Here is a 56489-nt window from a genome sequence, read left to right on the forward strand (position 1 = left end):
CAGGCAGCTCAGCATGATTCCACGCAAAATGGCGTAAGCCCGGCATTCCTGAACTCGATGGGATTATCCAAAGACTCGGTTGCTACGGCCGATGACCAGGCCCAAAAAATACAAGCTAAACTTGCGCTGCTTAACAAACAGCTTAACCAGCCCCAAGAACCACGGTCAGTTAATAATTACGATGAACCCGACCCGCAACAGGTTAAACAGCTAAAGAAAATGATGCGGAATATGAACGCCGGCAGTAATCAGCCAGACCCGGAGATGCAACAGTTAAATAAGATGCTGGACAAAATACAGGCGATACAAAACCCATCATCGCTATCAGCGCCCGCTGCGAAACCGGAAGCCAGCACACCCTTCCGTGCCATCCCGGCTGTGATTGACGGTAAACAAAAAGTAGCCGACGGCGCAGCCGTTAAACTCAAACTGACCGATACGGTCACCATCAAAAACCAAGTTTTGCCTAAGGGACAGGAACTTTTCGGCGTTTGCCAGGTAACCAACCAGCGCTTGCTCTTAACTATTCAAAATATCCGGCTCGACAAGCAAATTATCCCGGTCAACCTAACGGTATTTAGCCTGGACGGGATGCCCGGCATCCCGGCACCTGAAGCCGAATTAGGCGGCGCAGCCGGTAATGGCGCGGATAACGCTATTCAAAGTATGCAGTTCCTGACCATGGATCAAAGCCTCGGTGCACAAGCCGCTGCCGGCGGTGTAAACGCCGCTAAAAGCCTGTTCAGCAAGAAAGTTAAAAAGATCAAAGTGAAGCTGGCCGACGAATACCCGGTTTTATTAAAGATCAACAAATAGAGGTTATGGACGACGAACTGAATATTGACCCAAGGGAAACGGATTATTTAGACCATATCGACATGTACCAGGCGATCAACTTTTATGAACTCAGGACTCAGCTGGCAGACCTCGGCTTTAATGAGGATCTTCTGTTAAACGAGTTGCGCAGCATGGTCACCGCCAACACAGAAAAACTGCTGCACGATATCTATATCCAACAGGGCGGTGCCGATTTCGCCCTATCCTTTAAAAAGGAAAAAAATTCCGGTTACCAGTTGTACTGTATTGATGCCTCGATGGATATTCCCGGCAAAGTCAACAACCAAGTTATGCAATATTTTCAGCCTGATGTGCCGGTGAGTACGGCTACCGAATTACTCCGGCTGAGCCTGTTCGTCCGGAATGATCACGACCCTTTTATGCCATTAAACCTCCAAGAATCACAAGCTTATATTCATTTATTAAAAACAAATCATGTTATGAACGATCAAAATTTAAGTTACCTGCAAAAACAATTGCTAAACCTGGGGTTTGGCGAGAAAGTCAACGACGAACTGGAAAAAAATATCAAGTCGGGCAAAAAGGAGTTTACCTTAGCCACCGAACAGGAATATAATAAACAGAGCGTAGATTATACCCTGCACTACAAAGCCGGCGATCAAAACGATATGTACTTCTTCAACAAGTATGATGCGTCATTGCGGGATAAGGATATGCAGCAAACCTTTTACCTCAACAAAGGCAGCGGCATTACTGCAAAGGAGGCTTACAACCTGATGGAAGGCCGTGCGGTGCATAAGCAACTCGAAAACCTGGAGGGTGAAAAATACAATGCGTGGATCATTATTGATAAAGAGAATAAGACAGAAAACGGCAATTTTAAACTGCGTCCGTTCACCGATGGGTGGAATTATAAACCTGAGCGGGCGATCGACAAATTGGATATTGTGGGCATCAACGAAGAAGGCGCCCGCGACAAATTAATGAAGTCACTGGAGAAGGGCAACCGCCACCAGGTTACCGCTATGAAGGACGGCAAAGAAGTAAAACTGTACCTGGAGGCCAATCCCGCCGAACACCGTGTCAACCTCACCAATTGGAAAGGCGAAGCCCAGCAGTTAGAGCATTACAAAAAGCCTGAACTAAAGGCGGAAAACAAAAAGGACCAAAAGCAAGCGCAGGCCCAGGAGGATGCGCAGGCAAAAAAGCAGTCACGCAAACGCGGCGCTAAAATGAGCGTATAATTTATAAATTTGCAATACTAATGACCGGCAATCCTGCCGGTCAATTGTGATAAGGTTTAGGTTGAAAGTCCCCGGCGGCGAGCGCTTTGGGGACTTTTATTTTAGAATATATAGTCTAAATAGTTAAAATGCTTATATTTAAAGCATTAACCAACCTATCATATGTTTCGTTACCTGCTTACCACTTTAACCCTGTCAGCCGTTTTCTGCGTGGCTACCGGCCAGCCGCTACCTGAATTTAAAACCCGCGGGAATAAAATCCAAGGCCTTACCACTGCGCGGGAAGCCAAAATGCGGGAAGCATTGGCAACATTTGAAAAGATCATGAATGATACCTTGTTTCAAAAGGAGCTGCTCAGGAAAACTTTTGCTTACGATGTACCTACTGACCCTTACCGCACGCTCACGACACGGCAGGTCGTTGAAAAGCTTTACAAGGCAGCTGAATGGTACCAACCCGCAGAAGATCAAACCGCCAATGTTTACTGGGTAATCAAAAAAAGGGCGAAGATCGTTACTGTGCTCACGCCTCATCCCGCCATCGGGTACGGATTGCCAACCGACACGACGATTTATACCTATACGTGGTACTTTGATGATGCAGCTAACAAAGCCGATATCGTGGGCCATCTTGCGCACGAGTGGTCGCATAAACTCAAATTCGCTCACTTAAAGAACAGCCATCCAGGCCGGGAAAATACCGTTCCCTATGCCTTTGGCAACCTGATCAAAGCATTCGCAAAAAAATATTATCAAACCTCTTCACGATGAGAACCGCTATTATCCTGACCGTCCTTTGCTGCCTTTGCATACTGAGCGCATCCGCTCAGCAAAATACTGTCAAAATTGATGCTGATGTGGCCAAACACCTGAAAGAAGTCAAAGCTCTGATCGCTGACCCAAAGTCCCAGCCGGAAAATTCCAAATCCGGTAAATTAGTTGCCGGCTATGCTTTTAACGACACATTACAGCGTTTTTTTAATAGTGTGAGCGGGACTGTAATTAAAAGCGGCGTAGTACAGAGCGCATCGGCGGTGCTGGATGATAAAAGTTTAACGGTCAACTATACAATACCTTTTAAGAAAGCCCCCTGGCTCACCATCCAGCCAACGATAACCGGAAGCTCATCTAAAGGGGTCATTGACCTTTTTACCGGTGACAAATTTGCTAAAACGCTGACCGGCGGGATAAACTTCAATAAATTCATCAAGGGCACCGGGTATTACCCAAAAAGCAAAAAGATCAATTTTCTTTATCACCTAAAAAAAGGGGAAAAAGACTACGGACCTGTCTTATATAAGTATAGGAAAGAGAAATCGCTTGCAGTGGACGCCCTGATTAAGTTTTGTGACGATAGTGATAATGCATTGGTATTCAGCGAACCAAAATTAACCGACAGTACCTACGCAGACTACTTTAATAAAAGAGCGCAGTTACACTTATTGCTGGTTGAACTCAAGGATTTTTTTCCGGAAAAGATGGATACGACCGATATGGCGCAGGTAAAACTATTTGCCAATGACTTCAAGGTCAGCGGCCATAAGAATGCCTTATTGGACTACAAACAAGATGTAAAAGCGGTCAAATTCCTTGATTCTTTGCAAACAAGCGCGCCTTTTTCCCATTTCAGGTATATCTGGTTCACACTGAGCCCGAAATTGAATCAGAAGGATTACCCCATCTATGACCCCGGCAACGTGGCGAAAGACTATACCAAAACAGAAAGTGATTTTTATTTCAGCGTTACCGGGTCGCTCAATTGGCTTTGGTCCTGGAAAAAATTTAAAGTACTGGTATATCCGGGCCTGACGCTGTCCAATGCCAGAGTGTATGACCCGGCTGACTCCATCGGTCTTTCCATCCAAAAAAACTATATACCGGGCGACGACAACGTAAAATCGGTAAAATCAACCGGCTTTTATCCCGTCGTGGCGGACAGACAATGGGTGAAATCAATTACCCTGCCGGTCATGCTTTACTGGACCAAAGGCATGGGGATCGATGCCGCGGCAGGTCTTAAATTACAATCGGGAGCCAATGATTTTAACGCGCGCTTAGGTTTCTTTTTTAACATCCCGACGACTAAAGGAGAAAGTATCACGCTGGAACCGCTGATCAAATACGATAATGATAAGAGCAAAGTCTACGACAGGAACTTTGATAAATTTACCATGGGCTTTAGTGTAAGTTTCGCGGTGCCGGCTTATCTTACGGGGAAATAAAATGGGCAAATACCGTTTAGTGATCTTTTTATTTCTGAGCATTTGGGGAATCGGTCTTCAGGCACAAACTATCAACGCCGCCTACGTTAAGGCCTTGTATCAAAAATATCCCACGCAGAAATCTGATTTTTGCACTGCGTGTAAACTTTGGGTGAATCCTTATTACCGTTCGGTCGCCGATACGAGCCGGCATATGCCGCTGGTTACCTATTATGTCTATACGAAAGCCCATCGCCTCCAGCAGGAAAGCGCTGACGTGCCCCGCACAGGAGTTTACGCGGCATGGCATGCCGCTTATGGACAGCCTGACGAAACCAAAGTTTATAAACAAGCCAATATAGAGTCGCCTGATATGATCGCTAAGGGGCATTGCCAGGCCTGGATCTTATTGGCTTATGATGCAGACGGCGCCATCTTGTCCGACACCTATACATTTAACGCCGGCATGGAATACCAGGGACAGAACATCGGTACGGAGATCGCTACGGAAGAATTATGCCGTAAACTTACGGAGCAAACGGACAGTGTCCGCATTTGGTGTGGCACTTACGGCAGCCAACGGACCTATACAAAAAACAATATTACGGTCACGTTACCCAGCTACTATTATAAGATCATTCAATATGATAACGAATTGCTTTGTTATTGGATGCCCAACCTGCCAACAGAGAAACGTGCGCTTTTACCACAAAGAAAAGTCAGCCATGAGCAACTTGTCGTTAACCTTGGATTTGACCCAATGACAATTTTTAAGGAGTAATCTAATTCAACTGGATGTAAGCAGCTAATGGCACGGCTGAAATAAAGGCCCGACTACGGACAATCCGGTTAGTCTCCCCATCGTAAAACACCTCCGCATAAAATTCCTGATGACTATAAAGCGCGACCCTCAAATTATCCTCAAAACGTACATCAACAAAGTTACCTTGCATGGCCACCGTGGCTTGTAGTTCCTCATTAAGGGCGTTAAATTCGTATAGGGTCATAAGGCTAATATAAATCCTTAAAACGGTAATACCAATCTTCTTCTTTTTTGGTAAGCGGACGCAAATGTTTGCTGTCAAAAACTTCATCGATAAAAAATGTTTTCCAATGACTTTGCTCTGAAATCATATGCCTGACGGTGATCGTTAACGTCAGGTCAGTCCGACCGGACCGCTTGAGGCTGTAAGCGATGACAATACAAACTTTCCGGACAAACTCATCGATATTAGACTTTTTAACTTCCGGCGGGTAAAACACTTCCAGGTAATATTCCGGCTCAAATCGCTTCAAATCGATAGACAGGCCACGGTTGGGGTGGAATTCAAACAGGTATTTCAAATTATGCGGGATGATCTTGCGCAGGAGTTTTGGATTATTCCAGACCCAATCACACAGCTCTTTTTGCAGCACTTCGTAAAATTCACCCGCGTAATACATCCTGCAAAATTGTCAAATAGATTTTATAATACTAATATTTTTAGCATAAATTTGTAAACACAATGGAGGAAAGATGGCTTATCAGGTTTTAACAGCAGACAGCGGGACGGTAATTGCAGATACAGATTCCGATTTATGGGTTCAAGTAAATGAATTAAATGAGGTTACCATAACGAAGAATACGGCTTATTGCCTGGCAACGCTTTATAAGGTTAATGGCGGGTTTATTCCGGAAAAGGTTTATATATTCCAATCACGCAAAGTTGATTTGGTAACTTTAAAAAATGTGGCTGATTTCTTTTTTATGACTTTGCTGGAAACAGATTTATATGTTAAGGAAGTACCACAGGATTCGGCTTTATTTCCTCAGGAGGCAGCCAGAATTTACGGAACTGTTATTTTAGCGGCATGAATGAACCTTTTAACATACCCGTTATTTACGATGGGACAGAGCACGAATTTAAAGCGCGCTTTGAGCGTTGGGGCTATACACACCGTATTTCTGTTTTAATTGATGAAACAACTGTAACTTTTGAACCTGATGAAGAGGGTGGCTACCGGGCGCTGGCAGAACATCCCGTGGCTATCGGATTATTACAGGCCATCGTAGCTAGATTAATCACTTTGAGCCGATAACGGCTTTTGTTATATTTGGACACAACCACCCTTTAGCAAAAGTCCATGATGAAAATGTTTTTTCGTTCGCCACTTCTTTACCTTATTGTTTTTTCTATTATCCTGGTCTGGATATTTTCCAATCATAAAAAATTTACGCCTCTAAATTTTAAAGATGAATTGCCATCAAAAAAAACAGCGCAGCCAATTTTGCGAATTAATTGGTTGCCAACCCCGGTAAATATACCGGACGGGAAACTTACAGGAAACCAGGAGATATTTATTAAAGAACTTAAAAACGACGAAATTTACGTCGATACCATAAAATACAATCACACCGCAGATCTTTTCATTTCAGGCACAAAACCACCACTTTCAACTAATTATAGCTACGCCAATTTCGATGGCGTAACCTCGTATGTCCAATCAGAATTAGTACCGCCCTCTTACGAAAACAGAGCTCCTTTAGTAATTGTAGATACCACCGGCTGGAAGCCAGATTACTACACCTTTTCAAGGCACATTGACTTTAATACAATAGTTATACACTCTATTTCCGGTGACATGATGCGTTTTCGTGGTGATCATGCGCTCCGTTTAAACTTGGAAAACATTAAGCTTCGGTTACTCCAAATTGTAGGTAGTTCCTTTATAAAAGGGCCGGCAGATCTAGAATTATATTACGATGAGCCATTTAATGATGCTCACGATGATTTAAAAACAGCCCCAAAAGATGAAGGTATAAAGCAGGTATCCATTGATAATGAAACAGTTCATACCATACTTTCGCCTTATATAAAAGTGCTTCGTTTAGATTCCTGTGTGTGGGCAGATACAACTGAAATAATTTGTGACCGGGCGGAAACCATCATATTTAATCAAGTCAAATTCAAATCGCCAAACGGCTCGGTGAAACTTACTAATGCGAGTCCAGGAGCAACTTTACTTTTACGTAAGGTAGACTTTTCTAAAGTCGATTTTGATTATTCGCATTTTCATTATGTGCCTTATGCTGCTAATGCTTATAAAGATCAAAATGAATGGTATTCGGATGTGGTCAATATATATCAAAGTATTATCGCTTCACAAACGCGCCTTAACAACATTGAAGGTATCAAAGCCAGTAGTATTGCGCTCGCTATGTTTGAAGATAACAATAATTGGAACGCGCGCGCACTTATTGGGGTTAAGATATGGTGGAATAATTACGGCTTTGAGAAAGGAAAGGTAATTGCTTCATCACTTATTGTATTTTGTTTGTTTATAGTGGTTAACTTGTTGTTTATGGCTACATTCTTGGAACATTATGATGTTGCTGACATTAAAAAAGCCTGGGCTGACACGGCTGCAATAAATAACAAAACTGTAAAATATGGCAGGCGATTTATATTAAGTGCGTTATATACAGGCATTATTTTCTACGGGATTAAGTTGGACTTTGATAAAATGAAAACGAAACGACTTGACGTTGTTATCTGTTTATTTGTAGAATTTATTTCTGGCCTGATCGCTATCGCTTACATAGCAAGTTTAATTATCGTGAAGTAACATTTCATCAGGGTAGATAATCAAGTACAATTCTTTGTGTAGTTTCTCGCTTTTTTTCATCCAGTAATCGGGTATATCGCTGGGTAGTCTTAACGTGCCGATGTCCTAACATCTTAGATACGGTGTAAATATCTGTGCCATTGTTTAATTGCAGGGTGGCATAGGTATGCCGCAGGCAACAAAAGGTGATATGTTTATGAACGCCGGCTAACGATGGCCACTCTTGTAAAAAGTAACGGATTCGGCAATAGTAAAGTCCCTGGAATGGTCGCTCATGCGGTTTGCCGCGTTCACCCAATAACCCAACTGCTTGGTCACTGACCGGCATGTGCTGGTGTTTGGCTGTTTTGCGCTGCATAAATTGCAAATAGGATTCACCCGTTTCTCCACGAACTTCAGCCCAGGTTAACTGCTGCACATCACAAAATCGCAGACCTGTCAAAATCCCAAAGAGTGTTGCCCGTTTGGAAAGTTCATCTTTAACGGGCGTTTTGAGTAATTGTTTAATATCCGACATCGTTAAAAATTCTACCGGCGCTTCTTTTTCCTTCAGACCGGGGCTTAGTTCATGGAGGTCGTCCGGGATCAGTTTTTCCCGCCAGGCCATTTTTAATGCATTGCGAAATTTATTATAATAGCTGAGTGCACTATTGTGCCCGATGCCGCGCCGGCTTTCCCTCAACTGCGGGCTATCTAGTAGAAACGCTTTGAAGTCCTCACATAACGAAAGGTCGATATCAATGAAGCGCACCTCTTCCAGCCTGAACATTTCAAAATAGCGGACACTGCTATCCCAATTGTGCCGGCTCATGCCTTTGGAACGATTGGCGATGTTCCGAAAATATGCTTTGAAACTCCCTAAGCGCTTCATCGCTGGCGAAATGCCATGTGCCTGACTTTGTAATTCAAGTTGACGTTGCGCGCGTATTGTCTCGGCGAGTTCTTTAGTTTCCTTGTTATGCCTTCTTTCATGTTCATTTTGAGGCTGCGTAAAAAGGTACAACTTAAGGTTTTCATAACCTGTAGTCTTCCCGTTTGCGTGTTTTAGTGGCGGGTAAATATCCAGGTAAAGCCGTACCCGGTTTTTAACGAGTGGATGTTTTCTTAAACTAACTTTCATAACTGATAACTTCCGTTAACGCTTTAATATCTTCTTTAATTCGTTGGTAGTTCATAATGATCTCGTTTTGATTGATCGTCCTGGCTTTGGGTATATCCTGATAACTTAGCTCTTCCTGACTGATAGCCTCATGATCGTTTTGAATTTGGCAATGAAACGTTTTGAGATCAATTTTATTCGTAGGGTCGTCCGCAACCATACCGACAAAATCGCCGGATGAAAGCCCCGCGATTTTAGAGGCGGGTATGGCATAGTCTAATTGCGTAGAACGGCTTACCGATGTATCGGATGAATTGATTGATACGCTTTCTTTTTGCTGGTTGATCTTACCAAAGCGCTCGGAAAGCTGTTTAGCCGTGTCACCGGTGACCTGGCCACAAACGATATTGCCGACGATATTCATGATCACTTCTGCTTGTTCACGGCCGTAATCCTTTTTTAACTGGCTGTAATCCTGCACCGCTAAAGTGACAGCTACTTTATTTGACCGGGCCGTAGCGATCAGGTTATCGATACCATTGAAATAGATGGTTGGGAACTCATCGAAGATCAGGCTGCATTTCTGCTGATGCTTGCGATTGACCAGTTTGTTAATGCGGTTAATGTATAGTGATAGCACGGCTCCGTAAACCTGCGACTTCTGCGGGTTATTTGCCAGGCAAACTATTTTTGGTTCATCGGGGTTATTGATATCCAGCGAAAAATCATTACCACTTAAAACATAATAAAGCTGCGGTGAACTTAGCCGGGCGAGGCTGATCTTGGCGCTGGCGATCTGTCCTTCCAATTGTTCAAAGGCTTCATTTTTCCAGGCTGATATAAAGGGATTGATCAGTACTTCGATCTCGGGTTCGCTGCTCAGCACTGCAAACAGATCTTTGTAATCAACCAGTGAAAGTTCAATGACGTGCGGCAACGTACAGTATCTGCCGCCCTCATACTTTTTTAAAAACCATATCAGTGCGGTTAAAAAATTGATCGGCGATTCCACAAAGAAGTCACCCTGCTTCTTGATCCATTCCCGGTTTAAGCCCATCATAATGGTGCGCGCCGATTCCATCGCGTCCGTAATATCCAGCATGGTATCGGGCTCCAATGGATTACTGCGGTGCATGATCTTCTCAAAGTTGATGACATAGAATGATCGGCCTCCATGTTCCCGCAATGCGTTATAGGCGATCTTGGACAGGTCGTCATATTTAAAATCATAAATCAGCATACTGAACCCTTTGGCGATATGCTGAGTTATGATGTGCCGGATCACGAAATAGGATTTACCGGCACCCGGGCTGCCGCCAACCAAAGTACCCCTGAACGGGTTAATGATATTGATCCAGCTATCTCGCTCTTTGCCTTTTAATTGGTACCTAGGCAGGCAGGTTGATCGAATACTCATTTTCCAACAGGCGTTCTTCCTGGGGGAAGGTTTCATTTTCCTTGTTAAAGATATCAGCACCCAGTTTCAATTTGAGCATTCTAAACAACAGCCCGCCGCCGGTCATAAATAAAAGGTAGCCAAAGGCGGTGATGAGTATGTAAAGTGCAGCAACTATTTTAGCAGTCAATGGCAACGCTAAAAACAAGCCGCTGATAAAATAAAGCAACAAGCCGGTAAAGCAATAAGTAATGATCGTTTTTGGCCTGATCTTTTCATCCCGCTTGCCTTTGCTGCCGATCAGGGATACTACTAATAAGAGCAATGCACTCAGCTTGGCGATAAGCACCGTTTTAAAGACCACCATTTTGGAAAGCGGCAATAAGATATGGTCAACGATCTTGTGCGTTAATTTGAGCTCCTGGAAAGTCGGGTAACAGCATAAATAAGAATGAATCATCAATATGGCAATACTCAATAACCTGGTAAAATCAATGATCTTACGCAGGGCTTGTTCGTTTTCTCCGGTTTGCATAATCTATAGATTTAGTCCTTTACGTTTTTTCTTTTTGTATTTATTAAGTGCGGCGAGGTCTTCGCGCTCAGCGGCAAATAATACATCTATGGGTTCATCGCCTGTTGCTGTTTGGATGAATTCATGACCACCCTGTACTTCATTTTGATATTGGAATTTGGCTTTAACAGGGTCAGGTAATAATTGTGCGTTGAGCTGATTGGCGCTGTAAGCTTTGCCCAAATCACTGCCGTTAAATACCGCTTTGTTTTTCTGATCGATAAAGGTCACGCCATAAATGCGCCCTTCCTCGTTTTGTCGCAGGATGCATTGAACGCCTTTTTCGCGTAAGGCTTTTTGAAAGTCAAGCCTGGTATGCGGTTTTATTAATATACTGTCTAATATTTTGATAAACTCATCTTTGAAAGGCTTGCGTAGCTGCGCATTCAGCCTGAACGTTTCCTCCAGTGTTTTGAGGGTTGGTTTACCATAAATAGTGCTGGCTTTTATTGGCACGCCGATCTTGTTGTGCTGCTTATCCAATATCCAGTAAACCAAACCTTCGCGGGCATACATGCGGGAATCTTTGGAACCCCGGTCGGCTTGAATATTATATTGACCCAGTATGGCATTGAGTTCCGGGACGCTGGTAAATTTGTAGGCTCTTAATACATAACCCAGGATATTGGTGATGGCCCGTTTGGTTTCAGCCTTGCCATATTCGGCGGCCGTAGCATCAACTTTGAGATTTGGTTTTTGCTTTTGTTGTTCTTCCGCTTTGGTTAAATTGTATTTGATCTCTATAGCTTTGCGTGTTTTTTCCGATTCGTTTTGACCCAGATAGTGCAGGCTGATCCGTTCGCCATCCCGTTTGATGTTAGTGGTGACGATATGGATATGTGGGTGCCCGGCATCCTCATGGCGGTAAACCAGACAAGGCTGCGTTGCAAAGCCAACACCTGCTAAGTAATCCTTTACGATCTCGCTTAACTTTTCGTCTGCGAGGTACTCACCGTTGGGGAAATTCAGTGAGATATGAACCGTGTTGGTTTTGGCCCGTTGATTCATCGCGGCCAGGTCGGTCAAGCGAAATAACTTATCATTAAAGGATAAGTCTTTGGGGTCCTTCGGATAGCCTTTGGCACCAATCAGCATGGCTTTTCCTTGTTTCACTTTATTCTCATTGTAGTTGAGCGCGCCGATCAGGCTTTTACCGCTCTTAATTTTTGCGACCATATATCCGCGTATTGGTTCATCCGTTCTTTGATTTGGCCGATGGACGGCTCCAGTTTGGTATTGATCACACTCAACAAATTCATCCAAAGCCTGGTATCGGCATTTCCATGAGCACTGTTGATGCTACGCATCGCCTGGTTCAGGTTATTGCCGATGGCGTTAAGTTCCTGCCTTAGCAGGATCATTTCTTCCAGCAGGTCATCCATAGCTTTGTCCCGGTAATTAACCGTGACCGGTTTCTCCAAAAGCACGCTGCGCATGTATTCGCTAAGCTTTCGGAAGCTGGTCTTTTTGAACCGCTTTTCGAGCAATTGATATTCCTCTGGTTTAAAGCGGAGGTTCTTCCATTGTATCCGTTTGTCTTCCTGTGTAGCCATTGTTCTCTTCTTTAAAAATCCGACTTCGGAGGATTTTTTCCTGGACCCGCAGCCGCCCCGGCGCGGAGGGCAAGATTCAATTGTGACACAATTGTACATCTTGCTGACTGCCGCGAAGCGGGCTGTCTCATCCTGCTATCAGTGTTTTAATTGGCATTTTTTGTTGTTTCGTCCGGCTTCGCCTTATGGCTGAGATAAAGTTCAAGCGCTTGTATATTGATGTCTTTAAGGGATTCATCATACTCCAGTCCGAATGTTTTAAGCCGCTTTAAAAGGACCTTGGGTATCCGGTTGTTGAACTGTACTTCGGGCTCGTTTGGAACGGGTACAGCCTTCACCGGGATCACCTCCTGGATAGGGGTAGCGGGCCTTTCCTGTTTGAGTTTGTCAGCCAGATTGCCGAGTTTATTTTTATAATTTTCCATTTTGCTATCATGATAGTTTGTTAGCAATTGCTGTTGGTTGCTAGCTTGATAGTTTCCTATCAACCGCAACTAGTTTGATATATTGCTATGAACTTAGCTTGCTAAATTGCTACGATCTTAGTTTGCGATCTTGCTAGCTTATTAGGTAAATAAAAAGCTAGCTTGCTATATTGATATATCAGTGCTGACCTGCTCAACAACTTCTTCCGTCAGCGCCATGATCTCTTCTTTTGCCCGCCTGTCCGTACCATTTAAAATACCACCGGTTATCGACGAGCGGGCGATGCTGACCCGGTCGTGAACCTTCGTTTGCAGTAGCGGTGTCCCCATGCTTTGCAGCAGTTCGGCCACATCCTGGGTGATGCCTGATCGCGGCTTGACCATATTGAGTACGATGCCGGCTTTCAGATGGGGGGCTTTACGCTGTGCCTCTTTGATCAGCGCCAGGGTAGAACGGATGGCCATCACATCGAAGAAACCGGCCTTGGTCGGCACCAAAATAAAATCAGAATAAAGGAACAATTCAGGTAAACGATTGGAAAGATAAGGCGGCGTATCGATAACGATCAGGTCATACGCCAACTGCTGGATATCCTGCAATCTATCGACCCCGATGATAGCCAGGTCAGGGAAATCCTCCCTGATATGATATAAACTGCCCTGTAAGTCGGTATCTACAAGTGCTACTGATAATTGATCCTGGAAACATAAAGCCAGGTTGATCGCTAAGGTACTTTTGCCTACGCCACCTTTTTGGTGGGCTATGGTGATGATCTTTGCCATGTTAGTTTGCTATTTTTATAGTTTAATAGGATGATAGCAGCGCGTTTTCCCGCTGCCGTTTTCTGAGTTTTTGTTCCTGCTCGTAATTGAAGATCCATTCCCCGGCCAGCAGTTTCCAATTACGGTAAGGCGTGCCTTTAGGGCTGCTCCAATTGCTTTTTTCATAGAATTTGTAGAATACGTCCGCTTGCGTCGTCATATTTTTTTGATCAAAGTATATGTCGACCAGGCGCTTTTGCGGCGGCATCTCTGTGCCAAACCCTTTTTGCAGAATTAGTTCGGGTTTCCTGCGCTCTACAGGCACCCGTTTGGCTTTACGTTTGGGTGTTTGAAATAACATAGGATTTAGAAAAAATGGCCGGACGCTGGCTGACAGGCCCGGCCGGTTAAACATCAGGCACTCTTGTTCGTCGACATCATAAAGGTGATGTCTTCATAATCATAATAGATAGAGCCGCCTATTTTAGTAAAGGGCAATACGCCGCTGTCCCGAAGGGATTGCAGGAAGCCATGTGAGATGCCCAGCAACTTTTTGACTTCAGCAGATTTCAACCACTTCTTGCCTGGGACACCGCTGGCGCATTCTTTAATGATACGTTTAACCTCCTGGAGCATATCATTCTTGAAATCCTCCAGGTCACCAAGGGTTAATATCTGATTCCTAGTCGGAACCATACCCATTCTTGATCGTTGCTCTGTTGCTTTTTCCATAATATGATTTTTAAGGACTTCAAAATTCGGAAGCCGGTAAATCAGAAAATGACAACTTTGGGAAGGGTGGCGTTATTTTTAGGTGGAAAAGGAACGATTTAAACCCAAATAGACTTAAAATATAAAATCCGAGAAAGTGTCGCGGAATTTTGGAAATAGGTTAAATCGCTATTATGATAGATTGCTATACTACTAGCTTGATAGCAGTTTGAGTCCAGCGTTATTTTGGGGATAGCGGATAGTATCTGTTAAACGCCTCCTGCCGGACTTTAAAGTGTTCAGCCAATTTACGGATAACTTCTTTGGACAATCCTTTTTTGTAGTTCAGGATGTCGGATATATAACCCTTGCTCACGCCGAGTATGGCTATCAGATCCGATGCTTTTAAATTATGCTCTTTCATGAAAGAGCGTAATAATGTGATCGGGTCTAATTCGGCAAAAGTGTTGTTTGCTTCGTCGTAAGTATGGATCAATAGCGTTAACAGTTCCACTTCGTCTTGAACATCGGAATTGCTTTTCAAAGTCAAAAGTGATTCCAGCGCATTGCAACAGTCGTCATACTGCGCTCTGTCTTTGATGACCTTATATTTTAGCTCGATCCCCATTGGAGCAAAAATATGAAAAAGTTCACAAAATGTGAACTTTTTCATAGCATCACATTTTGTACTTAAAACTCAAAAGCGATTTGCAACTGGCCGCCCAAGCCTTTTTCGACGATGGTGCGGAGGATGGAAACGGGAACATTCCCGATGTCATTTTCTGCTTTCGAAATATGTGATTTGGCAATTCCGCACTTATCGGCTAACTGCTGCTGGGTCATATTTTGCGCTGAACGGGCTTCCCGTATCAATGCGCCGATCTGATCAATCTCTTGCTGCTCTTTCATGATAATTACTCATTAAAACTTTTTACAGTTTGGAAAAATTCGTTAATAATGTCGATGCTGACCTTTATGGCGACATCGCTTTTGATGATTCCCGAAGCCATGAGTAACCCGGCTTCTGTAAAAACCATCGGTATTTCACCATCACCAATTTTGTGCTGAAAATCAGCTTGACGCTGTAATTGCAGCCATTCTTCTGCCGTAGGTAAAAACAAGAAATCGGGCGGGAACCGCTGTTTGTTTCTACTTACACGTTGTCTCAATACTTTGAGACTGACCTGGAACAGACCCGCTACATCTTCGTCGATCATTACCTTTTGTCCCCTTAACCAGTATATCTGGTTAGGGGGCTGTTGATTTTGTTCGGTCATAATAATTGTTTTTGAAGTTCTTCCTTGCTGGGTAAATAGAGTTTATATTCCCTGCTGAAAATTTGCTCGTTATTGAGCGGTAATGTAAACTCAACTACCGCCTTATTATCCTCTTTACAAAGGATGATACCGAGTGTTGGCTTTTCATGGGATCGCTTGACTTTCCGGTCATAATAGTTGACGTACATTTGCATTTGCCCAATATCCTGATGTGTGAGTTTGCCTATTTTGAGATCGATCAGGACAAAACAGTCCAACAGACGATTGTAAAAGACTAAGTCCACCCAGAAATGATCGCCCTCTAAGGTGATACGACGCTGCCGGCCTTCAAACAAAAAGCCTTTACCTAATTCCAGCATAAAATGTTCAAGCTTATTGATAATGGCGGTTTCGAGATCGTTTTCGGAATAACTGCTGTCTTCTTTAAAATTCAAAAACTCTAACACGAATGGAGTTTTTAAAGTATCAACAGGCATTTCTTTCAATCCTCCTTTTGCGGCATCTTGCTGAACTTCTTTTTTATTGCTGCTTAAGACGAGTCGCTCATAGTAAGAGGAGTTATATTGTCGCTGCAACTCGCGCACCGACCAGTTATTGCCGGCTGTCTCCTGCTCGTAAAACTCCCGCTCGTTGGCATCATTGATGCGCATCAGCTGTATATAATGCGTCCAGCTTACTTTGAATTGTTCAGAAAACGAAATCAGCGATTTCGGAATTTCAGCCGATGGAGATTGTGCAATCGCTGATTGCACAATTCGGCTTCTATATAATAAATAGAATTGTTTAAAGTAATCCAGGTTGCGTTTAGAGTAACCTTTACCATATTCTTCGCTGAGTGATCTGCTTAAAGCTGCAACAATTTCCTCCGCATACTCTGCACGGTCATTTCCCTTTTGTTGTTCTTGAACGATCATCATCCCGATATGGTAATAGGTTTGAATCATTCTTGTATTTACATTCCGCACGATCTGGCTTCTTGACTCGTCGATCAGTTCCTTGACTGATCTGAAAAGTGAGTTGACATCCATGGTTTTCATTTAGCCTACTTTTTTAAGATTTGAACTTATGTTGCCTTTCCTGGCAGCTTTGTGTTTCGGTATTTCGGGTTCCAGTTTTTCCCGCAGGACATGCATGTCCTCGCTTATCTTTTTCAATAGGACACGGGCGTAGATCTGTGTGGTAGCGATCTTGGTATGTCCCATCATTTTGCTTACTGTCTCGATAGGCACGTTGTTGGCCAGTGTTATGGTAGTGGCGAACGTATGCCGTGCCACGCCGAAGGTGAGCTTCTTTTTTATGCCTACGATCTTGGCGATCTCTTTCAGGTAAACGTTAACCTTTTGATTGGTGATGGTCGGAAATATTCTTCCTAAAGTTACGGAGCGTGGATTGTCTTTATACTTGTTCATGATTGACAATGCAGGCGTAAGAACGGGTATGTTGGTCGGCTCGTTGCTCTTTTGCCGAAATAACTTCAGCCATTTTTCACCATCCTCACCACGGACCACATTGCCCTCATGTAAATTCATCAGGTCTACAAAGGATAAGCCCGTATAACAGGCAAACAGGAAATAGTCCCTGATTACCACGAGCGTGTCAGAAGCCAGTTCATATTGCTCCAGCGTCTTTAATTCATTAGTAGATAAGAAAGCGGTCTCTACCTTTTTATATCGGAACTTGTAATTCTTGAAAGGGTCTTTGCTGATCCATTGCATTTTGAAGGCCAGTGTGGTCATCTTACGCAGGCGGATTAAGTGTTTCATGACGCCGTTATTATTTAATGGCTGAAAATGATCGGCTGGTTTGTGATTTCGCAAGTACGTTTCAAAATCAATAATGAACTTATAATCGATATCATTGATCCGGATGTCTGTGGTCTTACGCTTTTCTTTGAGAAACTTTTCCAGGTAGCGGCGGGTGACCGAGTAATGTTTAAGCGTGCTCCAGGTCAAAGCGGCTGAGGCTGTTTCGTAATGGTAATCCATCAAACGGCTTAACGAGTAAGTTTCTTCGGTTGCTTCGCCTAGGAAGTAGGCTTTTACAAGTTGCGGCGTGATCTCCTTACCAGCGATCTGTAATTGCTGATAGTAGGAGGTAATCGTAAACTTGACTTCCTCCAGGTAAGCGTTTGTTTCTTTGGCCTCTGGCAATCTTACCTTGACACAACCGTGCCCTTTGTCCCAGGTATCCACCTCAACGAAGCGTTTCAAGGCGATAAGCACCTTTTCCTTGTTGATGGTAATACTGGCATAAACGGCTGTTTTGCCGTCTTTTTCCCTTCCTTTTCTGATGGTGAAATGCACACCAAATGACTGCGATGTTTTCATCTTTTAACAGTTTTTAAGTGAATAAATGATTAATTACCTCCAGAAATCATCAATTTTCTGGTCGCTTTTTGGTCGCTGGATTGGTTTTTTTTTCAGTCTTTTTGAGTGCTTTTTAGTCTATATTTTAAGCACTTAAAAAATTGAATATCAATCTGTTAACTCATAAAAGCGACCAAAAGTAAAAAATGATTTTTGGTCGCCGGATTGGTCGCCAAAGCTGTGCATTTGAAAGGATCGAAAAGGACCAGAATAAAACAAAAAACCCTGTAAATCAGTGATTTACAGGGTTAAAACCATCGACAGTCCGTCTATTTGTGCGCCCACCTGGGCTCGAACCAGGGACCAAAAGATTATGAGTCTTCTACTCTAACCGACTGAGCTATAGGCGCGGTTATTTGTGTTTATTTAACGGGTGCAATTTTACATATTTGCAGGCAAATAACAAAACCCTTTATGCAAAATATCAAAAATATCATCTTCGATTACGGTAACGTTATCTTTAATATCGATTTCAGAAAGGCGCAGCAAGGCTGGAACCAGTTGGGTATCAGTAATGCTGCCGAATTTTTTGGCCATAAACAACAGGACGAAATTTTTGATAAATTTGACAGGGGAGAGGTGTCTGCGGAAGAGTTTAGGGACTATATCAGGCAAAAATCGGGCAATTCCAGCCTTACTGACGAGCAAATAAACGGCGCGTGGAATAGTATGTTACTTGGAATTGAGCCAGGCAACCATGAATTGCTGCTGGATTTGAAAACAAAATACCGCACATTTTTATTGAGTAACATTAATGAAATTCACTATGATCACATCATGGCATATCTTAAAAAAGATTTTGGTTTTGATGGAAACGGCCATCTTTTTGAAAAGGCATATTACTCGCATCTCATGGGCAAGCGCAAGCCCGAAGCCAGGATCTTCCAACTTGTGCTGGATGAAAATAATCTTAATCCGGCCGAAACTTTGTTTATTGATGATAGTCCGCAGCATCTGGCTGGCGCCGAAAAACTGGGCATTCAAACACTTTTAATGACCAGGCCGGATACTATTCAACAGTTTTTTAAAAGATCGGGCTTGTAAGCAGAACTTTTCTAACATCCACAAGGGGTTGCAGAATAAGTTCAACAATCAGTTCAATGCGAATAGCTAAATGGCATTAAATGCAGAGGCCATCAGTTAGTTAGAATGCTGCCGCTGGTATTTATTCCTGTAATCAATAGGCGACAGGCCCGTAATGCGCTTAAATGTAGTGCGGAAAGCTTTATTATCTGTGTATCCAACGTTATACATAACCTCATTTACGTTATCGCGCGATGTTTCCAGGCTTACTTTGGCCGCTTCTATTTTTACCCGCTGAATGTATTCGGCTACTGTATTGGATGTTGCTTTTTTGAAGCGACGCTCCAGGTTTCGCCTGCCTAAGGCAAACATAGATGCCAGCTGTTCAACGCTTATCTTTTCTGAATAGTTTTTCTCAATAAATTCCTGGGCTTTCTTTATCGGATCGTCTGAATGATCCTTTTGTCCCTGGAAAATAATGAATGGCGATTGGTTGGTACGTTCCATTTCGATAGCAAATACTTTCGAACTTAAAATAGCCATATCCCGGCCGGCAAATTTCTCGATGAGATATAGTATCAGGTTGAGGTACGAGAATGCCCCACCGCTGGAGTAAATGCCCTGTTCATCGGTAATGATTTTTTCAGTCACCAGGTTTACGTCCGGAAACATGGTACGGAACTGGTTGGCAGCCATCCAATGGGTAGCACAGCTTTTACCTTTTAACAACCCTGTGGAAGCCAACAAAAAAGCCCCCATACATAAACTGGCAATTTCGGCGCCGTTTTTATATTGATCTATGATCCATGGAATAAATTCCTTATTATTTTCAATAGCACTTGTTATTTCGCCATCAAGTGCAGGGATAACGATCAGGTCGGTTTTTTTAACCTCCGTCATTAAAAGATGGGCATTTACAGTAAAGCAACCGCCGCTGATGGGCGTTTCAGCTTGCAGGCCAACCAACTCTACTTTAAAAATCGGCTCTTTTCCCATCGATAAAAAAAATTGGTTTACCTGGGTAAATAACTGGCGCGAGCCTTCCAGGCTACCCAAAATTGCGCCCTTTGGTATTAAAATAGATATATGCTTCATATTTCAAAAATATAATAAAGCAATAACGCAAGCAAGATTTAGTGCAGGTTATTTGCTGCCGGGATATTTATTGAATATGCTTGTTAGTTAATTGTTTAAATGCAATTAATAAATGCTTCGCGCAGTATTTATACTTATGCTATCATTGCCTGCCTGTATATTGTACACCGTTGTTTTGCCGTGCCTGGTTTAATGCCAATACGATGACCGGGTTGCTTTACCTATTATTGATACGGTCACATATAAACTGGCACCTATTAATTCCCCATCAAGCTTATTTAAAATACCGACGATTTTGTTCCGAATCGAAAAATAGTTTGGCATGGCCATAATTTGGATTGTAACTCGTTATTTGATACAGGAAGTTCTCGCTTGGCAGTGTATTGGCAGTTTTTTTTAAGATTTTTTGTCAGTAAGATTGACGGTTGTCATGTATACTGACAAATTGACAAAAAAAATATTAAAATACTAAAGAGGTAAAAATGGGACTCAATAAGCACTGTTTTTCCTTTAATATTCAAAATTTGATCGTTTTTTTCATCGTTAATATGCTTTTCGGGCTTATTTTAAAATTTTCATCGTTCAATATGGCCGTTTTTATACAATGTCATGTTTTTAAACCATGATCTTTTAGTTTTTTTCTGATCCGGAATTTTACAATCAAAAAACAAGCCTTATTTTTTTCCGAATGCTCAAAGCATCTTTTTATTTTTCGAAATAACATCTCAATTTTTATAAAATATAAAATACGGCAAATTTTATTTTTGGCCTCTCACCTCCTAAAAAACGAGGGTAGATTTATGGCATATTTTTAGTCGATGAATGCTCGGGAGACCGAAAAAGTTTATCACTTAAGTTCATATAAATAAAGGATTTACGCGATTAACAATATGCTTCCTGAAGCTATATAATAATATATAAATCACTTAAAAAATTAAAACTATGTTAATCGTATTAGAAGTTGCCGCATTTTTAGCAGTTATCGTGTTACCATTAATTCCAGCTAAAAAAGTTGCGAAATAATCAGGTACCAAGCCCTATCAACAATTAAATAATCATTTTTAAAAATTAAGACCATGTTAATCGTATTAGAAGTTGCCCTGTTTTTAGCAGTTATCATTGTACCTTTGATCCCAGCTAAAAAAGTTGCGAAATAATTAGAGGTTTACATTAAGTTGTAAATAAAAGATGGATAGCATTGAAGCTACCCATCTTTTTTATTTTAAAAGGATTGCTTTTTTCTGCCGATGTAAATAGATATTAAGCTGCACTATAACTATTGTTGGTTGTTTGCCTGCAATACACTGAAATGGGAATGCGGAATGTTTGCAATTTCAAATTTTAGTGGAAGTAATTCGTATTTTTGTCGACTGATCAAAATCAATGCAAAAGAAAAGTAAGCTTACGCTGTATATTTTTATAGCTCTTATCGCCGGTGTAATAGTAGGTTATATTTATAACACCAATGTAATCAATAAAATTAATGCCAATATAAGTACAGCCGAGGCTCATATTAAAGCCATCGATAAAAACTTATTAGCATCGGCAGATACTACTACAGAAGCTTTCAAATCCATAAAAAAACTGAGGCAGACAGAAGTAAAAGCCCAGCAGGAAAACAGCACCTTAAGGGAGGATAAACTGGAGGGCTTTAATATTTTAAGCAAGATTTTTCTGAATTTGATAAAGATGATTGTGGCGCCGCTGGTGTTTACAACGCTGGTGGTTGGCGTGGCAAAAGTAGGCGATATTAAAGCAGTAGGCAGGATAGGCGGTAAAACGATGCTTTGGTTCGTCAGTGCCACCTTGGTGTCCTTATTATTAGGAATGCTGTTGGTTAACTTATTTGAACCAGGTAAAACCATGCACCTGCCGTTGCCAGACAGCCATTTAAGTACCGGTATCAAGAAATCGGCACTGTCGCTAACCGAATTTATCGGGCATGTGTTCCCCTCAAGCTTTATCAAATCAATGGCCGATAACGAGATATTGCAGATTGTGGTGTTTTCGCTTTTTTTTGGCATAGCCACAGCGGCGGTTGGTGAGCAAGGTAAAATTGTCATTAAAGCCATGGATGCTATTGCACATGTGATATTAAAGATAACCGGCTATGTGATGAAACTGGCCCCTGTTGCCGTGTTTGGCGCTATAACAGCGGTAATTGCCCGGCAGGGTTTAGGTGTACTATCAACCTACGGTATATTTATCGGCGAATTCTACTTTTCGTTAGTGCTGCTTTGGCTCATTATTATACTGGCCGGCTTTATTGTATTGCGCAAACCTGTTTTCAGATTAATAAGCAACATAAAAGATGCTATGCTGATCGCCTTCAGCACTTCAACCAGCGAAGCTGCTTACCCTAAAGTTCTGTTGGAATTGGAGCGTTTTGGCTGCAGTAACAAAATTGTGAGTTTCGTATTACCATTGGGATACTCATTTAATTTGGACGGCAGCATGATGTATATGACCTTTGCATCGTTGTTTTTGGCGCAGTCGTACGATATTCACTTATCGTTTGGGCACCAGCTGTCTATGCTGCTGGTGCTGATGCTTACAAGCAAAGGTGTAGCGGGCGTACCAAGGGCATCTTTGGTTGTAATTGCAGGGACACTATCAATGTTTAATATTCCGGAGGCGGGATTGTTCCTGTTGATAGGAATTGATCCGTTGCTGGATATGGGTAGATCGGCAACCAATGTTTTGGGCAATGCCATGGCTACTGTAGTTGTAAGCAAGTGGGAAGGGGAACTGGATAATTAGTGAATTAGCGATTTAGTGAATTAGTGATTTTTTAATTGCTGATTCAAATAATTACTCTTACGGCCGATATCCTATATTTTATAATTGATGGTAAATAGTGAAAAAATTGATTTTGCAGAGGCATTTAGAATTCGCACAAAAAAGTTTGTTGTAGATAATATTAGATTTTACAAAACTTTACCAAAAACAGAGGAAGCTAAGATAATTGGAAGGCAGTTACTCAGATCGTCTTCATCTGTAGGAGCGAATTATAGAGCTGCCTGTCGGGCAAGGTCGCAAGCCGAATTTCATGCCAAGCTGTCGATAGTTGTTGAAGAAGCTGATGAATCGGCATTTTGGATGGAAGTACTAATTGAAGCTCAAATAGTTAATAAGTCGGATCTGATATTATTATTAGACGAAGCCAATCAAATCCTTAAAATAGTATCTGCGTCAAGAAAAACAGTGTCTACCAATAAAAAATGACAACCAATTTTAAATTCAATAATCACTAATTCACTAACTCGCTAATTCACTAATTAATATATGTCTTCAAAAACAAAAAAAATATTCCTCATTACCACCATTGTTGTGCCCTTTCTTTTATACTGTTTTTACTACTACGGTATGATGATTAAAAACGCGCCTTACCGGTTTGCTGATTTTCAGTCCATATCGATCCAGTATGGCGAGAAGGATTCATTGGTTAATAAATTTAACTCAGGCACCGGCGACTACCAATACCTTAACAAGCGCGATTCGCTGGTTAAGGTAAACGTTAAGCTTACTGAGAATGACCTGCTCTATTTGCACCACAAGGCAGCCGGCCTGGGTTTCTGGGATTTTCCATCGAACGAGAGGGGAGATACTGTTAAAGAAAAACCGGTGCGTTATATCATCGAGTTTAAATATAAAACCAAAACCAAACGGGTTGTTTTTGATTCGAACTTTGCGGGCGACCCTAAATTGATAGATGCCAATAAACAGCTGATCAAAGAAATTGATCAAAGTTTAACAACGGCGGAACGAAGACTGAAAAAATAAAAGGCGGCAGGGTTGTTTATTAAATAACCAATCCCTATATTTGCACCTCGAATTTTAAAACAATAATTAACAAACATGTACGCAATAGTAAGTATAGCAGGACAGCAATTTAAGGTTGCAAAAGACCAGCAGATCTTTGTACACAGGTTACAAGGTGACGAGGGCGCTAGTATTGAATTTGACAGTGTATTGTTAGCAGAAAACGAAGGTTCATTCAAATTAGGTTCTGATTTGAAAGGCGCTAAAGTATCGGCTAAGATCTTGTCTCATTTAAAAGGTGATAAAGTAATAGTTTTCAAAAAGAAACGTAGAAAAGGTTACAAAAAGAAAAACGGTCACCGTCAGCAATTTACCAAGATCGAGATCACTGGTATCACATTATAATTTAAAGTTTTAAACCGAGCCGATTTATCAGCTCATAAAAGATATAAACAATGGCACACAAAAAAGGGGCCGGTAGTTCCAGAAACGGCCGCGAGTCGCATAGCAAACGTTTAGGTATCAAAATTTTCGGTGGTCAGCCAGCAATTGCAGGTAATATCATCGTTCGTCAGCGTGGTACTAAACACAATCCAGGCGTTAACGTAGGTATCGGCAGAGATCACACCTTATTCGCTTTAGCCGAAGGTATCGTAGTTTTCCGCAAGAAAGCCGATAACCGTTCATACGTTTCAGTGGTTCCGGCTACAGAATCGGTTGCTGAAGTTGCAGCAGCGCCAGCGGTAGTTGAAGCAGCACCTGTTGCAGAAGAAGCTCCAAAAGCAAAGAAAGCAGCAGCACCAAAAGCTAAAAAAGCTGATACTGAAGAAGCAGCAGCTGAGTAATTAGCAAAGCTTTATAGATATAAGAAATCCTGGGTCAATTTGATCCGGGATTTTTTAGTTTACAGCCATTTTCATCTAACCGACATGTAAAAGCTAATTGGTATAGTGTAATACATGCGTACAGGAGTCCCGGCAACTAAGGCCGGTGCCCATTTGGGAGAGGTCTTGATTACCCTGATTGCCTCCAGGTCAAGGTCCTTGTCAACACTCCTTATTACTATAGGGTTAAGTATTGAACCATCTTTTTCAATGATCATTTGAACAAATACCCTGCCCTGGATACCCCTCAGACGGCAACTTAAAGGATATCGAATATTTTTAGCGATAAAGAGAGTGAACTGGTCATTTCCCCCCGGAAACCGGGGCATGGAATCGACTACAGAATAAACAGAATCATTAGGAGGTATCACCACTATTCCTGCTGATGATTGGGCTTTAATACTGATGGAATACGCAAACGCGAAAAATAATAAGATAAAGGCTTTATACATATAATATGGTAATAAAGCTAATATGTTTTTTTTTACTCTACTATCAGCTTCTTTAAATAATAAGTATCCGGATCTATCACCGGCATGGTTTTGCTTGTGAGTGTTATCCCCTTTTTATCCAGGGTGTATCTTTTGGTAAGGCTATCAATAGTAATGTCAACAGGTAGCGGCATATCAATATTTTGAAGCTGAATGAGGTATTTATCACCGCGCTTAGCCGTTACATGAACTTCCAGCTTATTTATTGAATAAATATATAAATCGAACAATGGCTTTAAATCTCTCCCGGCGGCTTTGCTGAAATATTCCTGCACATCTGCAGTAGTAACCAAGTTGCTATAGGTGTATTTGGGACTTGTAACAAAGCTTTTTATAGTTGGGAAGAAGATGGTATCGCCCATGATGTATCTCAGCGTATGCATAAAGAATGCGCCCTTGCCATAAATATCACCATTATAAGCAGCTTCTTCGTCGATATCTTTTCCTATTACCAAAGGAATTTTGTTGCCAAATGAAAGTGCAGCTTGCTGGAAGTGTTTAATATAGGCTTGTTCACCTTCCAAATCCCGTATGGGCATGGCATCGCCAAAGGTGCAAATACCTTCGTGGATCCAGTAATCGGCCCAGTCTTTGGCTGTTACTTTGTTGCCCCACCATTCGTGGCCAAATTCGTGATGCATCAGCCAGTCAAAGTCCTTTCCGCCGAGTTTGCTGTATCTGAATTTGTTGCCGTAGGCATTCATGGTTTGATGCTCCATACCCAGGTGTGGCGTTTCGGCTATACCTATTTTCTCTTTAGCCCATGGGTACTCACCGAAGTATTTTTCCTGTATGCGGATGGTCTGCTCAAAAATATCCAGGTGGCGGTTGGCCTTGGCGGCATCTTCCTTCAGCACATAAAACTGGATGGGTACAGTAGTGCCATTAACGGTTTTATATGGCCTGCTTACCACCGTATAATCGCCGACGTTAAATAAGATACTGTAGTTGTTGATGCTATAGTTGGTTTTCCAATGATAAGTAGCTTTATCGCCGCTTTTGGTTACTTTTTGCAACAGGCCCGGCCCGGCAACTACCAGGTCTTTAGGTACGGTTATCATCATATCAACACCGTCATTCGGTTCATCTGAAGGATGGTCCTTACATGGGAAATAGAGTTTACCACCGGTGCCCTCGGCTGTGATGGCAACCCAGGCATGCCCGGTAGAATCTTTCATCCAGGTAAATCCATCATCCCAGGGCGGGCGACGGGCAACATGGGGCTTGCCGCCATATATCACTTTAACGCTGGTTTTGCCGGCAGGTAATTCTTTCGCTGTGTTTATAGTAATCAGGTTGTTTTGATAAGTAAATTGCTCCTTTTTACCGTTTACCAAAACATTACTGATCTTCAATGAATCCAACAAATCAAAAAGTAATACCTTAGTAGGCTGAGCCATGATCACATCAATAGTGGTATAGCCATCTATCGTTTTCTGAACCGGATCAACATTCAAGGCGATGGTGTAATGGCGTATATCCATAATGGCTTGCTCTGGTTTAAGCTTGCCGCCGGATGTTAGGGTTTGGGCGCTGGATACTACTACAGCGAGCAGTGCCAATGTTGTGAGTAATGTTTTCTTCATTATTTGGCGTATTCACTTAATCTGAAATAAATTGTAGCTCTATGTCTATTGCCTCGAAACAAGTTTGATATTGCCTCCATTTTTACAATTTTTTGTAACGTTCAAGTCAACCATAAGAGTTCACTATTCAAGATACGCCAACAGGGTATATACAAATATTGTAGAAAATTGGGTTTCGGCAACATTAATAATCGGCAATAAAGAATAGTTTGTTCTTATTCTTTATCGCCGATTCACATATTTCAAGAATAGCATTATATTCTTTTTGCGCATTTAATTCTTCTGTAATAACGAGAGATTTCATATGATCGTAGAATTCTTCAAGTCGATCCACCTGCACCTCCCCGTTAAATTCATCACCCCAAGTGTCAAACTCATAGTCAGCAGACCAGCGATATTTGTATATGATACTTTCGCGCGGTAATTCTTGATAGTCAGGATAGAGATCTAAGATCATTCCGAAATATCCTGACCAAAGCACAACTTCAAATACTAACTCTCCAGATTCTGTACGCTCCCTGAAGTAAGCCTCTCGGATCTGTACGATCGATATTTTCTGAAAGTCAGATACAAGATCGATTTTTTTCATAGTTTGTCTTCTTTTGCCTAAGCCACTTAAATAAATAATTTTGGCAAAATTGTATTTTATGTTAGGATGCAACCGTCATATTCACCTTCTTCATTCCCTAAATATAATCAATACTCCCTCACCAACAAATTATCGGCAAACTGCCTTAAATACTGGCGGCGATCTTCCGACAGATTGATCTGATCCAGGGCATTAAAAGCCATTTCTGCATAGGTTTGCATCGCATCTTCTGCATAATTTCTGATGTTCAAACTGTCGTAAATAGCTGTTACCGCTGCAACCTTATCGGAGGCAGTAAATTCTTCAAGATTTAGCCACTTTTCAAGTTCGGTTGCCTGGCTGTCTTTTGCCAGTTCAAGCGCCTTTATCAGCAGATATGTTTTTTTATTGGATAGTATATCACCGCCAACCTGCTTACCAAATTTTTCCGGGTCGCCGTAAACATCCAATATATCATCCTGCAACTGGAAGGCAATACCAAGGTTTACGCCGAAGCTGTACAGTAATTGCGCATCTCCTACTGTAGCGCCGCCTATAATAGAGCCTATTTTTAAAGTGCCGCCCAATAACACAGCGGTTTTAAGCCGAATCATATCCACGTATTCGTCTATCTGTACATTGTTGCGCTGCTCAAAGCTCATGTCAATTTGTTGGCCTTCGCATACACCTGTGGCTGTCTCGTTAAAAACATCCATTACCCGGCGCAAAATAGCATCATCAACCTTCATCATGAATTTGTTGGCTTCTACCATCATGGCATCGCCGGATAGTATGGCTACATTGGCGTTCCATTTTTCGTGTACTGTAATTTTACCGCGGCGCAAGGGAGCTTTATCCATAATGTCGTCGTGCATCAGTGTAAAATTGTGGAACACTTCGATGGCCAGGGCAGGCTCTATCGCTTTTTCCACATCGCCGCCGAACAGGTCGCATGCCATTAGCAGCAGGGCAGGGCGCAAGCGCTTACCGCCAAGCGAAAGTATGTAGCTTATAGGTTCGTAAAGATCGGTAGGATATGCCGGAAAAGTAAGTTCGTCTACAGCCTTGCTCACCATGGCATGTAGTTCTGTAAGTTGTTTCATTTTTGTAGTTAACAGTTGATTAAGTTGATTGAGTTGGGTTAAGTTGATAGCGTTACCGAAACCCAATCAACTTAATCCAACTCAATCAACCAATCAACTCAATATCAATCCTGTACTAACGAAAAATCAATTTGTTTCTTGGTCAGATCAACGTTTTTAACCCTGATTTTCACCTCATCGCCCAGCTGGTAAATTTTCTTTTTACGCTGACCGATGATGCAATAGTTTTTCTCGTCCAAAGTATAAAAATCATCGGATATATCACGCAGGCGTATCATGCCTTCACATTTATTTTCGATGATCTCTACGTACATTCCCCATTCGGTAACGCCCGAGATAATACCTGTAAAAGTGTTGCCAACCTGGTCGCGCAGGTATTCAGCCTGTTTGTATTTAACAGATGAGCGTTCGGCGTCAGCTGCTTTCTTTTCCATTTGCGAACTGTGGGAACATAGCTTTTCGTAATGTTCTGCATTTACCGATTGTCCGCCGTTTAAATAATGGAATAGCAGGCGGTGTACCATTACATCCGGATACCTGCGAATAGGAGAGGTGAAGTGCGTATAATGGTCAAATGCCAGACCGTAGTGGCTGCTGGTTTTTGTGGTGTATATAGCTTTAGCCATCGACCTGATGGCCAGTTGGGTAAGTACATTTTGTTCTTTTTTGCCTTCCACATCTTCCATCAGGAAGTTTAACGATTTAGCAGTTTCTTTATCCGATTTAGTGTTTATCTTATAGCCAAACCTGGCAGCAAATTGCGCAAAATTGGCTAATGCATCTGGTTTAGGTGAATCATGTGCGCGATAAACAAAGGTATATTTGTGTTTTCCTTTGCCCATTTTACTTACATGCTCGGCAACCTTACGGTTAGCCAATAGCATAAAATCTTCTATCAGTTTATGGGCATCTTTACGTTCTTTTACATAAACACCGGTTGGTTTTCCTGCTGTATCAAGCTTAAATTTAACCTCGGTAGTTTCAAAGCTGATGGCGCCGTTTTTAAATTTACGGTCGCGTAGTTTATAAGCTAAGGCATTTAGTTTAAGGATCTCGTCTTTAAAATCGCCTTCTTTGTTTTCTATTACTTCCTGAACTTCTTCATACGTAAAACGCCTGTCTGAGTAAATGATGGTTTTGCCGTACCATTCGGTTTGGATAAATGCATTCGCGTCCAGTTCAAAAACTGCCGAAAAACATAGCTTTTCTTCTTTAGGGCGCAACGAGCACAGGCCATTTGAAAGGCGCTCGGGCAGCATAGGGATAACCCGATCAACCAGGTAAACAGAAGTAGCACGATCAAATGCTTCTTTATCGAGGGCAGAATCAGGAATGATATAATGCGATACATCGGCGATATGCACACCAACTTCGTAATTGCCATTCTCGAGTATTTTAAACGATAATGCATCGTCAAAATCCTTGGCATCAAATGGATCGATAGTAAACGTGGTGATATCTCTGAAGTCCCTTCTGCGGGCAATTTCTTCTGGGGTGATCACATCCGATATCTCCTCCGACTCATGTTCAACCTCGGCCGGAAAGGATAACGGAAAACCATATTCGGCAAGGATGGCATTCATCTCGGTGTCATTCTCGCCCTGTGCACCTAAAATGTGTTTTATCCTTCCAATGGGGTTTTTGGCCTCAGCCGGCCAGTCGGTAATTTCTGCAACTGCTTTTATCCCATTTTTAGCACCGTTGAGCTCGCTCATCGGGATAAAAATGTCATGCATCATTTTACGGTCATCTGGGATGAAAAATGCAAAGCGCTCAGATAGCTTTACAATTCCTGTAAATTCCATTTTGGCGCGCTGCAGTATTTCGATGATCTCGCCTTCTTTACGTTTGCCTTTGCTAATGGCATATACGTAAACTTTAACGCGGTCGCCATGCAAAGCATTGCGAAGCTTGCGCGGGGCAACAAAAATGTCGCTTTCCAACTCATCATCGGTAACTATAAATGCCGAGCCGTCGTTCGTCAGATCGACACGGCCTTCCATAAATGTTTTTAGTTCAAGTAGTTGGAATTTGCCGGGCGAAACCTCTTTCAGTACAGATTTAAAAGCCTCGTCTTTTAGAATATCAAATATAATCTCGCGCGATTCGGGATCGCGGACGTTTAATTTTGCAGAAACCTGTTTATAATTAAGTGGCGTATTGCCGTTTTGTTCAAATACATCAAGTACCATTTGGGTGAGTACCTGAACGATAGAAGAATTATTTTTCTTTTTTTTAGACATACAAAAGTATTTGCGCTAAGATACAGATTTTTGGTGTTTGGGGGTGAAGGCGAAAAAGACAGGGTTAGGGAAATCGATTTTAAATTTGAGGTAGTGAATTTGCTCGATCAGTGGGAGCCCATTTTTTGAGTTAGACACGAATTCCTGACAATCCGGCTAAATTTATCGAATTTCACGAATTTTTGGATTGATAGACTGCATAACTTAAGATATTAAGAATTTGGCGCTGTTTTGATCAACAACAAGCACAAAATGTCGATACGCTAAATTACGGGAAATCTCAATTTAATGTTAACCATGTAAAATTATAAAATGTTTATTTTCAGATATTTATAAATTAAATATCTGAAATATGTTAAGTTATGTTAACCCATCTTAGATGCGTTTGCCCTCTGCCATTACCCCTGCGGTATAGAGGCTATTAAATTCCTGGTGTACTCCTCCTTTGGTCTATAATAAATATCGTCCGGGTAACCTGTTTCAATAATTTCGCCTTTATTCATTACCATCATCCTGTCGGATATGTGTTTAATAACGGCAAGATCATGCGAAATGAATATGTAAGTGAGTTTAAACTCCTGCTGTAGTTCGCGTATCAGGTTAAGCACCTGTGCCTGTACAGACACATCAAGCGCCGACACTGATTCGTCGCAGATTATAAATTTAGGTTGCAGTGCCAGTGCCCGTGCTATCACTATACGTTGCCGCTGACCTCCTGAAAACTCATGCGGGTAACGGTTAAAATGTTCGGGCAGCAGATTTACCCGTTCCAGTAATTCCAATACGTGTTTTTTGCGTTTGATATTATTGGCATAAAACTGGTGTACCTGCAAAGGCTCCATGATGGATTGACCGACGGTTAATTTAGGATTTAAAGATGAATAAGGATCCTGAAAAATGATTTGGATATTGCGCCGAATCTCGCGCAGGTCGTTCTTTTTTAAGCTGCGCAGATCTGTATTTTCAAAACTGATATTACCGGCTGTGGGCTCAATCAGTCTTAAAATGGTACGGCCTAACGTTGTTTTTCCGCAACCCGATTCGCCGACCAGGCCAAGTGTTTCGCCGGGATAAACTTCAAAACTTACATTATTTACTGCTTTAACCACTTTTTTTGACAGGCCCAACAAGCCCGTACTAACCGGGAACCAGGTTGAAAGGTGATTAATCTTTAATAAGGGTTCTTGTTTATAAAGCTGTATCCTTCTTGCTTCTATTTCAGCATCAGGATAATGATACATTGTCCTGATGTTTTCTATAGTGACCGATGATTTATTTTGGATATTTTCTGCATCAAAAAAATCGGCAACTATCGGCAGTTTCTTTAAATGTTGATTTGGTGATGGCCTGCACGCTAATAAGCCTTTGGTGTATGGGTGACTGGGATGATCGAATAAGTCGGGCGCATTGGCTTCCTCAACAATTTCGCCTTTATACATCACCATTACCCGGTCGGCAATTTCCTTAATAACCCCCAGATCATGCGAAATGAAGATCAGGCTCATTTGGCGCGCTTTTTTAAGGCAGAGCAGTAATTCTATGATAGTTTTCTGTACGGTTACATCCAACGCGGTGGTAGGCTCATCGGCTATTAATATCTCCGGATTACAGGATAGGGCCATAGCTATCATCACCCGTTGCTTTTGGCCACCAGAAATTTGGTGCGGGTAGCTATCAAAAATAGCTTCAGGGCGGGGGAGTTGTACCTCGTTAAAAAGCTCGATAGTTTTCTTTTTGGCTTCGGCTTTGCCCAATCCCAAATGTAGCCGGATAGCCTCGGTTAACTGGAAGCCACAGGTAAGCACTGGATTAAGCGATGTCATGGGCTCCTGAAAGATCATGGCCATACGGTTGCCCCGAATGTCGCGCATATCAGCCTCGGATAGTTTGCACAAACTACTTTCATTTAAAAGTACCTCCCCGGTAATAACGGTTTTATCCGCATCCAACAACCGCATCAAAGCAAGTGAGGTAACTGATTTACCCGAACCGGATTCACCTACAATCCCAATAGTTTCGCCTTTTTGTAAGTTAAAGGAAATATTTTTTACAGCTTTAAATAAGCCATCTCCGGTTTTAAAACTAACCCCCAGGTTTTTTACTTTCAGCATTATTGGCCAACTATAGTTATCATCTCGTCTTTTATTAAATCTTCGCCGCGATAACGCCTTATCAGCTGGGCGGTAGCAACTACATCTTTTTGGCAATAGATGCAAATCCGGTCAAGCTGGTTTTCGTTCCAGTAAACGTGCCCCACCATGCTGCCGTCAATGTCGTCTTTTGGAGTAGGAATATCAAAAATGGCCGTTAGCAAGCTTAATGATGTGAAATTTTTATAATCGCCAAATTTCCATAGCTCCATGGTATCCAGGTGGATAATTTCCCAGGGCTTTTTACCTGCAAGTTGTAGCTGGGGCGGAAAAGGAAGCCCGTTAATTAACAAACGCCTACAGATATATGGATAATCAAACTCCTTGCCGTTATGGGCCACCAAAACCAGGTTAGCAGGCTGGCTAAACAACAAAGCCGAAAAGTTGATGAGCAATTCTTTTTCATTATGCCCCGCGAACGATTTAACCCGCAAACCTATATTTTCTTTTCCCTTAGTGAAAACTCCAACGGATATACATACTATCTTACCAAATTCGGCCCAGATACCCGCGCGTTGGTAATATTCTTCGGGTGTTTCGTCTTTACGCTGATATTGCGTTTTTACCTCCCAAAGCTTTTTAAAATGCTCAGGCACTTCATCATGTGTACCATATTGCGGCACAGTTTCAATATCAATTACCAATAAATTATGCAGGTCATACTGCTCAAGCATCGTGGGTTAGTTTTATGGAGCAATATAATGAATGTTTTAGTTTGATAGGTTTTACGTGGTACGTTTTAGGTTATACGTTTGTAATTTTATTAATGCGTAACAAATCGCTCGATAGCTGGGATAATTCTTTAAAAATTATTTCGCAGAAATAATTTTCACCACTCACCACTCACCACTCACCACTCACCACTCACCACTCACCACTCACCACTCACCACTCACCACTCACCACTCACCACTCACCACTCACCACTCACCACTCACCACTCACCACTCACCACTCACCACTCACTTACTTACTCAATATTTCAAATCCAATATTAACGGTATTACTATTGCCATCAACCAGGGTAAGTATATGCTTGCCTGGCGGAGGGTTTAAAGCCATCTGGTGAAAATCTTTGGTAGTACCCATATACTGATCATCCAGATGCCAGAATATTTTCATGCCCGGCAAGCGGTGTGCTGCGTTACAAATCATCCGTCCGCGGGCACCATCGGCTTCAAGGGGAATGTATATTTTTGCGCCATCCTTGGGGTAAATTATCTCCATGGTATTTCCATTCTCTGTCTGGGCGCAGTCTGCCCGGAAAGGTGGAAGTACATGATATTGATAATTGCGGGATTTATAATAATACTCCATAGATGGAGGCAGTACAAACCATTTTTTGTTAAGCATTTGATCGGGTGGTTCGCAATTACCATTTACCTGGTATTGCCCATCGGCAGACAGATGAACAAGCTGGTGATAAGGGCAAACAGGTGCCCTTAAGCCGGTTTTAGGAACCAGCACCTGGTCAATATCCTGGCAGTATTGCCCGGCACGATAGCCGCTTTGCCTGCAAACGTCAATTTTTACCATTTCGCCGGTTGGCATTGCAAACCAGTCTTTTGATGCAGGCAGTAATCTAAAAATCTCGAACAGGGCAGGGGCAGCGGCGTTAATACCGGTTAAACCCGGCCTGCCTTCGCCATCGGTATTACCAACCCAAACACCTACCACGTACCTTGGTGTAACACCAATGGCCCAACCATCCCGAAAGCCAAAGCTTGTTCCCGTTTTCCAGGCTACACGCTGGCTGGAACTGAATTGCTGCCATAGCATCTCTTCGCCCGGCCTCATCACTTCTTCCATGGCTTGGAAAGTACTATAGATAGAAGCCGCATCAAGCAGGCCCGATTTTTCCAGATCAGGTTTCTTAATATCCTGTTTATTATAAACCGGGTTATGAAAATCCTCAGGATCGTAACTACCATTGTATTTATCATAGTGATTAAGCACCCTGGCCATATCCGCATAAGCGCCTGTAAGTTCCCAAAGCGTATTTTCGCCGCCGCCCAATATCAGCGATAATCCATAATGATTTGCCGGTTTGGATAGGGTGGTGATGCCAATTTTGTGCAAAAAGTCATAGAATTTCTCGAATTTATACTGCTGCAGTAGTTTTACGGCTGGTATGTTCAGTGATCTTGCCAAAGCCTTGGAGGCAGGTACAGCGCCATCATACCCCATGTCGAAATTTTCCGGGTGGTAGCCGGCTATTAATGTTGGTACGTCTGGCAGTAAACTGTTAGGCAATATCAACCCATTATGTATTGCGGAAGCATACAATAGTGGTTTTAGCGTACTTCCGGGGCTGCGCGGGGCATCAATCACATCTACATCGCTTTCCATTTGTGGGTCTTCATGATGGGTAATATTACCGGCATAAGCCAGTGTTTCGCCGGTTTCAACATCCAGCACAATAGCGGCTATATTGTTAATGTCGTTTGCTTTTAAAACCTGGTGATGTTGCTCCAATATATCGTTAACCTGCTGTTGTAAGCCCGAGTGGATGCTTGTACGGATACGTGTGTCGCCTATGGGTTTGGCGTCATAATCATTTTTAAAACGCTGTAGTAAATGCGGAGCAAGGGAGGGCAGCGGCATGGGCCTTTCAGGAACGGGTTCCAGTTTTGCCAATTCGGCCGTTATACTGTCAATAACACCCTGCTTATATAATCTGTTAAGCAACCTATTTCGTTTGTTCAGCAATGTTTGTCTGTTCCTGCCGGGATGTACTAATGACGGCGCATTGGGCAATACCGCCATTGCTGCCATTTCGCCCCAGGAAAGTTTATCAGGGCTGCGACCGAAATAGCGCCAGGAGGCAGCATCCAGGCCAATAACATTGGTGCCAAATGGCGCATTGCTGGTATAAAGGGCTAATATTTCCTTTTTGCTGTAGGTGAGTTCGAGCCGGAGCGCCATAAAAATTTCCAGTAACTTATTCCAGATGTTGCGGTTGTGTTTGGTAGCCAGTCTTATTACCTGCATAGTAATTGTACTGCCGCCGCTGGTTACTTTTTTTGAGCTCAGATTTTGTTTGATAGCGCGCCCAAAAGCAAGAATATCAAAGCCAGGGTGGTTTTCAAAACGTTTATCCTCAAAAGCAATGATACATTGTTTGAATTTTTCTGGTACGCTATCATTATAGGGAAAACGCCATTGGCCGTCTTTTGCTATAGATGCACCGAGTAATTGACCCTGATTATCGTCAATTACGTACGAAGTAGGGTTTTTAAATAATGGTTTTGGCAAACAAAACCAAAACAACACGGTTAAAACGAACAGGAATACAAGCAGAAATATTACTTTTGATTTTTTTAAGCAGATTTTTATCCGTTTTAACACAGTTTGCATTAAATAATATTTTCAATAAAGATATAACTAAGCTTTATATCACTACCATATCCGAAACCGGATTTTTTGATAAACAACGATAATGGGCATACAAAAACTTTCAATTATTATCCCGGCTTATAACGAAGGTAACACCATACATTTAATTTTGAATAAAATTAAAGCGGTTAACCTGACTAATGATATCCAAAAAGAAGTTATTATTGTAAACGACTGTTCAACAGATCACACGGAACTTGCCATTAGTTCATACCAACAATCCAACACGGATGTAAATATCCAGTACTTTAAACACGATGTAAATAAGGGCAAGGGGGCCGCCCTGCACACCGGTATCTCAAAAGCAACCGGTGAATATCTTATAATACAAGATGCTGATTTAGAGTACGATCCAGCTGAATATAACGATTTGCTGAAACCAGTAATCAACGGTTTTGCAGATGTTGTTTACGGATCCAGGTTTATGGGGAGCAATCCGCACCGTATTTTGTTTTTTTGGCATACCATAGGCAACAGGTGGCTAACCTTTGCATCAAACATGTTTAGTAACCTTAATCTTACGGATATGGAAACCTGTTATAAACTGTTTGATACCAGGCTAATACAGGCAATCCCCCTTACCGAAAAACGCTTTGGGTTTGAGCCGGAGGTTACCATCAAAATATCCAGGGTGCCTAAAATCCGGATTTATGAAGTAGGGATTTCTTACTATGGCCGTACTTATGAAGAAGGAAAGAAAATAGGGTGGAAGGATGGCGTGAGAGCTATATACTGTATACTAAAATACGGGCTGTTTAAAAGTAAATAGCTTTAAAAAATAGTAGTAGAATGCACAAATCACACATTTTTTGATAAGTTTATTTCAAAAAAATACAATTTTTGTGCGGTTTTTTGCAAACAATGCTTACACGGTTTTTAAAATCAATTTAAATGCTGCCGACTTATTAAAACATCATCAATAATTGTTATTGGCGGCGTTGGGCTTTTTCCCAAACAGCACTTTGTGTGGTTGTAAAATACCTGATGATGCCGGCTAATACAGCGTAGTTCATCACACAGAAATAATAAGGGATAAACAATACCTTTATGCGCAACTGCTTTTTCTCCATAATATAACCTAAAAATGCCAACATGTAAAATAGCACCTGGGCAAACAGCAGTAACTGCCATCCGGTTGCGCCGGGTTCACAAGCAAGTACCACATTTAAAATAAAAGACAGGATGAGCAGGAAGGGGGTAACCGTCCACCGCAATACCCGGTGACTGATGTACTGGAACGACAGGATTGGATAGGGAAAAGGATTAAACAAACTTTTTAACCGCAATATGGATTGGATACCTCCGGCAGCTATGCGAATTTTCCGTTTTAGCTCTTCGGATACATTTGCGGATGCGGTTTCGGTGGCGTAGGCTTCGGGTTCATAAACAATGCGGTAACCTTTTTCGGCAATCAGCATAGATATCATAAAATCATCCAATACCGTATCGGCCGGTACCGGTAAATAAAGTGACCGCCTTACGCTGAACAGTTCGCCGGCTGCGCCAACAACCGAATATAATTCAGAATCCCACTTTTTAAGTGCCGACTCATATTTCCAGTAAAACCCTTCACCGGCGGCACTTGCATCGGCATTTTCGTCAATATGTACTCGTTTTTCACCGGCAACCGCGCCAACGGTCGGGTCGGCGTAATGCCTGCAAATTTTTATGAGCGCATCTTTATTTAAAAAGGTATTGGCATCGGTAAAAACTACGGCCTCGGTATCTACAAACTCCATTGCGCGGTGAACGGCAGCTATTTTGCCGGCGCGCTGCGGCTGATGCAAAAGCCGGATCTGGGGATACCCGCCAATAATGTCAGGCGTATTATCAGACGAGCCATCTGTTATAAAAATTATTTTCAATTTACCTGCCGGGTAGTTAAGCAACAAGCTATTGGCTATTTTTTCTTTTATAAAAAACTCTTCGTTATAAGCTGCCACAACCAGGGTGCAGGTAGGGAGCGCGTTCAGGTTTTCGGCTACCGGTTTTTTAGGCCCTCTCACTATTCTTTTCAGTTTAATGATAAAGTATAAAAGGATGCCGTATCCTGCAAATGTGTAAAACACAATAATGAGGCTTAACAGTAAAATTATTTTCATGCTATAGTATTTATAGGATAACCTAAGTTGCTGCTGTTTTTTGAATGAGTCAGATTCCACCACACTGCTTTAAAAAGCATGGGTATAAAAGCGTAATTTTTGTTTTTTATATAAGCTATTACGTTGCGCGGTACCACCAGCAACAGGAAATAAATAAAGAAAAATATTTTTTTGTGAGCAGGGGCATTACGCCGCGTAAACAAAATGCGGTTGCGGTTCATAAAATATTCCTTGAGCTTACTTTTTTTGCCCACAGATATCGATTCTTTATGATAAATCAATGCATCGGTATTTACCCAGGCCTGGTAACCTGTTCTTTTGATCATCTCGCACCAGTCTACCTCTTCATAGTACAGGAAAAAATTTTCGGCCATGAGCCCGGCTTTGTCAATTGCTTCTTTTTTAATCATCATGGCCGCACCATGGCAGTAGGCTGTTGGCCCAATAATATGATTAAACTGCCCCTGGTCTTTTTGCTTCAATCCAATACAACTATTGCGGCAGGTGCAATAATCCATGGGCGTATAGCCGGCGTATTGAATTAAACCCTTGTCGCTGTAATATTTTATCATGGGCGAAATGATACCTACATCATCATATGTTTCCAAAGTGTCTACCAGGCCATCTATCAGCCCCGGTGTGAATTCAGTATCGTTATTAACCAGGAAAATATAATCTCCCGTGGCCTGTTTAATGCCCAGGTTATTACCACCCGCAAAACCCAGGTTAGCATCCGACCGGATAGATTTGATATCGGGGTACGTTACGAGCCACCCGGGTACCGGGTTTATTTTGCTGGCATTGTCAACCACAATTATCTCCAGGCTGGCGTAGGTATTCGTTTTTTCTATGGATGACAGCAACTCTTCGGTAACTGCCGGCTGGTTAAAGTTTACGGTTACAACAGATACTTTTTTCATCTATGCTGTTAATGTACCTACTACTAAGCAGCAGTATGGTCATGTGTGGTATGTATAAATTTTTTGTTGGCGCCCTTTAACTTGAATAACAGCAACAACATAGTGAAAAATATCAGCGGCAGCTTAAGAGCCGCTTTCAGTAATTGGATGTTAAAGTAAGGGCCTGGTATGGCAGCCAGAATACCAACATAGCAGCACAGGGTTGCAAGCGCCCACAATTGCCATGATGGCCCTATGCCCGGCGTTAACCACCACAGGAATAAGGAAATGAATAACATAAAAGGCATCAATCCCAGCATCAGCACCCTCGGTAGTATCGACATTTGGTATATTTCGTTAAAATAATCAAAGTTGCCCCGTAAAAACAATTCGCTAAAGCCGCTCATGCCATACTTACGTAACAGGTTAAACTGGGCCGAAAGCCATCTTTTACGCTGTTTTTTAAATACTTCGGGGTTGCTTACCTTCTCATCATATACATATGCTTTTTCGGCATAGGCAACGCCAATTTTCTGGCGGGTAAGTATCAGGCCCATTTCTTTATCAAAGCCGCCAACAGCGTCAATCTGGCCCATGGTTGTCTTGAATAAGCTATATTCCAGCGCCATTCCCGAACCAATAATAGCCGCCGAAAGGTTAAACACCCGTTGCGCCTTCCTGAAAATGTGGTTGTTAATCTCTTCACTTATACCATCAAGCACGGCTACCTTGGTATTGCTGTTTTTGGCTATTCTGTGGCCTTGTACCACCTTTTCGCCTGCCTGCAGGTAGTTGTTTATCTGGTACAAAAAGTCTGGCGCTGCAACGTTGTCGATATCGTAAACTATGGCCGCGTCAAATCCGGGCACCGTATTTTCAATGGCTTTGTTCAGCGCTTTTGATTTGGTGCTGTTTTCAAAAAACACTTCAACAACCTGCAATGGCATCTGCCTTAGCTTTACCAAAGTTTCGGGCTTCAGCGAATCGGCTATGACACATACATGGAATTTATCGGTAGGGTAATCAAGCGTTAAGGCGTTCGCTGCAGAATTTAATAAAATTTCATCCTCTTTGTAAGCGCAGATGTAGATAACAAATTTGCTTAATGAAGTAGCGACGGGAGGATATTTTATAGGTACCAGTTTCCCTAAAACCGAGAAGATAAAAAGGTACAGGCAATATACCCCCAGGTATATAAAAGCCGCCCACATGATTACCGAAGCAACAAACTTAATGATCTCCATTGTTTATTATGTTTTATAACTTTTACTGTATTTTAATAAAAAAGTTGCGTTATTATTGATTTATCGCTTTAAGCTTAAGCTCTAAATTTAGTGCCAAAAGTTTCTCTATTTCAACAACCCTGTGTTCCCATGTGTTTTCGGCGGCCACTGCAAGTCTTTTTTTCTGCAATTCAGGCGTATCATTTAAAGCCTCGTTTATGGCGATGGTAAATTCTCCGGCAGTTTTGCAATAAGCAACAATATCCTTTGTAAATTCTTTTAAATCGGTATTAAAGTTAGATGATACCGTTGGTTTGCCCGAGCCAAGGTATTCAAAAAGTTTTAAGGGGAATATAGAACTGCTTACCTCATCTTTTTTGAAAGGAATAATAGCTACATCAAAACCTTTTAAAACCGCGGGCATTTGCTCATAAGGCACTGCTCCCGTTAAAAAAGCGTTGGGCCGTTCAAATACCGACATATCGGCATAATTACTATCCACGGGACCTACAAAAGCGAAATTCTTGTCCGGGTTTTGGTCTAATAATTCTTTAAGCAAATTATAATCAACCCGGCGCTCAATATTGCCAAAGTATCCTATTATTGGTTTGCCAATACCCGATAAAACCGCTGCGACAGGCAACTCCGGGTCGAGCGCTTTTTGGCTATGGTTAATGTTTGCCGCGTTTGGAATAAGATGTGAGTTATGATTTAACTTAAGCTTTTTGTTTCTTAATTCTTTGCTGGTGCAAATTACCAGGTCTACGTTTTTAACAATAATGTCTTCGGATATTAAACCATGCCTGGTTTGGTAAACCTCAATCAGCGGATCGACGCAATGGTAAACCGTAAGTAATGGCTTTATTAAATCATGAAAGTTGGGGTAGGTGTAGTTGTAGGAGTTGATGTAAATGTAATCGTTGATGCTAAATTGTTTTATTACCTTTTTTAATCGTGAGGCAACAATCAATTCATTCATTCTTACGGCCAGGCGATATATTTTCCCTTCGGGCAGCATATTAATAGATGGCACCGGCGGGCAAATCACTATTTTAAGGTTGGGTATCTCTGTTTGGATAATGCTATCGGAAGGGGAGAAGAAATGCGGCTTTCTGATTTTAAAAGCCGGTGTATCTTTATACTTCACATAATCTTTCCAGGTAAAGGGCCTGTCTACATAGTATACGTTATTGTTTTTAGCCAGGTACTTTGCCAAAGTGTAGTTTGTTGATTCCAGGCGGCCATCAAACTGCATCTGTGAAAATATGATGATATTACGGTTCCTAAGCTCCATACTAAATTGCCTGTTTACCTGTTCCTGATTTTTTTATACGATGTACTGATAAGTTCGTTCAGTTCAAGATATCCTAAATAAAACATGTCCTTAACAGAAAACTGTAAATGCTTTTTAAGGGCCCAGTAACCAAAAATAGCCCCCGAAAAGAAAGTAAAAATTGATGCTATGGCCACGCCATATAAATTATGAAAAATGAATATCCCAGCAAAATCGGCAAATACATTGATGGTTAACATGATAAAGACTTTTATCATATTTAATTGCGGTTTCCCGATAATATCCAATGTTATCCCAAAAAATCTATCAATAGGAAGCAGCATAACAAAACACATGAATATCCTGAAAATGTTGCCGGCATCAGAGTGCTGGTAACTGCTGCCAAATAATAGGCCAATAATAAGGTCGGCCAGTAAAAAGGAGAGTATGGCTACAGGTATCAGGGCGATTGTAAGCATTCCTGCGTATTTTTTCATAATATAGGCTACATGCTTTTTGTCGTCGCGATGTACCGAGGCCGACATAACAGGCAATGCCGTAGCGATAAAGGCCCTTAAGGGGATCTCAAATATTTCCATCAGCCTTTGCGGGATATAATATACGGCCAGTAATTGAGGCGGGAACATCATTTTAATGATAATGGTATCTGAACTGCGCAACAAATAGGAACTGATTGATGTGCCAACACTATATTTGCCAAAGTGTGCCATCTCTTTTATTGATGCCCAGCTTTTACTACCCATTGCTTTTATTTTTGACCAGCCGGTAAAAATTGCAAGTAAGCTGCTGATAATACTATTTAAGCAATAGCAATAAATTGAATTTTGTAAACTGATATAACCAGATAAAATAAGCAATAATATAAAAAGAAAAAAGCCGCCCTGGTTAATTAACTGCACCAAAAACAGCCTGTCAAAACGTTGTTCGGCTTGTAATATCCAGGTGGTTATTGTAGTTGGAAGCGAGCATAGATAAACGATGCCAAGCCATTTTGTTATCAGGAACATATTAGGGCTTGCGCCTGTGTACGAAAGAATAAAAAACAATAATAAATTACCTAACCCAAAAGTGAGTACTATTGTTAAACCAATATACCAGGCAGATCCTGCTATGTTTGCTGCCCTTTGCGGGCTGGCGCCTGCATAGTATTTTATAAGTGATGTTTGCAAAAAGCCGGTCCTGAACGTATCGGCAAGGTTAAATACCACCAGGAAAAATATGTAATCGCCAAAGTCGGGTTTCGAAAGATGGCGTGCCATTAACCCCAGTATGGCCATACCCAAAACAGGCATAATAGCGTTGCTTGCTAACGAAAGTGTATGCTTATTAATAAGCTTTTGTATAAACCGCATGCTTTGTTTTGTTACGCCTTTTCCCAACAATTTGTTGTGAAATTGTATCTTTTTATAACTTTTGCCGGGTTGCCTACCACTACCGAATAATCGGGTATATTTTTGGTGACAATGCTGCCCGCGCCAATTATAGCGTGCTTGCCAATAGTTACGCCCGCGGTGACCACGCAATTGGCCCCAATCCAAACATTATCCTGAATGATTATTGGTTTGGTAACTACTTTTTGCGCCCGCGGAGGAAGTGTTACATCTTCGTACCCGTGGTTTAAGCCCGAAATAACAATGTTTTGGGCCAGCATTACATAATTGCCCATGGTAACCGGGCCAATGATTACATTACTGATACCGATGCCACAATTGTTGCCTATGATAACATCGCCAACACCATTATTGATGGTTGCAAAATCTTCGATAATGCTTTTACTGCCTAACGAGAATTTGTTAAATGGAAAAATATCCAGCCGCGCATAATATCTTACCACAGCCCCCTTGCCGCGCGGATAATAAAATGGCGTAATAAACCAGCGTACCCAACGCCTTGGCCTCGATTCGCCGGTTGGTATCAGCATCCAGTGAACTAATTTTTTTAACCTTGGGTTTGTTTTTATGGTGGTTATTATCGACATCGGCTCAATTCAATTCGGTTAATGCTGTTGTATTTGGATTACTGCCGGTTACCATGGCTTTTTGTTGTTCCAGGTCTAACCGCATGCAGGCAACAATAATGGCAATAGATAAGTAAAAAATAATATTGGATGGATATTGTACAATGGCCTGTTGCGGAAAATTGCCTATGTTAAAAGCAAATATAACCAGCACCATGGCCATACAGTAGTTTTTAAGCCTGGGGTTTTTAATCAGGAAAAAGAAATTAATACCGTTTTTTAATACCACAAAAAACAGGGTACAAAACAACAGAAGGCCTATCCAGCCCATCTCGACAGCTACGCGTACGTATCCGCTGTCGGGCGGAAATTTGGCCAGCATAGAATTGGGGGCGAAGCGCCGGCCCCAAACACCCACCGACCCCAGACCGCCACCTATTGGATGCGATAATATATATGGCTTTATTTTTCTTTGATTTTCGGCCCGCACATTATACGATGCATCTTTAGATGGGCTAAAAGCCGATTGGAACCTTTTTATCGCCGGGTTTGAAGTGGGCATTACAATCAAAAAAGCAAGCATTAAGCCGGCAACAAGGGTGCCGATAAGTACCTTGCGGTTAAAATTCAGCACAGCCAAAATAAGCAATGAGGCCGGCAACAAAACGTAAGCGGCCCTGGTGCCCGAATAAAGCATCACGGTGAGAAAAAATATGGCCATACAGCCCAGGATTATTTTTTTGCGAATATCTATATTGCTCATGATGAGCGCGATACAAAGTAAGGCGCCAATAACCATGTTATAGGAGAATGTAACCGGATCAGAAAAAATACCCGATTTGCGCATGTGGCCGTTTATAAACAACAAACTTACGCGCTGCGGATCGGAGTAAAGCCATTTTTTTTCAAACGATAGAAAACCAAATTTCTCCTGTTGAAATGCCGAAATGGCGGCAATAACATCGAGCACAAGCCACAGCTTAAACAAATATTTTATAAAACCAACCGTACGAATGTGATAAACAAACACAAAATACATGAGCATAATAAAGCCAACTGTACGTACAGTATAAATCCAGGCCAGCACCGATGCAGCAGATGGGTTGGCTACCTCAAGCAGGTTGTATATCAGCCACAATATAATTACAATACTGATTGGGTTTTTAAAATAACTCCAGTCGTTTTCGCTTTTTTGTTTGATAAAAAAACCCAGGATAAGCAAATAGGTTATAGCATCAAGTAAAGTGCCTATAGGTACCTGTGCGGGCAAAAATTCCGAAATGTAGTTGATAAAAAACGACGCTACTATAAGTACCGTTATCCCAAATTTTGGATAGGCAACAATACCAACCAAAATAGGTACGCCTGCAATAAGGGCCATAATGGCGCCTGCACCAATAATGCCAAGCTTATAAACAACAACGCTTACAAACAACGCGGCGAGTACTAAAAATATAAGCACAAACGGGTTTGAAAACTTTTGGCGCAGCAGCCTTTTTCCAAATGCTTCGTTCACGTTAGTATTGTTGGTTGTTTCGCGCTGCATCTGCTATGGCCAAAGGTTTACAAAAACAAAATTTTAATTGCCCATACAAATACGCCGATAAAGGCTATTGTGATTGCCGCTTTGCGCGACTTGTTTTGAAGCGGTGTTAAATCTTCAAATGGGTTTCGCTTTGCTTCAATGGGATCTATTCTCATAATACTAAAGCTAAAATTTCCCTGGTTGGAAAATAAACCGGCAAATGCCTTACACAGGGTTATGTTCTCTTTTTATTTGCAGTTGTTTTATTAAGCACCCACCCGCCAAATTTGCTGCCCAGCGTCTTTAAAAATACCAGGTGAGGTTTTTGTGCATTGGTCAGTTCTTTATTTGCCTCAAAAATGGCAATAGTTTTATTAGCAAACAGGAGCCATTCTTTTGATTTATTTAACGCTGTTAGCGGGGCTGTATCAATAATAATAATATCGTATTTTGACTTTAAATCGTCAAAGCGGTTTTTAATAAAGGCTTCGTCGGCAATTTCCAGCAACGTAACATCATTGCCATGGTTACCCAGCGTAGTAGCTACGCTGCTGTTTATTTCGATACTGCTGTGCGGATTGTCTTTAAAATAATCCTCTAAAAACAACAACGGGTGCAGTGCATTTGTTAAATCCGGCCGCTCAAAGTTTCCATCAATTAATAAAACCTTTTTATTGATCATGGCATAGGAGTAGGCCAGGCTTGCAGAAAAAAGTGTTTTTCCTTCGTGCGGGCTTATGCTGGTAATTGCAATAACTTTTTCTCCACGTAATTCCTGGTCAATTTCAAACCTCACAGATCGCAGCAAATCCTTGTATTGTTGCATTTTATCGCGGTTTTCAATATCCCAAAGTTTCCTGAGGTCAAGGTCGGTGCCAGGTATCCTGTTTAGGTAGCCAAGTAATGGCAACTGGGTTTTATTAACAAGTTCGGCAGGCTCCTTTATGGTATTATCAAAATAAAACATAAGGAACAACACAAACACGCACCCAAATAGCGTTACCACAACGCTTATAACTATTAGCAGCATTTTTTTTGACGGTTGCGGGGCTTCGGGCTCGGCTTTTTCGACCTGTATCAGTTCAATGCTGAAATTGGATTTAAGATTGGTTGCGTTATATTTATTTAAAACATCAAGGTATTCCTGGCTGGCAATATTGATGTCAAAATCGAAAGTTTTTACTTTGGCATCAAACGGAACAAGGCGTGCAAATTTGGCGTTCAAATCGGCCAGCTCTGCGTTAATTGTTTGAATGCTGTATTTGGCCAGATCGCGTGTTATTTCAAGCGCCAGTTTCTGCTTAACCAATTCGTCCTTATGCGTAAGCGGATTCGTTATATATTGATCTGATGAAAGGTTAATTTGAGCCGACAATGATTTTTGAAGCGAATCAAGCGAGGGTTTGTACTTAGGATCGTAATTGCTGCGGATATATTTGTTCTGAACAGCATGAAGTTCGTCCTGTGTTGCAGTAATAGTCTGATTAATTTTGCTTGATACCGACTCGAAATATCTCCTGTCGCCTGGCTCAAACCTGCCATCAATTTTCTTTAAGGCTCCTTCGTATGACGCTATTTCTTTTTCGGCATCCTGTTTTTTATCGTTATAACTAATTATCTGGCTAAAAACAGCTCTTGATTGTTCTTCAAGGTTAATTATACCGTTGTCTATCTTGTATTTTTGTAATTGTGCTGTCTTATCCCGAAGAGCATTTCTTTTTTGAACCAAGAGCTCGGATAAAAATGAAACGGCATTTGATTGGTTTTTCTTTACGGTTTGGGTATAGTAGCTAATAAATTGGGTACATAGTATATTAACAACATCTGCGGATAATTGCGGGTTAGCCGAATCATAAGTTACAGTTATAAAATCGCTGTCTTCGTCCCGGTAAATAATCAGGTCCTTGCGTAATGACGCGTCGTCATATTTCATGGAGTGCAACAAATCGTTCAAAATGCGCTCCTGTTTGTTGTAAAGCAACAGTGGTTCAAAATGGTTGAATTTGTACTCAAAAAGCTTTAATGCGGCATCACGCTCATATTCAGCCATTTCGGAAAGCATCTGGCTTGGTTTGCTATACGGATAGGCGGGGTATTTTAAGTCATGTATAATTAGCGAATAGGAAACCTGGCTAACTATTTTCTTAAGCTTCATGATGGCCATCAGGTTACTAAACTCGCTGAATGCCTGTTGGGCCTGTATACTTGCGTTTGCATCCTTATCCAGCAGGTGCCGCGATGCATCAATTATACCTGTAGCAATTTGCGCATGTGAAATATAGGTATCGGGCAGTTTTTTAACCAAAAAAAATGTACCTATACCTGCGATAAGCGGTATAAAAATGAGTACTAACCGGTATTTTTTTAATAATTTAAAAAAAAAGCTTAACTCCATCTTTACTTTATATCTTCCAGTTTAATCCCCAATAGTTCTTCCAGGTTTGTTTTTGCTGTCCAGGTGGCCAATTCTGCCTGCAACATAAACGCATTTTGATTGTAATACGTGGTTAGTTGTTCATTGTAAATCTGGAATGTAGTCTCCCCCTTTTGAAAGGCATATTTAAGCTGTTTAACGGCCGTGCCGGCATCTGTTACCGCACCCGAGCGAAGCCTTAATTCGGCCATAGCAGCCAAATAAGTAAAATAACTTCTTTTTACCTGTGCTTCAAGACTGAGCATATACTCGGCCTGCTGGTACTGTGCTATTTTAAAGGATTCACTTGCAATATTGGTACTGGCCGGATTTCTAAGTAATTGGCCTATATTAAGCGTTATTGCTAACTGATACCCTTTGAATATGCTTGGTTTGGCCTGGTTAACTAAATTTTGCGGACTGTAAATGTACGAAGCCGTTAAGCCATCCAGCCAGGCAAATTTTGTTTGATTGTACGTGCTGCGGGCTATTTTAACCTGGCTTTGCCTTGATTTTACTTCCGGATAATTCTTTTTTGCTGTTGCTATCAGCTTATCCAGGTATGTCATGTTTACAGTATTTATGAAAGTTTCCTGGGCGCGTACCTGCCTGTAAAACAGTGTAATGGATATCAAAAAGCAAACTATTACTATATTTTTGTTCATTAATTTATACTTTTTCTTTTTGAAAGAGGGCCGGTATGGTACCGGCAATTATCCGTAAATCTAACCAAATAGAATACTTTTGAGCATAAAAATTATCCAGTTTTTTTCTTTCTCTTTCAGACATGTCTTCTTTGCCCCGTTTGCTTATCTGCCATAAGCCGGTAAGGCCAGCCGGGCCCAAAAACCTCATCGACCACTCATTAGATGTAAGCATTTCCGCTTCGTAAACAGGTAAAGGACGGTTACCTACTACCGACATATCGCCCCTGAGGATGTTAAAAAGCTGCGGAAGCTCGTCGAGGCTGGAGTTGCGCAAAAAATTACCGAGCCTGGTAATGCGCGGGTCGTTTTTTATTTTTACAAAAGCTGCTTTGCCGGCGCCGCCTTCATTGGCATATTGGTTGCTTTCGGTAGATAGCTTGGCCAATAACTGATCGGCATCGGTACGCATCGATCTGAATTTATAAAAATCAAACACCTTGTATCCCGTACCAACGCGCTTACTCTTGTAAAATACCGGGCCTTTTGAATCCAATTTAATCGCTATCGCTACAAGCAGATAAATTGGCGACAGGAAGAAAAGCATTGAGCATGATATAACCAGGTCGATAATACGTTTTCCCAAAGGCATCTTGTACGTGGTATCAACCTCTTTTGATAGCTCAAGAAGCTTTGGTTTTATCAGCTTAAAAGTTACCAGAAAATTAAGCCTTTCGCGCAAGTCATCAACAGAAAACGGGACGCTGTAATAATCGTGCACTCTTAATTGAAGCGCCTTTTGCTTAAGGTTTTTATCGTTTTTGGTTGACAGCAGAACAATAATAGACCCGTTAAGTAAAAAGCTTCTTTTTATCGATTCAACCAGCGCAAAGCATTTGCCTTCGGTATCGATCTCTATCAGGATAATGTCTGGTACGGTTAATATAGATTGCTCACCAAGATAAACATCAAGCTGTGTGATAGTATCATTACAAATAATGTTAAAATTATTAAGGCCGCTTAATATGAGGTCTTTTAATTCCAACCCCGCGTAAGCGATCCTGATGTGCGAGCCGGAATTTTCGTTCCAATCAGACGTTTGTCGATTCATAAACTTGTAGAAGTTGGTTAATTGCTGATTTGAGTTCGTTCGGCTTAAAAGGTTTGTGCATGTAAGCGTCAATTTTGAATGGCATATTGCTCACCTGCTCATCCAGGTCATGTGCTGCAGACAACAGCAATACCGGGATATCGCGGTAAAAACCACTTATTTTTACATTTTTAGCAAATGACTGGCCATCAAAATAAGGCATTTGAAGATCGGAAAGGATCAGGTCGGGCAGGTGCCCTTCTTCCAGCCAGCTAAAAGCCTCAATGCCGTTGTTCTTAACAACACAGTTGTAATCTTTTGAGAGTATAAAACTAAGTAACTTTAATATGCTTAAATCGTCATCGACAATTAGTAACGTTTTCTTCATATGATTAATTTGGGAATCAGCTCTAAAGCGGTTAAAACACGTAAACTAATAATTTCAGGGGCCTGTATGGCTTTAATTATATACAAATTCCTATATTTTTTATTGGTTTGCAAAATGATCAGGTATACGTTAAAAAGAGGTTTAATGTTCTGTTTTTTACTGATATTCCCCAAAAAACCAATGCTGGTTAACCAGTTTATGTGCACTTTGGCAATTACTGTACCGAAAATACGGATAAAAAATTTACCATAAGCACCAATAATGTTTTTATTTGTTAACAAGCCCATTATTTATATTGTTCGTTTTAATTAAAGGATTGCTATGGTTGTATTTGAATTATTATGGCCAAATATGTCCTGCTGTTGAGGAATTTTTTCCCACTTTGGGAGACCGCTTTTAAAATGGGAAAAAAATTTCCTGACGCGACCTGTTCAATTAAGTAGGAGTTTAATGGGCGGGGGATATTTTATCAGCATATTTTATATTTTTGGCAATAAGCAACATTAAAAGGCCGTGAATAAGTTTTCAAAAAATAAGCATATCATCATGTATGGTGGTTCGCTGGCTGTACTGCTGTTTTTAATGAAATGGCTGGAATACCGGTTTATTTTAATAGATCATGCATTCGAGATTTATATTGGCGCCATCGCCGTTGTTTTTACTTCCCTTGGCATCTGGCTGGCATTAAAATTAAGTTCGCCGAAAGTTAAAACCATACAAGTTGAAAAAGAGGTTTATATTTATGCCAATGATAATTTTGTTTTAAACGAAACCGCGTTAACCCAACTTAATTTAAGTAAGCGCGAGATGGAGGTGTTGCAGTTAATGGCCGATGGCTTAAGTAACCAGGAGATTGCCGCCCGCTTATTTTTATCTTTAAATACGGTTAAAACACATTCGTCGCGTTTGTTTGAAAAGCTGGAAGTTGAGCGCCGTACCCAGGCCGTTGATAAAGCTAAGAAACTGGGTATCATTGCCTGATAATATTGGTACTTTGGTATGATTTAAGCAAAATCACCCTAAAGTATGACCGCGTTGTAAACCCAAAGCGCCAAATTTGTACCAGAAATTTAAACTTAAAACAATGAAAAAAAATGTAATCGTTTTTGGATTAATTGCTGGTGCAATAGTATCCGGTTTGATGGCTGTTACCATGGCAATGTGTTATGCCAATGGGCACACCAATGGCAGCATGTACTTAGGATATGCTACCATGCTTATTGCTTTTTCCATGATATTTGTAGCTGTTAAAAACTACCGGGATAAATATAACGGCGGCGAGATAACTTTTGGGAAAGGGTTTATGATAGGGCTTTACATCGCGCTTATCGCATCTACCTGTTATGTAGTTAGCTGGCTGATAATTTACTACAACTTTATGCCCGATTTTATGGAAAGGTATGCAACCCAGGTGCTTGCCGAAGCTAAGGCCGCCGGAGCAAGCGCAAAAGAACTGAGCGATGAGACTGCTAAAATGGATTCATACAAGCAAATGTATAAGAATCCCGTTTTTATAATGTTATTTACTTATGTGGAAATATTGCCCGTAGGGTTAGTTATAGCCGTTGTTGCTGCATTAATATTAAAAAAGAAGCCCACAAACAATATTTTGCCTGCCGGTTAAGCCGTAAGCCCGAAGTTATAAGTACTAAGTCAGTTTAACTCTTTTTTCTTACGACTCCGGGCTTACGACTTCAGGCTATTTTAACCAAATTCCATGATTTGCAGCTTTAGCCTTTAGTTTCTTCAATAACCGACAGGATATTGCCTGCCGGGTCATTAAACCACGCTATCGTTGGGCCGCCAGCTGTAAATATGCCTTTTTCATTGGTTTTGAAGTTCTCTTGATTGTAAACTATAAATTTAACGCCGCACGCTGTTAATTCATCTACAGCTTTTTCTACATCGGGTACAGGGAAGTTAAGTATAGTAAAAGTGGCTGGCTCATGATTGGGTTTTGGATATATTACAATTGCGTTGCCGCCTGAAATTTCCAGGTGCAATATCCCCGGCATTGTGGTATCATCCTTTACTTCCAGTCCCAATGTTTTGCCGTAAAACTCCTTTGCTTTCCCGATATCATTTACCGAAAAGCCGCTGAATGCTTTGCTTTCTTTTAACATGATGTTCTCTTTATATTATAACAATTAACCATAACGGATTTTGTTTGCGTATTGAAGTTAATCCGTTAATACTTCGGCCCGATAGCCAAAGCGTTTTAAAAAAAGTATCATCGTATTAGCGCATATGGTTCCGCTGTTGCATTGCACCCGCAATATGTTATCGCAATCGTCCAGATCGAAATTTGCGTGATAGCCGGCAAAGGTCTTGTGGATTTCGGCCAATAATGCTTTGGCATATTTGCGCCTGTTTACATTGGTTTTAAAAACTTCTACCGTCATAACAGCTTGATTTTTTAATCCGTGTGCATGTGTTGTTTATTTTGCGGTAAATAATGGAGCATATTTTTCCCGTTGCGTATAAGCCAGGAATAATACGCCTGCCAGCAATGGTATAACCATAGTAAGCCCCGATGGCGATAAAAATGCATTAACTAAAACAATATTTAACATTACCGGGAATAAAACTACTAAAGCGAGTGCAACGTACCTGCCAAATAATAAAAGCAGCGCGCAAACCAATTCGGTTATTTTTATAAGCAGCATTAAATAGCCCGAGGCTTCCAATCCATCGTTAAAAACTTTCATATTGCCTGTTACAGGAGGCATGGTAAATGCATGGAAGTAAACCATGGCAAAATAGGTTACCGATGCAAACAAAAACATTAGTGCTACCAGTGTGCGTACAATAATTACAGCGATTTTCATAAAATTTTGTTTTTAGTGTGATTGGTTATAATTCAGTTGATTTTAATTGATTAAACTTTTTCCAGAAATAGTAGGCCGCAAACAAAAATACAAGCATGATTATTGGCGGAATGAACTCACTAATGGCATCGCCCGCAAAAGCCCTTGACGCAATGGCACCAAAAAGAGTGAATGAAAAGCCGGCGTAAGCCCATTCTTTAACTGTCTTGTATTTGTTTTGCAGTATGGCTATTACCCCAAGCAGTTTAGCAGTGCCCACTATCACCATAAAATAAACGGGATAACCCAGGTGGTGCAGCACATCAATACCTGCTTGTTGCCTTGTAACTCCGCCAAGGCCATCGCCGGCCATAGCTAAGGCCAGCAAAACTGTTAACACCCGGTAGGTGATGTTAATTGTTTTCGCGCTCATAACCGTCAACGTTATTGTAGGCGGTTGGGTGAATAACTTACCATCCATGATATGCCAAATTTATCGGTAAACCATCCAAACAGGTCGCCCCACTCGGCCATGGCAAGCGGCACCATAACCTGGCCGCCTGCAGATAGCGCCGCAAATATGGTTTCTGCTTCTTCTTTGCTGTCAGCATTGATAGAGACATGATAGTTATTACCCTGTTTGTAACCCATGCCCATTTCGCCAATGCTGTCGGTAGCCATCAGGATGTTTTTGCCTATGGGCAAGGCAATGTGCATCAGTTTGTCTTTGTCTGCTTCGGCTACATTCTCAGACCCTCCCGGCGAATCTTTAAAACGTATCACGGCCAAAAATTCACCGCCAAATACTGATTTGTAAAAGTTAAAAGCTTCTTCGGTTGTACCGGGGAGATTCAAATAAGGATTAATTGTTGCCATGGTAGTTGAGGTTTTAAGTAGTTAAATTTCTGTTGATTGATAATGTAAATCTACAGTCATTAAATATAAACCAAAAGGGTGTAATACGACAATTAAAGGGTATAATTAAGACACTAAATTATCTTCCGGAAATAAACCTGTACAGGTAAGGCGCTTTATGGGCGCCGCCGGTAAATTTTTTTGCTATCCGTTCCAATATGCCCAGGCTTAGCATCTTACGCTGAAAGGCCGCCCTGATGAGTTTTTTGTTCAGGATAGTTTCATACAGGCTTTGTAAATCGCCCATGGTAAAATCATCGGTGAGCAGGTTAAAGCCTATCAGTTTCTGATCTAAGTTTACGCGCAGGGTTTCCAAAGCTTTTTTAATGATCAACTGGTGATCCTGCATCAGTACAGGTAAGTCATCAAGGCCATACCAATCGCAACTATCCGAGATACTATCGGGAGTGGGGATGGCTTTTGTAAAATCTACCAGCGCATAATATCCTATAGATACAAAACGCTTCAGCAACCAGTGGTCGGCCGGGGGGATCTTGCCACTTACAGACATAATCTTTTTCAGGGGCTCCGGATCATGTCTGCTTCTGTCGCCAAAAACATAAAACTGGTCAAGGAAGATGTTTTTTAGGCCCGTTCGATCAAATAACACCCGTCGTGCAGCTTCATTAACATCTTCGTAATCATGAATAAAGCCGCCTGGCAAGGCATACAAACCGGTGTTTTTATAGGCAAGCAGTAAAACTTTAAGTTGTTTGTCATGAAAGCCAAAAATTACCGCATCAATAGCCAGGCCGGGCAAATAGCCTTCACCTTTTGCATCAGCTTCCTGTTTTTTGAACTCGTTGTTGTCTTCGGACATATAAATCGTAGCAATTAACAAAAAAATTTGTTAGCGGCGTAAATTTAAATTATTATTGTAACATAATGATACAATAGTTATTCTGATGCTTGTATTAACTACCAATAACCAATTATAAACCCCATGAGGAAACCATTTTTAGCAGTATTGCTGCTGGCGCAGCTAACTACCATGAAGGTAATTGCACAAACAAACCAGGTAACTATTGAGAACGGTACGCTGGAAGGTGTAAAAGAGGCCGGTTCGCCCGTAACTATTTTTAAAGGTATCCCGTTTGCGCAGCCGCCCATTGGCGATTTGCGCTGGAAAGAGCCGCAACCAGCTAAAAACTGGACGGGCGTTTTAAAAGCCGATCATTTTGGAAGTAACCCTATGCAGCGGCCGGTTTTTGGTGATATGAATTTTAGGTCATCGGGGATGAGCGAGGATTGCCTTTATCTTAACGTTTGGACACCTGCTAAAACCATGAAAGAAAAGCTACCTGTACTGGTTTATTTTTATGGCGGCGGCTTAGTTGCCGGAGATGGGTCCGAATCGCGCTATGACGGCGAAAGCATGGCTAAACGTGGGATTGTTGCGTTAACTGTAAATTACCGTTTGGGCATATTCGGGTTCTTTTCTCATCCGGAATTAACTGCAGAATCGCCAAATCATTCGTCTGGTAATTATGGTTACCTCGACCAGCATGCCGCGTTGGAATGGGTGAAAAAGAACATAGCCAAATTTGGCGGCGATCCTGATCATGTTACCATAGCAGGCGAATCGGCCGGGTCGATATCGGTATCAATACAAATGGCGTCGCCGTTATCAAAAAACTTAATCAACGCGGCGATAGGAGAGAGCGGTGCCGGGATAAAACCAACTTTAAATTCTATCCCATTGGCTGATGCCGAAAAAAACGGGGCGAAATTTGCGGCAAACATGAAAGCCGGATCTATAGCTGATTTAAGGGCTATACCCGCTGCCGATTTACTCAACGCGGCTTACAGTGCAAACGCAACCCCCAATACGCCAACTATTGATGGATATTTGTTGCCAAAATCGCTGCCCGAAATTTTTGAAGCAGGCGAACAGGCAAAAATCCCGATTTTAGTTGGATGGAACTCGGCCGAGGTGCCTTACCAGTTTGTAATGCGTGCCGACGCACCAACGCTGGACAATTACAAAAAAGCATTAAATACTTTGTATGGCGATAAAGCAGGCGAAGTAATGAAACTTTATCCTGCCTCGACAGACGAAGAAGTAATTAAATCGGCAACCGCCTTATCAAGCGATCGTTTTATCGTGTACAGTACCTGGAAATGGGCCGATCTGCAAATTAAAACGGGGGGCAAACCGGTTTATCGTTATTGCTTTTCGCGCATCCGCCCGGCAATGACGGCACAAATGGGCAACGCAGCTCCGGGGCTTGCAGGAGGTGTTGTGAAAAATAACGGAGGCATGGCTATGCCCAAGATGCCGGCGGCAGTTGGCGCATCGCACGCATCTGAAATTGAGTACGCCATGGGCAACCTTGCCGGCAATAAAGTGTACGCCTGGACACCTGACGACTATAAAGTATCAGAAACCATGGAGAGCTATTTTGCCAATTTCATTAAAAATTATAATCCAAACGGTGCAGGTTTATCAAAGTGGGACGCCAATACAGCCGGTAAAAGCCCGGTTAAGTTTATGGACATTGACGTAAAAAGCGGGCAAAAAACAGAAAACGACCGGGACAGGTATTTGTTCCTGGATAAAGAATATATGAAGTAAGATTTTTTTATGGGGTGTTTTAATTGTCCTGGTTGCTGTAAAGTAACCGGGACTTTTTTTATTTTATCTTTTGGTGAAAGCTATTTTAATACCCATCAGCACAAAAACAACTGCCGAAAATTTATTAAGCCAAAAACTAAATAAAGGCTGCTTTTTTAGTCGGCCGGATAATGAGCCGGTAAAAAACGTGAGCACAGCAAACCAGGCTAAACCCATTAGCGCGTAAGTTATACCAAGCAAAACAAAGGGCAGGGCATTGTGAATTTGTGCCGGATGGATGAATTGCGGGAAAAATGCCAGGAAAAATATGGCAACTTTTGGGTTAAGGGTATTGGTTAACACTG

The 56489-nt window shown here is 41.6% G+C and carries 60 protein-coding genes, 1 tRNA gene and 1 pseudogene (2 of these 62 cut by a window edge); 18 read left to right on the forward strand and 44 right to left on the reverse strand.

The annotated features are described in order from the left end of the window. The 5 genes from traM to ACFGVS_RS03380 all read left to right on the forward strand — a co-directional run. Positions 1-816, forward strand: partial view of a conjugative transposon protein TraM gene (gene traM, locus ACFGVS_RS03360; RefSeq protein WP_439697453.1) — the 3' portion only. 189 nt of this gene lie to the left of the window's left edge; the window shows 816 of its 1005 coding nt (coding positions 190-1005); its start codon lies off the left edge, out of view; the stop codon is at positions 814-816. Between the two features lie 5 nt (positions 817-821). Beyond that, positions 822-2042 carry a hypothetical protein gene (locus ACFGVS_RS03365; protein ID WP_439697454.1) on the forward strand — a complete coding sequence of 407 codons (1221 nt, stop codon included), beginning with the start codon at positions 822-824 and terminating at the stop codon, positions 2040-2042. Positions 2043-2204: 162 nt separating this feature from the next. Next, entirely contained in the window at positions 2205-2813 is a 609-nt protein-coding gene (locus ACFGVS_RS03370; protein ID WP_439697455.1) for a hypothetical protein, read from the forward strand. Between the two features lie 86 nt (positions 2814-2899). Beyond that, positions 2900-4264, forward strand: coding sequence for a hypothetical protein (locus tag ACFGVS_RS03375; RefSeq protein ID WP_439697456.1), 1365 nt, complete (start codon positions 2900-2902; stop codon positions 4262-4264). A gap of 1 nt (position 4265) precedes the next feature. Next, positions 4266-5024 (forward strand): DNA/RNA non-specific endonuclease, encoded by a 759-nt coding sequence (locus ACFGVS_RS03380; protein WP_439697457.1) that lies wholly within the window; start codon positions 4266-4268, stop codon positions 5022-5024. A 1-nt stretch (position 5025) separates the two neighbouring features. Here ACFGVS_RS03380 and ACFGVS_RS03385 read toward each other — a convergent pair whose 3' ends face one another. Beyond that, positions 5026-5250 (reverse strand): hypothetical protein, encoded by a 225-nt coding sequence (locus ACFGVS_RS03385; protein WP_439697458.1) that lies wholly within the window; start codon positions 5248-5250, stop codon positions 5026-5028. 4 nt (positions 5251-5254) lie between these two features. Continuing rightward, the gene (locus tag ACFGVS_RS03390; RefSeq protein WP_439697459.1) at positions 5255-5686 is read right to left on the reverse strand and encodes a hypothetical protein; all 432 of its coding nucleotides are present in this window, start codon (positions 5684-5686) and stop codon (positions 5255-5257) included. A 73-nt stretch (positions 5687-5759) separates the two neighbouring features. Here ACFGVS_RS03390 and ACFGVS_RS03395 point away from each other — a divergent pair, with 73 nt between their 5' ends. The 3 genes from ACFGVS_RS03395 to ACFGVS_RS03405 are packed head-to-tail and all read left to right on the forward strand — an operon-like array spanning position 5760 to position 7849. Beyond that, on the forward strand, positions 5760-6098 hold the full coding sequence (locus ACFGVS_RS03395) for a hypothetical protein (protein ID WP_439697460.1): 339 nt from the start codon (positions 5760-5762) through the stop codon (positions 6096-6098). Beyond that, a complete protein-coding gene (locus ACFGVS_RS03400) occupies positions 6095-6322 on the forward strand; it encodes a hypothetical protein (RefSeq protein WP_439697461.1) in 228 nt (75 codons plus the stop codon). The genes ACFGVS_RS03395 and ACFGVS_RS03400 overlap by 4 nt, the downstream gene beginning before the upstream one ends. 45 nt (positions 6323-6367) lie before the next feature. Next, positions 6368-7849: a hypothetical protein gene (locus tag ACFGVS_RS03405; protein WP_439697462.1), complete on the forward strand. Its 1482-nt coding sequence runs from the start codon at positions 6368-6370 to the stop codon at positions 7847-7849. A gap of 7 nt (positions 7850-7856) precedes the next feature. Here the strand turns inward: ACFGVS_RS03405 and ACFGVS_RS03410 are convergent, their stop codons facing one another. The 14 genes and pseudogenes from ACFGVS_RS03410 to ACFGVS_RS03475 form a co-directional block, all read right to left on the reverse strand. Continuing rightward, a complete protein-coding gene (locus ACFGVS_RS03410; RefSeq protein WP_439697463.1) occupies positions 7857-8969 on the reverse strand; it encodes a site-specific integrase in 1113 nt (370 codons plus the stop codon). Continuing rightward, positions 8959-10879 (reverse strand): annotated as a pseudogene (mobC, locus tag ACFGVS_RS03415) (conjugal transfer protein MobC). Before mobC ends, ACFGVS_RS03410 begins: the two are co-directional and overlap by 11 nt. A 3-nt stretch (positions 10880-10882) precedes the next feature. After that, a complete protein-coding gene (locus ACFGVS_RS03420) occupies positions 10883-12094 on the reverse strand; it encodes a relaxase/mobilization nuclease domain-containing protein (RefSeq protein WP_439697464.1) in 1212 nt (403 codons plus the stop codon). Further along, positions 12061-12471, reverse strand: coding sequence for a plasmid mobilization protein (locus ACFGVS_RS03425; protein ID WP_439697465.1), 411 nt, complete (start codon positions 12469-12471; stop codon positions 12061-12063). Before ACFGVS_RS03425 ends, ACFGVS_RS03420 begins: the two co-directional genes overlap by 34 nt. A 146-nt stretch (positions 12472-12617) precedes the next feature. After that, positions 12618-12896: a hypothetical protein gene (locus tag ACFGVS_RS03430; protein ID WP_439697466.1), complete on the reverse strand. Its 279-nt coding sequence runs from the start codon at positions 12894-12896 to the stop codon at positions 12618-12620. Between the two features lie 165 nt (positions 12897-13061). Continuing rightward, the gene (locus ACFGVS_RS03435) at positions 13062-13679 is read right to left on the reverse strand and encodes a nucleotide-binding protein (protein WP_439697467.1); all 618 of its coding nucleotides are present in this window, start codon (positions 13677-13679) and stop codon (positions 13062-13064) included. A 22-nt stretch (positions 13680-13701) separates the two neighbouring features. Next, the gene (locus ACFGVS_RS03440) at positions 13702-14019 is read right to left on the reverse strand and encodes a hypothetical protein (protein ID WP_439697468.1); all 318 of its coding nucleotides are present in this window, start codon (positions 14017-14019) and stop codon (positions 13702-13704) included. Positions 14020-14072: 53 nt separating this feature from the next. After that, positions 14073-14390 carry a helix-turn-helix domain-containing protein gene (locus ACFGVS_RS03445; protein ID WP_439697469.1) on the reverse strand — a complete coding sequence of 106 codons (318 nt, stop codon included), beginning with the start codon at positions 14388-14390 and terminating at the stop codon, positions 14073-14075. Between the two features lie 220 nt (positions 14391-14610). Further along, complete coding sequence (locus ACFGVS_RS03450; RefSeq protein WP_439697470.1) at positions 14611-15042, reverse strand: helix-turn-helix domain-containing protein; 432 nt, start codon at positions 15040-15042, stop codon at positions 14611-14613. 17 nt (positions 15043-15059) lie between these two features. After that, positions 15060-15278 (reverse strand): helix-turn-helix domain-containing protein, encoded by a 219-nt coding sequence (locus ACFGVS_RS03455; RefSeq protein WP_439697471.1) that lies wholly within the window; start codon positions 15276-15278, stop codon positions 15060-15062. Between the two features lie 5 nt (positions 15279-15283). Beyond that, entirely contained in the window at positions 15284-15646 is a 363-nt protein-coding gene (locus ACFGVS_RS03460; protein ID WP_439697472.1) for an ORF6N domain-containing protein, read from the reverse strand. Then, a complete protein-coding gene (locus tag ACFGVS_RS03465; RefSeq protein WP_439697473.1) occupies positions 15643-16683 on the reverse strand; it encodes a PDDEXK nuclease domain-containing protein in 1041 nt (346 codons plus the stop codon). Before ACFGVS_RS03465 ends, ACFGVS_RS03460 begins: the two co-directional genes overlap by 4 nt. Continuing rightward, a complete protein-coding gene (locus tag ACFGVS_RS03470; RefSeq protein ID WP_439697474.1) occupies positions 16684-17973 on the reverse strand; it encodes a site-specific integrase in 1290 nt (429 codons plus the stop codon). A 315-nt stretch (positions 17974-18288) separates the two neighbouring features. Then, a tRNA-Ile gene (locus tag ACFGVS_RS03475) sits at positions 18289-18362 on the reverse strand. A 64-nt stretch (positions 18363-18426) separates the two neighbouring features. On the opposite strand from ACFGVS_RS03475, the gene ACFGVS_RS03480 reads away from it, so the two are divergent. Continuing rightward, complete coding sequence (locus tag ACFGVS_RS03480) at positions 18427-19056, forward strand: HAD family hydrolase (RefSeq protein WP_439697475.1); 630 nt, start codon at positions 18427-18429, stop codon at positions 19054-19056. Between the two features lie 96 nt (positions 19057-19152). On the opposite strand, the gene ACFGVS_RS03485 is transcribed toward ACFGVS_RS03480, so the two are convergent. Continuing rightward, positions 19153-20130, reverse strand: a complete 978-nt coding sequence (locus ACFGVS_RS03485; RefSeq protein ID WP_439697476.1) for a GlxA family transcriptional regulator — start codon at positions 20128-20130, stop codon at positions 19153-19155. 1383 nt (positions 20131-21513) lie between these two features. Here ACFGVS_RS03485 and ACFGVS_RS03490 point away from each other — a divergent pair. The 5 genes from ACFGVS_RS03490 (at position 21514) to rpmA (ending at position 24737) form a co-directional block, all read left to right on the forward strand. Beyond that, positions 21514-22890, forward strand: a complete 1377-nt coding sequence (locus tag ACFGVS_RS03490) for a dicarboxylate/amino acid:cation symporter (protein WP_439697477.1) — start codon at positions 21514-21516, stop codon at positions 22888-22890. An 87-nt stretch (positions 22891-22977) separates the two neighbouring features. Further along, positions 22978-23355 carry a four helix bundle protein gene (locus ACFGVS_RS03495; protein ID WP_439697478.1) on the forward strand — a complete coding sequence of 126 codons (378 nt, stop codon included), beginning with the start codon at positions 22978-22980 and terminating at the stop codon, positions 23353-23355. Positions 23356-23415: 60 nt separating this feature from the next. Beyond that, a complete protein-coding gene (locus tag ACFGVS_RS03500; RefSeq protein WP_439697479.1) occupies positions 23416-23913 on the forward strand; it encodes a hypothetical protein in 498 nt (165 codons plus the stop codon). Between the two features lie 75 nt (positions 23914-23988). Continuing rightward, positions 23989-24297 (forward strand): 50S ribosomal protein L21, encoded by a 309-nt coding sequence (gene rplU, locus ACFGVS_RS03505; protein ID WP_090650782.1) that lies wholly within the window; start codon positions 23989-23991, stop codon positions 24295-24297. Between the two features lie 50 nt (positions 24298-24347). After that, positions 24348-24737: a 50S ribosomal protein L27 gene (rpmA, locus tag ACFGVS_RS03510; RefSeq protein WP_439697480.1), complete on the forward strand. Its 390-nt coding sequence runs from the start codon at positions 24348-24350 to the stop codon at positions 24735-24737. Positions 24738-24808: 71 nt separating this feature from the next. Here rpmA and ACFGVS_RS03515 read toward each other — a convergent pair whose 3' ends face one another. The 8 genes from ACFGVS_RS03515 to pbpC all read right to left on the reverse strand — a co-directional run bounded on the left by ACFGVS_RS03515 (position 24809) and on the right by pbpC (position 36274). After that, positions 24809-25228: an energy transducer TonB gene (locus ACFGVS_RS03515; RefSeq protein ID WP_090650788.1), complete on the reverse strand. Its 420-nt coding sequence runs from the start codon at positions 25226-25228 to the stop codon at positions 24809-24811. 32 nt (positions 25229-25260) lie between these two features. Then, positions 25261-26853: a M1 family metallopeptidase gene (locus ACFGVS_RS03520; protein ID WP_439697481.1), complete on the reverse strand. Its 1593-nt coding sequence runs from the start codon at positions 26851-26853 to the stop codon at positions 25261-25263. 184 nt (positions 26854-27037) lie between these two features. Beyond that, positions 27038-27442, reverse strand: a complete 405-nt coding sequence (locus tag ACFGVS_RS03525) for a hypothetical protein (protein WP_439697482.1) — start codon at positions 27440-27442, stop codon at positions 27038-27040. Positions 27443-27549: 107 nt separating this feature from the next. Then, positions 27550-28524, reverse strand: coding sequence for a polyprenyl synthetase family protein (locus tag ACFGVS_RS03530; protein ID WP_439697483.1), 975 nt, complete (start codon positions 28522-28524; stop codon positions 27550-27552). A gap of 104 nt (positions 28525-28628) precedes the next feature. After that, a complete protein-coding gene (rnr, locus tag ACFGVS_RS03535) occupies positions 28629-30767 on the reverse strand; it encodes a ribonuclease R (RefSeq protein WP_439697484.1) in 2139 nt (712 codons plus the stop codon). Positions 30768-31165: 398 nt separating this feature from the next. Then, a complete protein-coding gene (locus ACFGVS_RS03540; protein ID WP_439697485.1) occupies positions 31166-32878 on the reverse strand; it encodes an ABC transporter ATP-binding protein in 1713 nt (570 codons plus the stop codon). Further along, entirely contained in the window at positions 32878-33591 is a 714-nt protein-coding gene (locus ACFGVS_RS03545) for a 3'-5' exonuclease (RefSeq protein ID WP_274213500.1), read from the reverse strand. The genes ACFGVS_RS03540 and ACFGVS_RS03545 overlap by 1 nt, the downstream gene beginning before the upstream one ends. A 292-nt stretch (positions 33592-33883) precedes the next feature. Beyond that, positions 33884-36274, reverse strand: a complete 2391-nt coding sequence (pbpC, locus tag ACFGVS_RS03550; RefSeq protein WP_439697486.1) for a penicillin-binding protein 1C — start codon at positions 36272-36274, stop codon at positions 33884-33886. Between the two features lie 82 nt (positions 36275-36356). Between pbpC and ACFGVS_RS03555 the strand changes: the two genes are divergently transcribed. Beyond that, positions 36357-37082, forward strand: coding sequence for a glycosyltransferase family 2 protein (locus ACFGVS_RS03555; protein WP_439697487.1), 726 nt, complete (start codon positions 36357-36359; stop codon positions 37080-37082). A gap of 157 nt (positions 37083-37239) precedes the next feature. Here the strand turns inward: ACFGVS_RS03555 and ACFGVS_RS03560 are convergent, their stop codons facing one another. The 12 genes from ACFGVS_RS03560 to ACFGVS_RS03615 form a co-directional block, all read right to left on the reverse strand. Beyond that, the gene (locus tag ACFGVS_RS03560) at positions 37240-38415 is read right to left on the reverse strand and encodes a glycosyltransferase family 2 protein (protein ID WP_439697488.1); all 1176 of its coding nucleotides are present in this window, start codon (positions 38413-38415) and stop codon (positions 37240-37242) included. After that, positions 38412-39335 (reverse strand): glycosyltransferase family 2 protein, encoded by a 924-nt coding sequence (locus tag ACFGVS_RS03565; protein ID WP_439697489.1) that lies wholly within the window; start codon positions 39333-39335, stop codon positions 38412-38414. Before ACFGVS_RS03565 ends, ACFGVS_RS03560 begins: the two co-directional genes overlap by 4 nt. Positions 39336-39358: 23 nt before the next feature. Further along, positions 39359-40558 (reverse strand): glycosyltransferase, encoded by a 1200-nt coding sequence (locus tag ACFGVS_RS03570; protein ID WP_439697490.1) that lies wholly within the window; start codon positions 40556-40558, stop codon positions 39359-39361. Positions 40559-40610: 52 nt separating this feature from the next. Next, positions 40611-41831 (reverse strand): glycosyltransferase family protein, encoded by a 1221-nt coding sequence (locus tag ACFGVS_RS03575; RefSeq protein WP_439697491.1) that lies wholly within the window; start codon positions 41829-41831, stop codon positions 40611-40613. A gap of 14 nt (positions 41832-41845) precedes the next feature. Next, entirely contained in the window at positions 41846-43183 is a 1338-nt protein-coding gene (locus tag ACFGVS_RS03580) for a lipopolysaccharide biosynthesis protein (RefSeq protein ID WP_439697492.1), read from the reverse strand. An 11-nt stretch (positions 43184-43194) separates the two neighbouring features. After that, on the reverse strand, positions 43195-43809 hold the full coding sequence (locus ACFGVS_RS03585; RefSeq protein ID WP_439697493.1) for an acyltransferase: 615 nt from the start codon (positions 43807-43809) through the stop codon (positions 43195-43197). A gap of 4 nt (positions 43810-43813) precedes the next feature. Next, complete coding sequence (locus ACFGVS_RS03590; protein WP_439697494.1) at positions 43814-45334, reverse strand: O-antigen ligase family protein; 1521 nt, start codon at positions 45332-45334, stop codon at positions 43814-43816. Positions 45335-45548: 214 nt separating this feature from the next. After that, entirely contained in the window at positions 45549-47708 is a 2160-nt protein-coding gene (locus tag ACFGVS_RS03595) for a GumC family protein (protein ID WP_439697495.1), read from the reverse strand. Positions 47709-47710: 2 nt separating this feature from the next. Continuing rightward, positions 47711-48391: a TolC family protein gene (locus tag ACFGVS_RS03600; RefSeq protein ID WP_439697496.1), complete on the reverse strand. Its 681-nt coding sequence runs from the start codon at positions 48389-48391 to the stop codon at positions 47711-47713. 4 nt (positions 48392-48395) lie between these two features. Beyond that, the gene (locus ACFGVS_RS03605) at positions 48396-49481 is read right to left on the reverse strand and encodes a sugar transferase (protein WP_439697497.1); all 1086 of its coding nucleotides are present in this window, start codon (positions 49479-49481) and stop codon (positions 48396-48398) included. Then, positions 49462-49848 carry a response regulator gene (locus ACFGVS_RS03610; RefSeq protein ID WP_090650835.1) on the reverse strand — a complete coding sequence of 129 codons (387 nt, stop codon included), beginning with the start codon at positions 49846-49848 and terminating at the stop codon, positions 49462-49464. The genes ACFGVS_RS03605 and ACFGVS_RS03610 overlap by 20 nt, the downstream gene beginning before the upstream one ends. Beyond that, positions 49845-50135 carry a hypothetical protein gene (locus ACFGVS_RS03615; protein WP_274213489.1) on the reverse strand — a complete coding sequence of 97 codons (291 nt, stop codon included), beginning with the start codon at positions 50133-50135 and terminating at the stop codon, positions 49845-49847. The genes ACFGVS_RS03610 and ACFGVS_RS03615 overlap by 4 nt, the downstream gene beginning before the upstream one ends. Before the next feature lie 226 nt (positions 50136-50361). On the opposite strand from ACFGVS_RS03615, the gene ACFGVS_RS03620 reads away from it, so the two are divergent. After that, complete coding sequence (locus ACFGVS_RS03620) at positions 50362-50829, forward strand: response regulator transcription factor (RefSeq protein ID WP_274213488.1); 468 nt, start codon at positions 50362-50364, stop codon at positions 50827-50829. A gap of 103 nt (positions 50830-50932) precedes the next feature. Then, complete coding sequence (locus ACFGVS_RS03625; protein WP_439697498.1) at positions 50933-51472, forward strand: DUF4199 domain-containing protein; 540 nt, start codon at positions 50933-50935, stop codon at positions 51470-51472. A 106-nt stretch (positions 51473-51578) separates the two neighbouring features. On the opposite strand, the gene ACFGVS_RS03630 is transcribed toward ACFGVS_RS03625, so the two are convergent. The 6 genes from ACFGVS_RS03630 to ACFGVS_RS03655 form a co-directional block, all read right to left on the reverse strand. Continuing rightward, the gene (locus tag ACFGVS_RS03630; RefSeq protein ID WP_439697499.1) at positions 51579-51971 is read right to left on the reverse strand and encodes a VOC family protein; all 393 of its coding nucleotides are present in this window, start codon (positions 51969-51971) and stop codon (positions 51579-51581) included. 57 nt (positions 51972-52028) lie between these two features. Next, positions 52029-52250: a hypothetical protein gene (locus ACFGVS_RS03635; protein WP_439697500.1), complete on the reverse strand. Its 222-nt coding sequence runs from the start codon at positions 52248-52250 to the stop codon at positions 52029-52031. Positions 52251-52286: 36 nt separating this feature from the next. Beyond that, positions 52287-52676, reverse strand: a complete 390-nt coding sequence (locus tag ACFGVS_RS03640) for a DoxX family protein (protein WP_439697501.1) — start codon at positions 52674-52676, stop codon at positions 52287-52289. Between the two features lie 25 nt (positions 52677-52701). Further along, entirely contained in the window at positions 52702-53088 is a 387-nt protein-coding gene (locus ACFGVS_RS03645; protein WP_439697502.1) for a DoxX family protein, read from the reverse strand. A gap of 11 nt (positions 53089-53099) precedes the next feature. Beyond that, positions 53100-53531, reverse strand: a complete 432-nt coding sequence (locus tag ACFGVS_RS03650) for a VOC family protein (protein WP_439697503.1) — start codon at positions 53529-53531, stop codon at positions 53100-53102. Positions 53532-53649: 118 nt separating this feature from the next. Then, entirely contained in the window at positions 53650-54390 is a 741-nt protein-coding gene (locus ACFGVS_RS03655) for an NUDIX hydrolase (RefSeq protein ID WP_274213481.1), read from the reverse strand. Positions 54391-54513: 123 nt separating this feature from the next. Here ACFGVS_RS03655 and ACFGVS_RS03660 point away from each other — a divergent pair, with 123 nt between their 5' ends. Next, positions 54514-56145 (forward strand): carboxylesterase/lipase family protein, encoded by a 1632-nt coding sequence (locus ACFGVS_RS03660; protein ID WP_439697504.1) that lies wholly within the window; start codon positions 54514-54516, stop codon positions 56143-56145. A gap of 63 nt (positions 56146-56208) precedes the next feature. On the opposite strand, the gene ACFGVS_RS03665 is transcribed toward ACFGVS_RS03660, so the two are convergent. Then, positions 56209-56489: the end of a LysE family translocator gene (locus ACFGVS_RS03665; RefSeq protein ID WP_439697505.1), read on the reverse strand. The gene runs 346 nt beyond the window's last position; only the last 281 of its 627 coding nucleotides appear in the window; the start codon falls outside the window, past its right edge; the stop codon is at positions 56209-56211.

The organism is Mucilaginibacter sediminis (assembly GCF_051903035.1).
In the GTDB taxonomy this organism is placed as follows: Bacteria; Bacteroidota; Bacteroidia; order Sphingobacteriales; family Sphingobacteriaceae; genus Mucilaginibacter.

What these genes read in the sequence shown, in the direction of transcription:
- ACFGVS_RS03615 (WP_274213489.1), bottom strand. Translation starts at nt 50,135, where the DNA reads ATGGGCTTGTTAACAAATAAAAACATTATTGGTGCTTATGGTAAATTT.
- ACFGVS_RS03585 (WP_439697493.1), bottom strand. Translation starts at nt 43,809, where the DNA reads ATGTCGATAATAACCACCATAAAAACAAACCCAAGGTTAAAAAAATTA.
- ACFGVS_RS03405 (WP_439697462.1), top strand. Translation starts at nt 6,368, where the DNA reads ATGATGAAAATGTTTTTTCGTTCGCCACTTCTTTACCTTATTGTTTTT.
- ACFGVS_RS03515 (WP_090650788.1), bottom strand. Translation starts at nt 25,228, where the DNA reads ATGTATAAAGCCTTTATCTTATTATTTTTCGCGTTTGCGTATTCCATC.
- ACFGVS_RS03455 (WP_439697471.1), bottom strand. Translation starts at nt 15,278, where the DNA reads ATGAAAGAGCAGCAAGAGATTGATCAGATCGGCGCATTGATACGGGAA.
- ACFGVS_RS03635 (WP_439697500.1), bottom strand. Translation starts at nt 52,250, where the DNA reads ATGACGGTAGAAGTTTTTAAAACCAATGTAAACAGGCGCAAATATGCC.
- ACFGVS_RS03365 (WP_439697454.1), top strand. Translation starts at nt 822, where the DNA reads ATGGACGACGAACTGAATATTGACCCAAGGGAAACGGATTATTTAGAC.
- ACFGVS_RS03600 (WP_439697496.1), bottom strand. Translation starts at nt 48,391, where the DNA reads ATGAACAAAAATATAGTAATAGTTTGCTTTTTGATATCCATTACACTG.
- rplU (WP_090650782.1), top strand. Translation starts at nt 23,989, where the DNA reads ATGTACGCAATAGTAAGTATAGCAGGACAGCAATTTAAGGTTGCAAAA.
- ACFGVS_RS03630 (WP_439697499.1), bottom strand. Translation starts at nt 51,971, where the DNA reads ATGTTAAAAGAAAGCAAAGCATTCAGCGGCTTTTCGGTAAATGATATC.
- ACFGVS_RS03525 (WP_439697482.1), bottom strand. Translation starts at nt 27,442, where the DNA reads ATGAAAAAAATCGATCTTGTATCTGACTTTCAGAAAATATCGATCGTA.
- ACFGVS_RS03530 (WP_439697483.1), bottom strand. Translation starts at nt 28,524, where the DNA reads ATGAAACAACTTACAGAACTACATGCCATGGTGAGCAAGGCTGTAGAC.
- ACFGVS_RS03435 (WP_439697467.1), bottom strand. Translation starts at nt 13,679, where the DNA reads ATGGCAAAGATCATCACCATAGCCCACCAAAAAGGTGGCGTAGGCAAA.
- ACFGVS_RS03390 (WP_439697459.1), bottom strand. Translation starts at nt 5,686, where the DNA reads ATGTATTACGCGGGTGAATTTTACGAAGTGCTGCAAAAAGAGCTGTGT.
- ACFGVS_RS03565 (WP_439697489.1), bottom strand. Translation starts at nt 39,335, where the DNA reads ATGAAAAAAGTATCTGTTGTAACCGTAAACTTTAACCAGCCGGCAGTT.
- ACFGVS_RS03440 (WP_439697468.1), bottom strand. Translation starts at nt 14,019, where the DNA reads ATGTTATTTCAAACACCCAAACGTAAAGCCAAACGGGTGCCTGTAGAG.
- ACFGVS_RS03495 (WP_439697478.1), top strand. Translation starts at nt 22,978, where the DNA reads ATGGTAAATAGTGAAAAAATTGATTTTGCAGAGGCATTTAGAATTCGC.
- ACFGVS_RS03370 (WP_439697455.1), top strand. Translation starts at nt 2,205, where the DNA reads ATGTTTCGTTACCTGCTTACCACTTTAACCCTGTCAGCCGTTTTCTGC.
- ACFGVS_RS03545 (WP_274213500.1), bottom strand. Translation starts at nt 33,591, where the DNA reads ATGCTTGAGCAGTATGACCTGCATAATTTATTGGTAATTGATATTGAA.
- ACFGVS_RS03595 (WP_439697495.1), bottom strand. Translation starts at nt 47,708, where the DNA reads ATGGAGTTAAGCTTTTTTTTTAAATTATTAAAAAAATACCGGTTAGTA.
- ACFGVS_RS03425 (WP_439697465.1), bottom strand. Translation starts at nt 12,471, where the DNA reads ATGGCTACACAGGAAGACAAACGGATACAATGGAAGAACCTCCGCTTT.
- ACFGVS_RS03430 (WP_439697466.1), bottom strand. Translation starts at nt 12,896, where the DNA reads ATGGAAAATTATAAAAATAAACTCGGCAATCTGGCTGACAAACTCAAA.
- rpmA (WP_439697480.1), top strand. Translation starts at nt 24,348, where the DNA reads ATGGCACACAAAAAAGGGGCCGGTAGTTCCAGAAACGGCCGCGAGTCG.
- ACFGVS_RS03520 (WP_439697481.1), bottom strand. Translation starts at nt 26,853, where the DNA reads ATGAAGAAAACATTACTCACAACATTGGCACTGCTCGCTGTAGTAGTA.
- ACFGVS_RS03465 (WP_439697473.1), bottom strand. Translation starts at nt 16,683, where the DNA reads ATGAAAACCATGGATGTCAACTCACTTTTCAGATCAGTCAAGGAACTG.
- ACFGVS_RS03590 (WP_439697494.1), bottom strand. Translation starts at nt 45,334, where the DNA reads ATGCAGCGCGAAACAACCAACAATACTAACGTGAACGAAGCATTTGGA.
- ACFGVS_RS03500 (WP_439697479.1), top strand. Translation starts at nt 23,416, where the DNA reads ATGTCTTCAAAAACAAAAAAAATATTCCTCATTACCACCATTGTTGTG.
- ACFGVS_RS03395 (WP_439697460.1), top strand. Translation starts at nt 5,760, where the DNA reads ATGGCTTATCAGGTTTTAACAGCAGACAGCGGGACGGTAATTGCAGAT.
- ACFGVS_RS03485 (WP_439697476.1), bottom strand. Translation starts at nt 20,130, where the DNA reads ATGAAGCATATATCTATTTTAATACCAAAGGGCGCAATTTTGGGTAGC.
- ACFGVS_RS03410 (WP_439697463.1), bottom strand. Translation starts at nt 8,969, where the DNA reads ATGAAAGTTAGTTTAAGAAAACATCCACTCGTTAAAAACCGGGTACGG.
- ACFGVS_RS03540 (WP_439697485.1), bottom strand. Translation starts at nt 32,878, where the DNA reads ATGCTGAAAGTAAAAAACCTGGGGGTTAGTTTTAAAACCGGAGATGGC.
- ACFGVS_RS03650 (WP_439697503.1), bottom strand. Translation starts at nt 53,531, where the DNA reads ATGGCAACAATTAATCCTTATTTGAATCTCCCCGGTACAACCGAAGAA.
- ACFGVS_RS03660 (WP_439697504.1), top strand. Translation starts at nt 54,514, where the DNA reads ATGAGGAAACCATTTTTAGCAGTATTGCTGCTGGCGCAGCTAACTACC.
- pbpC (WP_439697486.1), bottom strand. Translation starts at nt 36,274, where the DNA reads ATGCAAACTGTGTTAAAACGGATAAAAATCTGCTTAAAAAAATCAAAA.
- ACFGVS_RS03470 (WP_439697474.1), bottom strand. Translation starts at nt 17,973, where the DNA reads ATGAAAACATCGCAGTCATTTGGTGTGCATTTCACCATCAGAAAAGGA.
- ACFGVS_RS03480 (WP_439697475.1), top strand. Translation starts at nt 18,427, where the DNA reads ATGCAAAATATCAAAAATATCATCTTCGATTACGGTAACGTTATCTTT.
- ACFGVS_RS03400 (WP_439697461.1), top strand. Translation starts at nt 6,095, where the DNA reads ATGAATGAACCTTTTAACATACCCGTTATTTACGATGGGACAGAGCAC.
- ACFGVS_RS03490 (WP_439697477.1), top strand. Translation starts at nt 21,514, where the DNA reads ATGCAAAAGAAAAGTAAGCTTACGCTGTATATTTTTATAGCTCTTATC.
- ACFGVS_RS03560 (WP_439697488.1), bottom strand. Translation starts at nt 38,415, where the DNA reads ATGAAAATAATTTTACTGTTAAGCCTCATTATTGTGTTTTACACATTT.
- ACFGVS_RS03640 (WP_439697501.1), bottom strand. Translation starts at nt 52,676, where the DNA reads ATGAAAATCGCTGTAATTATTGTACGCACACTGGTAGCACTAATGTTT.
- rnr (WP_439697484.1), bottom strand. Translation starts at nt 30,767, where the DNA reads ATGTCTAAAAAAAAGAAAAATAATTCTTCTATCGTTCAGGTACTCACC.
- ACFGVS_RS03380 (WP_439697457.1), top strand. Translation starts at nt 4,266, where the DNA reads ATGGGCAAATACCGTTTAGTGATCTTTTTATTTCTGAGCATTTGGGGA.
- ACFGVS_RS03445 (WP_439697469.1), bottom strand. Translation starts at nt 14,390, where the DNA reads ATGGAAAAAGCAACAGAGCAACGATCAAGAATGGGTATGGTTCCGACT.
- ACFGVS_RS03570 (WP_439697490.1), bottom strand. Translation starts at nt 40,558, where the DNA reads ATGGAGATCATTAAGTTTGTTGCTTCGGTAATCATGTGGGCGGCTTTT.
- ACFGVS_RS03385 (WP_439697458.1), bottom strand. Translation starts at nt 5,250, where the DNA reads ATGACCCTATACGAATTTAACGCCCTTAATGAGGAACTACAAGCCACG.
- ACFGVS_RS03625 (WP_439697498.1), top strand. Translation starts at nt 50,933, where the DNA reads ATGAAAAAAAATGTAATCGTTTTTGGATTAATTGCTGGTGCAATAGTA.
- ACFGVS_RS03460 (WP_439697472.1), bottom strand. Translation starts at nt 15,646, where the DNA reads ATGACCGAACAAAATCAACAGCCCCCTAACCAGATATACTGGTTAAGG.
- ACFGVS_RS03605 (WP_439697497.1), bottom strand. Translation starts at nt 49,481, where the DNA reads ATGAATCGACAAACGTCTGATTGGAACGAAAATTCCGGCTCGCACATC.
- ACFGVS_RS03580 (WP_439697492.1), bottom strand. Translation starts at nt 43,183, where the DNA reads ATGCGGTTTATACAAAAGCTTATTAATAAGCATACACTTTCGTTAGCA.
- ACFGVS_RS03645 (WP_439697502.1), bottom strand. Translation starts at nt 53,088, where the DNA reads ATGAGCGCGAAAACAATTAACATCACCTACCGGGTGTTAACAGTTTTG.
- ACFGVS_RS03450 (WP_439697470.1), bottom strand. Translation starts at nt 15,042, where the DNA reads ATGAAAAAGTTCACATTTTGTGAACTTTTTCATATTTTTGCTCCAATG.
- ACFGVS_RS03610 (WP_090650835.1), bottom strand. Translation starts at nt 49,848, where the DNA reads ATGAAGAAAACGTTACTAATTGTCGATGACGATTTAAGCATATTAAAG.
- ACFGVS_RS03420 (WP_439697464.1), bottom strand. Translation starts at nt 12,094, where the DNA reads ATGGTCGCAAAAATTAAGAGCGGTAAAAGCCTGATCGGCGCGCTCAAC.
- ACFGVS_RS03555 (WP_439697487.1), top strand. Translation starts at nt 36,357, where the DNA reads ATGGGCATACAAAAACTTTCAATTATTATCCCGGCTTATAACGAAGGT.
- ACFGVS_RS03655 (WP_274213481.1), bottom strand. Translation starts at nt 54,390, where the DNA reads ATGTCCGAAGACAACAACGAGTTCAAAAAACAGGAAGCTGATGCAAAA.
- ACFGVS_RS03575 (WP_439697491.1), bottom strand. Translation starts at nt 41,831, where the DNA reads ATGGAGCTTAGGAACCGTAATATCATCATATTTTCACAGATGCAGTTT.